This window comes from Neptunomonas sp. (assembly GCF_041601355.1).
Lineage (GTDB): Bacteria > Pseudomonadota > Gammaproteobacteria > Pseudomonadales > Balneatricaceae > Neptunomonas.
Window position 1 is genome coordinate 1 of sequence record NZ_JBFIIH010000009.1, and the last position, 56,527, is coordinate 56,527.

Here is a 56,527-nt window from a genome sequence, read left to right on the forward strand (position 1 = left end):
TCACTGAGATCTGCCGATAATTTCAATTCTTCGAGTGATGCCCGATTATCTGTCGCCTCTCTCCACGCGTAGCGTAAATGTCTGAATGTACGTTCCAGAAAGCCGTTATTTGATGGCGTTGTCATGCATCACCTCGTGCTTGTGAGCAGAGATTGAAAAGGGTTTTGCTCATTAATTAATCATAAGCTAGCAAAATAAAAACACAAAACCAAGTAAAAACCCTTGGTTTTGTGATAATAAAGCATTAGCGTAGAGGGCATCCGAATTTAGAAGGACGAAACAGAGAGGATTTAATGCAGGAATTACATGGTTTTTATCTTGAAGATCTGAGCATCGGACAATCTGCAAGCTATGCAAAAACGATCACTGAAGCGGATGTTGTATTGTTTGCCGGTATTTCGGGTGACGATAATCCCGTACATATCAATGCGGAATATGCCGCCCGGACGATGTTTAAAGATCGCATTGTGCATGGCATGTTCAGTGCTGCATTGATCTCTGCTGTATTGGGAACGCGTATGCCTGGCCCCGGTGCTATCTATGTTGATCAGCAAATTAGCTTTAAAGCGCCTGTTTATATCGGCGATACTGTGACAGTCACAGCAACAGTGATCGACATTAACCTTGAGCGACGTCGTGTTACTTTGGAAACGATATGCAGCGTAAAAGGAAAAGTGGTTGCTCAGGGTGTGGCGACTAATATGGTGGACCGTCGTCCTGTAGAAGGAAAATAATATGATGCTACAAAAAGAGAAGTCGTGCCTGATGGTGATTGATGTTCAGTCACGTTTATTACCGGGCATTTATGAAAGTGAAAAGTTGGTACAGTATTGCGATTCGTTAGTTGAATTGGCGCAGGCGCTGAATATACCCGTGTTTGGCACAGAACAGTATCCTGAAGGTGTTGGCCCAACGGCAGACGGGCTCCGCGAGCGTGTTGGCGCAGATAACTTCACCGCTAAGACTTTCTTCTCGTGTGTTGATGCGCCGCAGTTTCAGGATAAGTTGAAAACGATCACGCAGGATCAGGTTGTCATTTGTGGCATGGAAGCCCATGCCTGTGTGCTGCAAAGCGCAATGAGTTTTCAAGCCATGGGTAAGCAGGTATTTGTGGTGGCCGATGCGATATCAGCCCGTAATCCTAGAGATACTGAGTACGCCATCGCGCGTATGCGTGACGAAGGCATCAAAATTATTACCCGTGAGATGGTTGGATTTGAGTGGTTGCGACGCTCGGATGCAGAGGGTTTTAAATTGTTCAGTAAGAAATTTTTGCGTTAATACAGAGCAGAATAAAGGTCAGCGAATCGTTTTGAATTCAGCTGAGCAGGCCTGCACTGTTTGCTTGTTAAATTGTTATGAGAGGGGTAGTGATCGTAAGTCAGAAGAAAGCACTCATTAAGCCTAAAGGCCCCTGTCAGCCATCATCGGCTACAGGCACCCTGACCGATGATGCAGAACGTAACAGGTTGCTGGCGGAGATGGCTGAGCAGTCTACCGATATGATATCGCGCCATACACCGGATGAGTGGCGCTTCATCTATGCTTCGCCGGCGGTGGAACATTTGCTGGGGTTTAGTGTTGATGAGATTGTTGGTATGTCTGCTTATGAGCTATATCATCCGGACGATGTTGAGGATTTTAAGCGCCGCAGGCCCAGCGTATATTACGAAAAAGGTTTTTATACCCACACGTACCGCTTTCGCTGTAAAGACGGTCACTATACCTGGTTGGAAAGTACCAGCCGTTCTATTCGGGATGTGTCGACAGGTGATTTAAAAGAGATTCTTGTGGTTTCTCGTGATGTTAGCCGTCGAATTGAAACAGAAGCGCGCGTATTGCAATACCAAAAAGAACTCAATCGTGCATCACGTTTGGCGGCGATGGGTGAGATGGCCTCAGGTCTGGCTCATGAACTCAATCAGCCGCTGACGGCGATTGTTAATTATGCTCGCGGAACTGAGAGGCGCCTGAAGGCAACACCTCCTCCGACACTGGAGGAGCTCTCTCCCATTTTGCAGCGCATCACTTCTACGGCACTTCGTGCTGGTGGCATTCTACATCGGATGATGGATTTTGCCCGCAAGCAGGAGCCGCTACGAGAGCCGCTGGACCTGCATCAGCTCATCGATAATCTGATCGATTTTTCTGCTGGTTCGGCTGTTCAGCACAACGTGTTATTGGAGAATTTCACGCCCGGTGATTTACCGCCGGTGCTGGCTGATCAGATACAGCTTGAGCAGGTGTTTCTTAATTTATTGTTGAATGCGATTGAGTCCAGTCATTCAGAGCCGGATCATACGCCACGAAGGGTGTGGATAGACGCTTCTCTGCAAAACCGCGATCAGGTTATAATTTCCGTTTTCGACCAGGGGGACGGATTCTCTGATGATAGTGAGCGATTGTTCGAGCAGTTCTATACTACCAAGCCAGCAGGGTTGGGGATGGGACTGCCGATCAGTCGTTCATTGGTGGAAGCACATGGAGGTCAGCTGACGGCTGAGTGTCGGCCTGAAGGTGGGGCGGTGTTTCGGGTCATGTTACCATTGGGGCTGAACGCGGCTAAGGATTTGAATGCATAACGAACCTGTACAACATGTTTTTGTCGTCGATGATGATGCTGATGTTCGCGATTCGTTGAAATGGCTACTTGAATCCGTTGGTTTTAAAACCGTAATTTATGACTCGGCTCAGGACTTTCTGGAAAACTGTTCTGCTGATACACAAGGGTGCATTCTGATGGATGTAAGAATGCCCGGCATGAGCGGCTTGAGTGCGCAGAAAAAACTCTGTGCGCGTGACATCTCACTTCCGCTGATTATGATCTCCGGGCATGCTGATGTAGATATGGCGGTAACGGCGATGACGCAGGGGGCGTTAACCTTCTTGCAGAAGCCGTTCAGTGATCAGGCGCTGATTGATCATGTGCAGCAGGCGTTATTGTTGAACCTGAATAACTGGAAGCAGGCTGCGCAAATGCAAGATATACGCGTTCATTATCAAAGTCTTACTAAACGTGAGCGTCAGGTATTTGAAGGTGTTGTAGTCGGGCATGCGAATCAGGAAATAGCAGATTGGCTGGCTATTAATCGTAAAACTGTCGAGGGCCATCGTGCGAATATGATGGCTAAAATGCAGGCGAATTCATTGTCTGAATTGATCCGGATGTCTGTTGCGCTGGGTCTGGTAAAAAGTTTCGGACAAAATTAAATCGTTTCAGAGAATCAAAAGATGAGCGTTAAAGGCACACTGTATATTGTTTCGGCTCCCTCTGGAGCAGGTAAAACCAGCTTGGTTAAAGCGCTGCTTGAACAGGATGCGCAGGTGCGGGTGTCGGTGTCACATACGACACGATCGATGCGTCCGGGTGAGCAGGACGGGGAGGACTACAACTTCATCACAATGGAGCAGTTCGATGCTTTAATTGCAGAAAATCTTTTTCTTGAATACGCCGATGTGTTTACCAACAAATATGGCACTTCGCGGGTTTGGGTTGAGGATGAGCTCAGTCGTGGAGTGGATGTTATTCTGGAAATAGATTGGCAGGGTGCACAGCAAGTGCGGGCACTGATGCCAGATGCCGTTTCCGTTTTTATTTTGCCGCCGTCCCAAAAAGAGTTGCGTAAGCGTCTCACCGGCCGTGGCCAGGACGGCGCCGAAGTGATTGATCTGCGCATGTCCCAGGCAGTTAATGAGATGGCGCATTACAATGAGTTTGATTATGTGGTGATAAATGATGATTTCAACACTGCATTAGCGCAATTGCAGGCCATATTAACCGCGCAGCGGCTCCGGTTGGAGGTGCAGCACGCACAGCATGTTGATTTGCTGAATGATCTCTTGTCAGCATGAGTGGTCTGATGTAAAATTTTCGGTCCTTCGTATTTTACAATTTTTTTGGGGTTTTAAGCATGGCTCGTGTCACAGTTGAAGATTGTCTGGACAATGTAGATAACCGTTTTGAGCTGGTTATGGTTGCGGCAAAGCGTGCGCGTCAGTTAGCAACAGGCGGAAAAGAGCCCAAAGTTGATCGTGAAAACGATAAAGATACTGTTGTTGCATTGCGTGAAATTGCGGAAGGTTTGGTCGACCGGTCTATTCTTGATGATCTCGGCAAAAGATAAGTACTACATTTTTTAATCGGGCATTGTTCCATCTGGAAGCTTTAGTGAGTAAATTATTGCTAGCGCCGATGTACTGGAGGAATGATGCCGACGATTGATTCCCTTTCTGACCGATTAAACGAATACCTGGATCTTCAGCAGATCAAGGAAGTTCGTCGTGCTTATTTCTATGCAGAACAAGCGCATGATGGTCAGCGTCGAAAAAGTGGCGAGCCCTATGTGACTCACCCTTTGGCTGTTTCCAGTATTCTTGCGACTATGCATATGGATCATCAAAGCCTGATGGCAGCGATGTTGCATGATGTGATTGAAGATACCGATATCAGTTATGAGGGCATTGAAAACCAATTTGGTACCTCGGTAGCCGATATTGTCGATGGTGTCTCAAAGCTGACGCATCTGGAGTTTGAAACCAAAGCAGAAGCGCAGGCCGAAAACTTTCAGAAAATGGTCCTGGCCATGGCGGAGGATATCCGCGTTATTTTGGTTAAACTGGCCGATCGTCTGCACAATATGCGCACTCTGGGTGCGATGCCTCCTGAAAAACAGCGACGAATTGCCCGCGAGACCATGGATATCTATGCACCGGTAGCCGCTCGTTTGGGCATGCGTGATATGCAGGTCGAGCTTGAAGATCTGGCATTTCAGTCCTATTACCCGATGCGAGCTAAATATATTCGTCGTGCTGTTGTGCAGGCGCGTGGCCAGCGCAGAGATATGATCAGCTCTATTGAAGAGGCTGTTCGGCAGCGGCTTGAGCAGGAAGGGTTGCCCGGTGTTGTCTCTGGACGCGAAAAACACCTGTATAGCATTTACCGCAAGATGAAAGCGCAGCGTAAGTCTTTTGCGGAGATCATGGATGTCTTTGCCTTCAGAATCGTCACGGATACTGTTGATGAGTGTTATCGGATTCTGGGCGCTATCCATAATTTATATAAGCCTGTTCATGGGCGCTTCAAAGACTACATCGCTATCCCGAAAGCGAATGGCTATCAATCGCTGCATACTGAGTTGTTTGTAGCGCGTGATGTCACCATAGAAGTGCAGATTCGTAACCGCGAAATGGATGCGGTTGCCTCATTAGGTATTGCTGAGCACAGCCATTATAAAGTCTATGGTGATTCGGACAGTGCAGTGGGATCGTATAACCGTGCCCGTAAGTGGGTGCTGGGTCTGCTGGAGATGCAAAAACGTGCCGGTGACTCCATGGAGTTTATCGAACACGTTAAAAAAGATCTCTTCCCGGATGAAGTTTATGTGTTCACACCCAAAGGACGTATTCTTGAGCTTCCCCGAGGCGCTACGCCTGTCGATTTTGCCTACGCAGTACACACCGATGTGGGTAATTCCTGTGTTTCTTGTCGAATTAACCGTCGTTTAGCACCGTTATCCGCGCCATTGGAAAGCGGTGAGACGATTGAAATCATTACGACCCGCAGTGCCCAGCCCAACATGGCATGGCTGAATTTTGTCGTGACGGGTAAGGCGCGTTCAAGTATTCGTCATTTCCTGAAGAACCAGCAGCGGCACGAATCCGTTGAGCTGGGACGTCGTTTGCTGAACCAGTTTCTCGGCCATTATGGTATTTCGGTTGATGAAATAGATGCTGAAAAGCTCAATGCTGTACTGGAGTGTGCTGATTTTGAGTCTATTGATGACCTGCTGGAAGATATCGGCATGGGAAATCGTATGGCCTATGTAGTGGCGCGAAAGCTCAAGCCTGATGAAACATCCGGTGAGTCGCTTAAGGGACAAAAACCCATTGCCGTGCAAGGTACAGAAGGGTTGGTAATCCAATACGCTAAGTGCTGCTATCCGATTTTTGGTGATCAGATTGTTGGCCATATTAGCAGTGGTCGGGGGCTGGTTGTTCACCGCACTGAGTGTCGTAATATTCGTTATATGCGCGATGATCCGGAAAAGTGTATCTATCTGGAGTGGTCGGATGTGATGGATGATGAATTCACGGTGATGCTGAAGCTGGAAGTTGCTTCTCATCGTGGCATCATTGCTAGTCTGGCGACAACCGTATCGACAACCGGAGCGAATATCCTGAGAATTGATATGGGTGAAAAAGAAGGGCAACTGGCTACCGTCGATATGGAAATTGCGGTGACGGATAGGATACATTTGGCGCGAACCATTAAGAAGCTAAGGGCATTACGTGCTGTTAGTCGCGTTATACGTGTTTGATACAGCCGTGCGGGAAAGCCGAATCTGGCCATTTTGGATCCTGTTTTTCGTGGAATAGAACTACTATTCGCCTCTGAACAGAATCAAAACTGTCTCAAGTCGATCTTCCCCTCGCTACGACCGGTCAAGTCCGACAGGCTCCAGAATTTTCTTGTAGTATTTAAAATTTAAAATAGTGTCGCATTAAGTGACTAATTGAATGTTTTGCCTATACTCTAACTGTAATGTCGTTGAATGTTATGAATTAGTCAGCTGTGATGGGAGGGAGCACATTGGCCATAGGCGTAAATACATTAGAAACTGATGCAGGCAGCAGCAACTTTGCCCGATTAGTCTTACTGCACGATAACATTGGTAAAGTGCTGGTTTTGCTCCCGGCAGTTAAGTTGCTCAATCTGGTGAGCATCTGGCGGGAAACTGAGCGTCATCTGCAGCCCGTTAAGGGTGATGATGTCAGACGGTTTTTTAGTCAGGAAACTTTACGCACAAAAGAGGGGCAGCGTAAGCTTTTCTCTTTGCCTGTCTTTGTTGACGATGCTTTTGAATGCCAGGATGTGCTGGATGTGCTGGAGCCCTATAGCGGCTTACGTTTTAGTGCTGATCGCTCATGGTACATCGCTAATATGCGCTCCATACGTTTGGGGTTAAGTGCTTCTGATATTGATAGAGCGCAGCCAAAAGGCGATGATGAAGCGGTGATTTCCCATGCGGTTGAGCGTTTTACTGCCCTTAGAATTCGTCAGCGTCTTGAGGATACTCTGGGGTTGCCTAGTTTGGCGCCGACCACTCAGAAAATTATTATGCTACGTTCTGACCCTGCTGCCGGTGTAGATCGTTTGGTTCCTGTGGTTAAAGTCGATCCGAGTTTGTCGGCACAGGTGATGAGTTGGTCTGTTTCACCTTATTATGCGGCACCTGGCAGTATTCAATCCATTGATGATGCGATTATCCGGGTGCTGGGGTTTGATCTTGTGGTGAATCTGGCGTTAGGTATCGCGATGGGTAAAACACTGACCCTTCCTGAAGATACTCCCAGAAATCAAACACCGTATTGGCAGCAAGCAGTGTATACAGCCACCTTGGCTGAGCGGTTAGCTAAAAAAATGGAAAGCAGCATCCGGCCAAAACCCGGACTGGTGTATTTATCAGGTCTGTTGCATAATTTTGGTTATATTGTACTCGCACATCTGTTTCCGCCACACTTCTCACTATTGTCCCGCTATATAGAAGCCAATCCGCATCTGCGTCTGGACTACATAGAAAAGCATATCTTGCATGTAACGCGAGAGCAGGTAGGCGCGTGGCTCATGGAAAGCTGGTCGTTACCCGAAGAAGTTTATAATGGTGTCAGATACCTGAACGAGCCATTGAACCCTAACGCAGGGGTGTATGCGCAGATCGTCCATCTGGCCAATCATGCACTCCGTCTCAAAGGTTGGGCTGACGGTCCGCTTGAGAAGGAGTTTAATACGGATGTGCTGGCGCTCACGGGGCTCTCTCAGCAACAGGTGATGGCTGAAGTTGAAGGGATGGAAGCAGATTCAGGGGTTCTGAAAGAGTTTACGCAATCACTCGCGAGTCATTAATTGATCGCGAGTGCCAGTTCCAGCGTCTCCAGATTTTCCAGTTGCTCCATCCACTGCGTTTCTGTGTCGTCTATCTGCTGTTTTAGCTGAGCTTGCGAGTTCAGCGTTTCTTTCAGTTTCTCTTTGTTGGCTGCTTCATACAAGCTGCTGTCACCCAATTCGGTTTCAATTGAATTAAGCTTGGCATGCAATGTTTCCAGCTGCTTTTCCAGTTTGTTTGTCTGTGCTTTCAGCGGGCTGAGTTTTTTGCGCAACTCGGCCGCTTCACGTTTTTGTGCTTTGCGCTCTGTCGCCGATAAAGAGCGGTTCTCGCGGGTTTCTGTTTCGTTACTATTATTTTGTTGCTCGCTACGACGCTGTTCTGTCAGCCATTTTTGGTAGTCGTCCAGATCTCCGCTGAACTCTTCAACTTTGCCGTTCGCAACCAGCAAGAACTGATCAACGGTATTTCGCAACAAATGACGATCATGTGATACCAAAATGACAGCGCCTTCAAATTCCTGCATGGCAACTGTCAATGCATGACGTACTTCCAGATCAAGATGGTTAGTAGGCTCATCAAGTAGCAGCAGGTTTGGTTTTTGCCACGCAATCAGCGCTAGTGCTACGCGTGCTTTTTCGCCGCCTGAAAAGCGTTTTACCGGTTCCAGTGCATCGTTACCCATGAAGCCAAAAGAGCCAAGGTAGTTACGTACTTCCTGATCAGTCGCTTGAGGAGAGAGGCGCATGATATGCAGCAGAGGGGATGCTTCTAAATCTAGCGCTTCCAGCTGGTGTTGTGCGAAATAACCTACCCTGAGGTGTTCACCTGAATAGCGTTCGCCGCTGAGCTGGGCTAAATCACCCACTAATGTTTTGATCAGCGTCGATTTGCCGGCGCCGTTCGGGCCGAGTAAACCGATACGCGAACCCGGTACTAATGTCAGGGATATGTTTTTCAGTATCGGGCTGGCTGCATAACCACAGTCAGCTTCGCGTATGGATAATAAGGGGTTAGATACCTTGTCGCTGCTGTAAAAATGGAAAGTGAAAGGGCTGTCGATATGGGCTGCCGATATTTGCTCCATACGTTCCAGCTCTTTAACCCGACTTTGTGCTTGTTTCGCTTTTGATGCTTTGGCTTTGAAGCGGCGGACAAACTGCTCAATTTCAGCAATGCGCTGTTGCTGCTTTTCGAATTGAGCTTGTTGTTGTGAGAGACGCTCTGCTTTAGCGCGTTCAAACGCACTGTACTGACCTTTATAAAGAGTCAGCTGCTGTTGATACATATGTGCGATATGGGTGACAACCTGATCCAGAAAGTCGCGGTCATGCGAGATCAGTAGCAGGGTTCCCGGGTAGCTCTTCAGCCATTGTTCAAGCCATAGCGTCGCATCGAGATCCAGATGGTTAGTCGGTTCATCCAACAGAAGAATATCTGAGCGGCACATTAATGCCTGGGCGAGGTTAAGGCGGATTCTCCAGCCGCCAGAGAGTGCTTTGACCTCTTTTTGCATATCTGCAGGAGTGAAGCCTAAACCCGCCAGCAGCTGCTGCCCGCGAGCGGAGGCGCTGTAGCCTTCAATCGCATCGAGTTCTGCGTGAAGTTCGCCCAGTTGGTCATTTGCACCGTTAGCCTCTGCCTGTTCAAGTGCGTGCTGAATGCGGCGTAATGCCTTGTCACCATCCAGTACATAGTCCAGCACAGTGCGATTAATCGCCGTGACTTCCTGCGCCATATGGGCAATAGTAAGATGCGGCGGCAGGTAGCAGTCGCCGGCATCCGGTTGCAGCTCTCCCAGCAGCAGTTTGAACAGGCTGGATTTACCTACGCCATTGGCGCCGATAATTCCTACCTTCCAGCCGGGATAGATGGTTAAGTCGGCTTGCTCTAGTAAAAACTGAGTGCCACGGTGTAAGCTGAGTTTAGATAACTGAATCATAGGCGCGAGATTCTACCATAGCTATGCAATTACAAAATCCTCTTTGGGCATTTGCGTTAAAATTTTATTCATATTCTGAGGTGGAGGAGTGTTGCCTGGCTCTGCAGAATGAATATGGAATGAGTATCAATCGCTTATTATATGCCGCGTGGCTGGCGACGCAGCATAAATTGCTGGATACAGCGGCGCTGCAGCAGAGCTCAGCTCAACACTGGCAGCATGAGATGACACACCCGTTAAGGGCATTGAGATATCGGGTGAGAAACATACGCGCCGATGAGCCTGTTTTGGATGCCTTCTATGTAACGATGCGAAAGGCAGAGCTTGAGGCCGAGAGAATAGAGTTGGCGTATTTGTATGCACTGGCGCAAAGCTGGCCTGAAGAAGTGGGCTCGATTGAGCTCTTAATGAAGGAAAATGTAAAACGCTTGCTTGCAGAAGATAGCACTTCAGCCGATACGGAGCTTGTGCCTGCTGGCCAGCGTAATTTATTAGCCTCTTTTTGTCGGTACATACTTATCAGTACATAACTCACTATAGAGTGGCGAGAGGATAAGATTGGCATCTCTTTGAACTTTACGGTTTAATCGGGCACTAACGCTGTAACAAACTCTTATATGTGTAAATCCAAGGGAAACAGAATGAAAAAAACATTACTGGCCATGGCTGTGGCAAGTTCTTTAGTTGTAATACCGGCGGCTCAGGCAGTTGAATTGGAAACTGACAATCAGAAGGTAAGCTATAGCCTGGGTTTGGTATTGGGCGAAAAGCTGAAACTGGACCTTGAAGAGATGGATCTGGATGCCTTTCATAAAGGCATCAAAGCGATCTATGAAGAGACAACGCCATTAATGGATTCACAGCAAGTCGGCGAAACCATGCAGGCTTTCCAGATGAAGAAGATGGAAGAGCAGCGTCAGGAAGTGGCTAAGTTAGCTCAGGCGAATCTGGATGAAGGCCAGAAATTCCTGGCTGAAAATGCTAAGAAGTCCGGTGTCAAAACGACTGACAGTGGTTTGCAGTATGAAGAAACGCAAGCGGGCACCGGTAAACAACCAACGGTCACAGACACCGTTAAAGTTCATTATCGCGGCACCCTGATTGATGGTACTGAATTTGACAGCTCTTATGCACGTGATGAGCCTGTGTCTTTTCCTCTGAATGGTGTTATTCCGGGTTGGACTGAAGGTTTACAGCTAATGAAAGAGGGGGGCAAGGCCAAATTAGCAATCCCTGCTGAACTCGCTTACGGTCCTGGTGGTATGGGTAATGCGATTGGCCCAAATTCAGCGTTGTTGTTTGAAGTAGAGCTGCTGGAAGTTAATCCTGCTGAGTAATTTTTAAGAAGTGAATTAAATAAATGGCCGCTGATGCGGCCATTTTTATAGTTTTTATTTGAGGGTGCTGATAGACAGTTCTTATGTGTACTTCGATAAATAGCGTTTATTTAAGTATATTCATCACACCGTTAGAGCCGATGGCATAATATTCGCCTGGACCGAAACCAACTGCATAGATACTGGTGCTGGTTGGGCCATAAGGGTCGCGTTTATGGGCACGCCAGCGCTTAAGTTCACTTCCTGAGCTGCTATCCCATAGTTGAATCAGCCCCGCCGCAGTACCTGTTAATAACTGATCGCCATTCTTGGAGAAACGTGCTGCAACATAACTCAACCGTTTAGGGAAAAGGCCGGCAGTACTTGATAATGTATGTTGTATCTCGCCTGATTGCGTGTCCCAGATAATCGCGGTATCCAGATTACTTGCACTAAAGGCTTTGTCTCCGTTAGGGCTCAAAGCGACAACATCGATCACATTATTTAAGGAGATTTGATGTATAGCTTCACCGCTTTGCATATCCCATACGGTTGTCTTGTAGTCATCTGAGCCAGTGAGTGCCGTAAGCGTATCGGCACTTAGGTCGACACTTCTGACGCGCCCTTGATGGCGTAGCGTGCGACGTATACCGCCATTTTTTATATCAAAATAAACGGCTTCGTGGTTTGCTAATCCGAGTAATGCGAAATTCCCGTCTGCTGCAATGGCCAGATCCAGAATTTCGCCGGGTGAACTCCAGAACCATTCTGGCTGTCCGGTTAAGGTATGCCAGAGAACCAGATCCTGTTGATTGGCTGTTACTGCGAAGTTTGCCTCAGGCGAGAAACCCGATTCCGCAATGATAGAGCGTTCATCTTTGCGGTGATTCCAGTCAAACAGCCGTGCATTTTTCTGAATATCCCATAAACTACCCCCTTCATCCTGAGAGCCTATTACGGCGTAATGGCCGTCCAGCGATATATCGGCGCTGTATGCTCCGAGTGTAGTGTATTCATATACAGAGGAAGGTGAGTTAGCGCTATCGCACGCAGCTAAAGCGCTCGCTATAAGGGGGATGAGTATCAGCCTGTGGGGCTTTTTAAGCATAGTTATATATTCCCCCGGTTCGCATTAAGCCTCATCCATGACAGTGTCGCGGTGTGATGTGTGTAAAATCTCTATCAGCTGATCTTCGAGTGCAAAGCGTTCTTCCAGGTTCTCTCCCAGCTTGGAAAGCTGAAAAGAAAACTCCCTGATCTGCTGCACAGTCGGGTTTTTCAGCGAAGCATAAGCATCATTAAAGTCCAGAGCGATGTCCGTCGTGGGTTGAATGCGTGGGAATATTTTCTGGGCTTCTTCCAGACCACCATCATTGAATTCGCTGCCTTCATGTAACAGTTTTTCATACACTTCAAAATGACCTGAGGACAAGTAGTCCATCATGGATGTACAGAAAAATTCTACATGGTTTTCAATATCCCTGACCTCGACATTTGGCAGCGATACGAATTTACTGATCAGCTTTTGTCTGTGTTCCAGCCATTGATCAATAATATCGCTGATACCTCCCCAGCGTTCGCGTGCACTTTCGCATTTTTCCAACATGATCGAATCCTTATTCGTTAATATAATTCAATACTAATCCTAAGCGACTTTCAGGTGCAATAGAGATCAAACCTGGCGTAGTCTGAATTGGCGGTTATACTTATCTGATATGACTTGTCTCAACTCTTATACAACCCATATCTCAACCGGAGCCTTGACGCTATGCTACTACGTTTTTTCGCCATTGTTTTTTTTAGTTTGTGGTTTCCTGCAACATGGGCAGCAGACGAAGAACAACCGGTTTCTTCTGATTATATAGGATATGTTGAGCTCAAGCCCTTTATTGCTAATTTTGGAGGGCCGGGAAAAATCCGCTTTCTCAAGTGTGAAGTAACGGTTCAGGTGGGGTCGGAAGCGGCGAGCTATGCGATTAATCATCATATGGCGAATGTTCGCAATGATTTGGTATTTCTGTTCAGTGCGCAGACAGAAGCTGATTTAGAAACCGTTGAGGCGCAAAAGGTGTTGGCAAAGAAGGGGCTGCAACTGATACAAAAATTGCTGGTTGAAGAAGAAGGCGAGGGGATAGTAACCGACCTCTTCTTCACCAGCTTCGTTATACAGTAGTGCCTGGCAGAATATCGGCCAGCCTGCTAGCTGGCCAGGTAGTCCGCTAAATATTGATCGAAGTCCACTGTATCGCCGGCTTCGATCTCTTTTTGCAATTGTGTTGATATACTGACTTGCTGCGTTAGTGCCTGTTGTACGTCGCTGCTTAAGGTGGAGCACATAAAGGTTTGTCTGTGTTCCGCGCTTTTTTTCAGCAGCCATTGTGTGTGGCTTAAACCGCTTTCTTTGAGTTCCTTTAACACCTGTGCAGAGGGGGTCAGCGAAACATCGTCGAGCTTGGCTTGCTGGGCAGTGATCGCCAGCTGGTAATCACGGCTTTGGTGAAGGTTGTCAAGCAACTCTGCCGTCATCTGAACCTGTTCAAGTATGCTTTTACCCGCCTGTTGCAGTGATACGGGCCCGTCGGGTGTTTCCAGCATCAGGCCTGGTTTACGCCCGCAAGTGACGACTTTCTCCAGATTGTCGCTGATCATATCGCATTCAATCTCACTGATTTCATCATCACCCATTAACAGACAGCTGATCAGAAATGCATCCAGAAATTTGGATTGCTGTACATCAATGCCTGTCGGTAAAAAAGGGTTGATATCGGTGTTACGTACTTCGATATACTCGACGCCACGTTGTTGCAGAGCATGCAGAGGCTTTTCTCCGGCATGAGCAACACGCTTAGGACGAACATCACTGTAATATTCATTTTCAATCTGCAGGATGTTGCTGTTTATCTGTTTATAGTGCCCATCAACTTTAACCCCGATCTTTTCATAAGCAGGATAAGGCGTATGAATCGCCCTGTGCAGTGAGCTGATATAGGTATTCAGGTGATTGAAGCAGATGTTCAGAGAAGACTGGGCTTTGTTCGAATAACCCAGATCACTCATGCGCAGAGAGGTTGCGTAGGGCAGATACAGTGTATGTTCCTGTAATTTTTCAAGGTTATGCTTCTTACCATTTAAAAATGAATCGCAGAGGGCCGGTGAAGCACCGAAGAGGTAGAGTAGTAACCAGGAGTGGCGACGAAAATTTCTGATCAGGCGAAAATAGGAGGCTGATCGGAAGGTTTGCAGTGAATCGGTATTTCCCTGTTGCGTTTGTAGCGCCTGCCAGAAGTTGTCTGGAAGAGAAAAGTTATAATGGATGCCAGCAATTGTTTGCATCATTTTACCGTAGCGGTGTTCAAGACCCACGCGGTAGATATGTTTTAGCTGACCAACATTGGATGCGCCGAAACGGGCTATAGGGATATCTGCCTCATTATTGATGTGGCAGGGCATACTGCCGCCCCATATCAGTTCATCACCTAAATGCTGGTAGCTGAAACGATGCAGGTTATCCAGGAAGTTGAGAGCGGCTTCTGGTGTTTCAAAAACCGGTGTAATGAATTCCAGTAATGATTCTGAATAATCGGTTGTAATCGTGCTGTTGGTCAGTGCAGATCCCAGCCCTGCAGGATGGGCAGTCTGTGATAATTCACCTGAACCATCAACACGTAAACCTTCTTTTTCAATGCCATGTAGCACGCCTTTTAAGTGGACGTAATGGCCGCTGGAAACCAATTGTTCAAGCTGTTTTTTCAGAACGGATGCCAAAGCTTAGCCCTTCCTGGATGATAAAATGGATAGCATTATAACCAGACCTTCCCTCAGAAGGCACAGAAACAGTGCGTTGCATTATTTGATTTTAAATCCGGCTGCTTTTAAGCCCGCCGCCAGCCCGTTATTTGTCTGCATACTTTGTGGCTTTTTTTCTGCTGCAGGCGATGCCGGGAAGGCGGTCCGGGCTTTTGCAGGTACGGGTTTCTCCACTGTGGCATGGCTTTTCATCGACAACGCAATACGTCGTCTGGCTTCGTCCACTTCGGTTACATGGACCTGAACAATATCGCCGGTTTTAACAATAGAATGCGGGTCTTTAACGAACTTATCTGCTAATTGTGAAATATGCACCAGTCCGTCCTGATGAACGCCGATATCAACAAAAGCACCGAAGTTCGTCACGTTGGTGATAACACCCTCTAGTTGCATACCGATTTGCAGGTCTTTGAGTGTTTCTACGCCCTCTGCGAACTGCGCAGTTTTGAATTCAGGCCGTGGGTCTCTGCCGGGCTTCTCCAGTTCGGCGATCACGTCATTGACGGTATATTCACCATATTGATCGGAAATGAACTGTTGTGCAGAAAGTGTCTTTATTAAGGTGCTGTTACCGATAAGTTCAGCCGTTTTGCAGCGTAGCGTTAACGCCATTTTATCTACCAGAGGATACGCTTCAGGGTGTACTGCCGAATTATCCAGAGGCTGTTTACCGTCGCGGATTCTGAGAAATGCGGCGCATTGCTCAAAAGCCTTGGCGCCAAGACGAGGCACTTTGAGCAACTGTTTTCGATCCGTGAAGCGTCCTTGTTTATCCCGGTAGTCAATGATGTTCTGCGCGGTGGTGCGGTTTAATCCGGCCACCTGTGATAATAACTCACAGGAGGCGGTGTTCAGGTCAACACCTACATGGTTCACGCCATCTTCAACAACATTCTCCAATGACCCCGCTAAGGCTTTCTGGTCGACATCATGCTGATATTGTCCCACACCAATAGCCTTTGGTTCGATTTTTACCAGTTCGGCAAGCGGGTCTTGCAGGCGTCGGGCGATAGATACAGCGCCCCGGATAGTGACATCCAGATCCGGAAATTCGCGACTGGCTAATTCGGAAGCAGAATAGATGGAAGCCCCCGCTTCATTGACGATCACAGCAGTTAGGTTGAGTTCAGGGTGGCGTTTACTGAGCTCTTTCACCAGTTGCTCGGTCTCCCGGGACGCGGTGCCGTTACCGATACTGATCAGCGAGACCTTGTGCTTAGCGGCGAGCTTGGCCAGCGTGCTAACGGACTCATCCCACTTTTTATGCGGAGCGTGCGGATAAATATTGCCATGATCGAGTAATTTTCCGGTGGAATCGACGACGGCTACCTTAACGCCGGTTCTGAGGCCAGGATCAAGCCCCAGAGTTACTTTCTGTCCGGCGGGGGCGGCTAGCAGCAAATCTTTCAGGTTGCGCGCAAAAACGGCAATCGCTTCGGTTTCAGCCTCATCACGCAAGCGTTTAAGCAGATCGTTTTCAATCTGTTTGTGCAGTTTCTGGCTCCATGTCAGCTCAACGCAGTTCTGCAACCATAGCGCGTGAACTCCTTTGCCTGCAGGGATGTGATTTTGTGCAGCGATGGCGTTAATAGGTTCTTTAATCATTGCTTCTGGCGGAAGCAGCGTGATTTTCAATTCGCCCTCTTTATTGCCACGAAACATCGCCAGGGCGCGATGTGATGGCATATTCCGGATCGCTTCCTGATGGTCGTAGTAGTCACGGAATTTACTATTGTCCGATGCTTTGCCGCGGGCCACGCTGACATTGATAATGCCGTTATGCCATAACCAGGTGCGTAATCGCTCCAACAGTTCTGCTTGCTCTGAGAACTGTTCAATCAGAATCTGTTGTGCACCGGCTAATGCGGCGTCTGCATCCTCGATCTGTTTTTCCAGATTAATAAAGGGGTAGGCGGCTTGTTGAGGGTCACACGGGGTGTTCAGCAGCTGTAAGGCGAGAGGTTCCAGCCCGGCTTCACGTGCCGCCTGCGCTTTAGTGCGGCGTTTGGGGCGATAGGGAAGATATAGATCTTCGAGGCGTACTTTGGTGTCTGCTGATGCGATAGCGCTGGCGAGAGCCCCGGTTAACTTGCCCTGCTCTTTTATACTGCTCAAGATGCTTTGTTTGCGGCTATCGAGATCCCTGAGATAATCAACTCTCAACGCCAGCTGGCGTAGCTGAATATCATCAAGCGCGCCGGTTACTTCTTTGCGATAACGGGCAATAAAAGGAACGGTGGCGCCTTCATCCAGTAAAGTGATGGTTGCTGAAACCTGTTGTGGGCGCACCCCTAGTTCCTGAGCAATTTGAGCAGCGAGATTCATAAGGCTTTCCGGTTGTTTGGCGGTTCAGTGAAAGTGGAAGATTATCAGTTAAAACACAGTATGCTTATAAGATTCAAATAAAAACGGAGGCGCGGGCCTCCTTAAATCAAATAGCTGTGTCAGACAGTATGTTGAGGTTTGCTAAGGAACCTGTAACACCTGCATCGAGTTAGTACGACCATTTTCGCCGATAGTAGCGCCGCGAGTCAGTATGATCAGGTCTCCACTGTTAAGCAGCTCTTTGGCTTTTAGTCCGGCAAGAATCTCATCATTTAAACGAGACTCCTCGACGCTGGTCGCATCGAAGAACATGGCTTCTACACCACGATACAGTGCCATACGGCGCATGATGCGATCATGGCGGGTGAGTGCGTAAATAGGTAATCCTGAGCGGATACGCGACATCCAGCGAGGTGTTGATCCGGATTCTGTCAGGCAAATAATTGCTTTGATACCGATCAGATGGTTGGCGGTATACATAGCCGAGCGGGCAATGGTTTCATCTATGCGGTCGCTGTGCTGGGTAATACTGGTGACGCTCGGACGTGCGGATTGGTGGCGTTCGGCCCCCTGACAGATTTCAGTCATCGATCTGACGACTTCAATCGGAAAATCCCCGGCCGCTGTTTCTGCCGAGAGCATGACGGCATCGGTGCCATCGAGTATCGCATTGGCGACATCAAATACCTCGGCACGTGTCGGCATTGGGTTTTTGATCATGGTCTCCATCATTTGTGTGGCAGTAATGACGGTACGGCTCAATTCGCGGGCGCGATTGATAATATGTTTTTGCACGCCAATTAACTGCGCATCACCAATTTCAACGCCCAGGTCACCACGGGCAACCATGACGCTATCGCTGGCGAGGATGAGTGCATCCAGCACTTCATCATCGGCTACCGTTTCGGCGCGCTCTATTTTGGCAATGATCTCGGCACGACAGCCTGCTGCTTTCAAGAGTGTCCGGGCTTCGTCTATGTCGGCTGCCGAGCGAGGGAAAGATACAGCAACGTAGTCCATGTCCAGTTCTGCAGCGACCAGAATGTCACGTTTATCTTTATCAGTCAGGGCGGCGGCAGATAAGCCTCCGCCTTGTTTGTTAATACCTTTATTGTTGGACAGAGGGCCATTGAGTAAGACTTCTGTTTCGACGCGTGAGCCGTTGACCTTGAGTACTTTAAGTTGCATCCGGCCATCATCCAGCAGTAAAACGTCGCCGGGGAGGCAGTCCTTTGGCAGCTCTTTATAATCGAGACCAACCTGATGCTGGTCACCGGCTGTGCTGGAGAGTTCGCCATCCAGCGTGAATAGATCGCCGCTTTTTAACTCAATTCGGTCTGTTTTGAATTTAGCAATGCGGATTTTAGGGCCCTGCAGGTCACCCATGACAGCAACCACCTTACCGATGCGCCGTGCTGTTTCCCGCACGGCTTGCGCACGCTGACGATGGTCGTTAGCGGTGCCGTGTGAGAAGTTCAAGCGTACAACATTTACACCAGCGCGAATTAATGCCTCGAGCACGCCTGGCTTATCTGTTGACGGTCCTAAAGTAGCTACAATTTTAGTACGTTTCAGCATAAGGTATCTCGGTCATCTTTACTTAATAAATTAAAGGAGTCGTTAAACGTGGGTCGAAAAAATAGCATTCTGTGTGCTTCGGTATAGAAATTAAAGGTTTCCTATAGAATCATAGCAGCAGATAATTTCCACTTCATACTAAGATCTGTTGGTTTGACTATAAATTATTTAGAAGGAGTGAGATTCTGGCAAGGTATTTTTTAACTTACCGCCCCTTGATCGTCCTGGCTCTGGTGTGTGGCTTTATATTGTTACTGATTCAGGTGACAAGCTTGAGTCGCCATCAGGCAATGGGTTATCTGCAACAGAAAACCCAGGCAGATATGAATCGTTACATGCTGAGTTTACAGCAGACACTGGATCGTTATAAAGACCTGCCTCGCTTACTATCCACCCACTCTGAGTTAATCAACACACTGCTATATGATTGGAGCAATGATGCCCAAATGCGGGCAAATCTCTATCTTGAGCAGGTTAATGACGTTATCGGCGCATCTGATAGCTACTTAATGAATGAAGAAGGGTTAACGGTTTCGGCCAGTAACTGGAGTAAAGATGCTTCGTTTGTCGGCAGGGACTTTGCGTTCAGACCCTACTTTCAGGATGCTATTCAGGGACGTCCCGGGCGTTATTTTGCATTAGGTACGACATCTAAAAAACGCGGTTACTTTTTTTCATATCCTGTTGAGCATCGTGGCAATATTATCGGTGCAGTGGTCGTGAAAATTGATCTTAATGAGATTGAGACGGATTGGAGTGATGTTTCTACTGATCTGGTTGTGAGCGATGAGGACGGTGTTATTTTTATCTCGACGCGCAAAGATTGGAAGTTTCATACACTGACGCCGTTGTTGGAAACTGATATACAGAGAATTTATCAAAGTATGCGTTATGGTGACTATCCGCTGGCGTCACTGAATATCATTAAGCGCGAGCAACGCGACGATGGGAGTCAGTTGATCACATTAGTAGATGCTGATACGGTGCGAAATGGCGCGCTGGATGGTAAGAAAAGTGCAGAGTTTCTTTTGCAGAGCAGCTCTGTTGAGGACGCGGGTTATACGGTTTCAATTCTTGCCAGTATGAAGCCGGTGCATAAGCAGGTGCTGAACGCAGTAATCCTGGCAGCTTTTGTATATATCGCACTGGTGTTATTGGTGATGGTTGTTACTTCCAGGCGACGTATCGTCAAAGAGCGTACACGATTTAATCTACGGGAAATTCAAACGCTGGAGAGAAATGAATCCCGCATTCGGGATATTATCGATAATACTCAGGCGGGGCTGATAACGCTGGATAAAGAGGGTCGGGTTGAATCATTTAATCCTACGGCTGAAAAGTTATTCGGTTACAGCGAGGAGCAGGTAAAGCATCAATACTTCAGCTTATTTTTATCGCAGGCGGATCGTCGGGTTTGTTGGCAACACATTACGCAAGCGGCTTTGAGCGAATTACCAGACCTGTTCATAGAAGCATCGGGTAAGCGCCAGGATGGTAGTTATTTTCCTATTGAGGTCAGCATTGGGAAAATGCACAGAGAGGATACTAAGCATTATATCGTGACGATTCATGATATCACCCAACGTAAAGAGTATGAACTTGCGCTGCAAAACTCCCAGGCAGAGCTGGAAATCCGTGTCCACGAACGGACTATCGATCTGACCTATGCGAATGAAAAAATCAGAGAAGAGATGGACCTGCATAAGAATACGCAGAATGAGCTGATTCAAACCGCTAAATTGGCGGTGCTGGGGCAGATGTCAGCGGGTATCAATCACGAACTGAATCAACCCCTGACGGCTATTCGGGCCTATGCAGACAATGCACGACAGTTTTTGAAAATGAATCGTCCGGAATCGGCAGCCACCAATTTGTCTGAAATAAGTCAGCTAACCGAACGCATGGCAAAGATCATTCATCCGTTAAAAGAGTTCGCCCGAAAAACCAGTGGCCATGCAGAATCAGTGTCTATGCAATCAGTTAAAGAGGGCGCTATGTCCATTATGTATGGACGTCTGGGGCGTGAAAAAGTCTCGATTAACTGGCCGAAGAATTTAGACTCCTGTTATGTTTTGGGTGATATCGTACGGATAGAACAGGTCATGGTTAACTTAATCAGTAATGCTATGCAGGCAATGGAAACACAGGAAAATAAAAAGATTGATATCTTGCTGAGTTCTCAGGATGCGAAGCTGATTTTACAGGTGCGTGATTATGGCCCGGGAATTCCTGAGGAGGAGTTAGAGCGGGTGTTTGAACCTTTCTATACGACTAAGAAGGCTGGTCAGGGCCTGGGCCTTGGACTGTCAATTTCGTATCGTATTATTGATAGCCTGGGTGGTGAGCTGAGTGTCTCTAATCATCCTGAAGGTGGCGCTGTCTTTACGCTTTCACTGCCGGCAGATTCTGCCCGGGATTCTACCCAACAACTAACATCTTTGTAACGGGAAAACGTATGCAGTCTCTGAGCTTGGATCAGGATAATATTAAGCAGAATAATACTGTGCTGCTGGTTGATGATGAGAAGCATATCAGGCTTTCAGCAGGGCAAACGCTTGAACTGGCCGGTTATAGCGTGATTGCTCTGTCCAGGGCTGAGCAGGCTCTTGAACATATCACTGAGCAGTGGTGCGGTGTGTTGGTGACCGATATCAATATGCCCGGTATTGATGGGCTTGAGTTGATGCAAACGGCCCGGGCCATTGATGCAGATCTGCCGGTCATCCTGATTACCGGGCATGGTGATATATCAATGGCAGTCAGTGCCATGCGCAACGGTGCCTATGATTTTATTGAAAAGCCATTTTCCACTGAATTACTAGTAGATATTGTGCGCCGGGCGATGGAGAAACGGGCCCTGACCATCGAAAATCGTCGGTTACGCCAGGAACTGGAGGCGCAAAGCGCACCGGGCCCGCGTATTATCGGCAATTCACCATCCGTGACTCAGCTGCGACGCTTAGTCAATACGGTTGCCGATACACCTGCCGATATACTGATTCTTGCTGAGACAGGCTCAGGTAAGGATCTGTTGGCCCGTTATATCCATGAACACAGTAGCCGGCGTGACAAGAATTTTGTGGCGATTAACTGTGGAGCCGTGCCCGAAAGCTTGATAGAAAGTGAGTTATTCGGGCATGAAAAGGGCGCTTTTACTGATGCAAAAGCGAAGCGCATTGGTAAGTTTGAGCATGCTGATGGTGGCACGGTGTTTCTCGATGAAATTGAGAGTATGCCGCTTAATTTGCAGGTTAAATTACTCAGAGTGCTGGAGGAGCGAACGATTGAACGGCTTGGCTCGAACGAGCTGATCCAGTTGAATATTCGGGTGATAGCGGCGAGTAAAGTCGACTTGAAAACGCAGGCCGGGCAGGGAACGTTTCGTGAAGATTTGTACTATCGGTTAAATGTGGTACGTGTCGATATTCCTCCGTTAAGGGAGCGCCTTGATGATATTCCTATGTTATTTCAGCACTTTTCCATTCTTGCATCCACGCAATATGGCCGGGAAGTGTTGCCGCTGAGCAGAGAGCGTATGCATAGCCTGATGACGCATGACTGGCCGGGCAATGTCAGAGAATTACGTAATTTGGCCGAGCGTTATGTGTTGTTAGGGGAAAGTTGTACCTTTGACTTTGACAACCGCCCCATCACAGACAGTGCTGAGACGGGGCAAATGACCTTACCAAAGCAGGTTGAGCGCTTTGAGAAGATTCTTTTGCAAACCGAGCTGGCCCGTCATGGCGGATCGATCAAGGACACGCTGAGCAGCCTTGGTCTGCCGCGTAAAACCTTGTATGACAAAATGTGTAAATACGGGCTGGATAAGAACGACTTTAAAGCTTAAAGCGGCTGACCAATGTGCCCAATTGTGAGGCCAGAGTTGCCAGCTCGGAAGAAACCGTTGTTAACTGGGAAGCGCGATCAGCTGTGCGGCTGGCGCTCTGGCTGATATCCTGAACACTGACTTCTACGCTCGCTGCCATTTGTGATTGCTCCTTAATGGAACTGGCTACCTTATGGTTCATGTCATTGATGACACGCACTTCTTCCGCAATATTTATCAACGCATTTGATGTTTTCTGTACGCTTTCAACACCGGCTTCAGCGCTGTCCATAGCAACTTGCATCACGGATACTGCTCCTTCAGCATCTTTTTGTAAACGTCCGATAATATTGTTAATTTCTTCGGTAGATTGGTGGGTTCGGCTGGCGAGCGTTCTGACTTCGTCGGCAACAACCGCAAAGCCTCTGCCTTGCTCGCCTGCGCGTGCGGCCTCTATGGCGGCGTTCAGGGCCAGTAAGTTGGTTTGTCCGGCAATTTTCTGGATCACCTCCAACACCGTACCTACATTCTGGCTTTGTGTATTCAACTGTTGAATAGCGTGTGTAGCGCGTACCATATTCTCTTTCAGGCTTTCCATCTCTTGTAATGCCGCCTGGGTGATTTGAGTACCGGTGTTGGTTTCCTTAAGCGCTAAATCTGAGGCGACAACCGTATGTTCTGCATTAGTCGCTACGCTTTGTGTCGCAGACTCCATCTGATGGATTGCTGAAGCAACAGAGCTGGTTTGAAGTTGTTGATTGCTAACGGCTTGAGACGCCATATCGGCTATCTTGTTAATCTGTGTGCTGGAGGTTCCCAATTGTAAAATGGTATTGCTGACTTGCTGCAGGCTGTCGTGAAAATGGTTCAGCATTGAGTTAAAGGCGGTGGACATATGTCCGATTTCATCTTGCGAAGTAACAGCTATTCTCAGATTGAGGTTACCCTCTTTTTCGATGCTCTGGATGGTGTTGCTGAGGCGGTTGATAGGTGTGATAACTAACCGGCGAAGGAGCAAACTGATGACAATAATGCCTGCGATAAATAAAGCCAACTCTACCAAAGCTATAGCCGTGATGTTACTGGTAATGGCAGCATCAAGGCTGTTAAAGGAGTAGGTCACGCGGACGGCACCGAGAATATCACCCTCGCTGACCTGATGGCAGAGCAGGCAGTTAGTGCCTTTGTAGTTGCTTAGCGCTTTCATGGGTGTGACAACAACCAGTCGATGGCCTTTATCATCATTGATCTCTTCAACGATATGTTCGCCTTTCATTGCGCGGCGATCAAAGTCGTCCTCTATGCCTGAATCGCCTGAGCCGGGCCCGTAAACACCTGAAACGGCATCACCACGTATAATTCTGGCTTCTGTGAGGTCGTCATTTGTGATGATTTTCTGTTGTAGTGTGGCACGGTTGGCCATTGCTCCGCTGAGCATCAATATATTGATGCTGTCAAAATAGGAGTCAGCGGTTGCGAGTGTGGTTTTACGGGCGACCTGATGGCTGAGTTCGGTTTCACTCTTGAATATAGCGGTTAGGCTGCTGATGAGCACTATCAGGAAAACAGCAATAAGTGACACGTTGACCTTCGTCTGAATAGACATTCCTTTGTTGGTATTCATCGTGGCAGCGACATATTACTCCTGAATTACAAATTTTAACTTAATATAAACTTAACAGCGGCAAGCTATAGTGATTCTTTAGTTTTTGTCTCTAACCCCTATCAAAAAAATGACGCTCCTGGCATTTGATCAGCCTCTATCCAGACAGGTTGGGTGGTTTTCCGCCAGTTTTCCTGTTTGCCGATGGGTGAAACTACGCCATTTTAGACTGAAAAAATTAGCGCGGTTTTTCTAACATACTGTTTTATAAAATAAAATATTTTATGGCACCGTCTTTGCTTTAATAGTGCAGACGCTGACGTCAGGCTTTATAAAGCCGACGTGAGTAAAAACGCACAACAAGCAGAATAAATCCAATAACAGGAGAGACACTATGCGTTTATTGACCGCCGCTGTAACTACAATCGCTTTGGCACTGGGTGCCCAGGCCGCTGTAGCAGCCCCAATCGAAATTAAATTTTCTCATGTAGTTGCTGAAAGTACCCCTAAAGGACAGATGGCGCTTAAATTCAAAGAGCTGGTCGATGAGCGCCTTGCCGGGAAAGTCAACGTTGAGGTGTTTCCCAGCTCGCAGTTGTTCGGCGATGGCAAGGAGCTTGAAGCAATGTTGTTAGGCGATATTCAGCTAATAGCGCCTTCATTATCTAAATTCCAGAAATATACACCAGAATTGCAGGTCTTTGATCTGCCTTTCTTGTTTAAAGACATGGAAGCAGTGGAGCGTTTTCAGCAAGGTCCGGAGGGGCAGGGGCTATTAAGCTCGCTTGAATCGAAAGGGCTGATGGGTCTGGGTTACCTGCATAATGGTATGAAGCAGTTGTCTGCGAGTAACCCATTGAGAGTGCCGGCAGATGCGTCGGGCAGAAAGTTCCGCATTATGACCTCTGATGTGCTTCAGGCGCAGTTTGAGGCGGTTGAAGCCGTCCCTCTGAAAAAACCGTTTTCTGAAGTATTTACACTACTGCAGACCAGGGCTATCGACGGTCAGGAAAATACCTGGTCGAATATCTACTCGCAAAAATTCTTTGAAGTACAGCCGTACATCACAGAATCTAACCACGGTGTTCTTGATTACTTAGTGGTGACTTCTACTGAGTTCTGGATGTCGCTGGATGATGACTTGCGTGCTGAGCTGAAAAAAGCGCTGAGTGAAGCCATTGCATACGGTAATGGCATTGCTGATGAAAAAGCTAATGAAGATAAGCAGCAAATTATTGACTCTAATCGCTCTGAAATCATCAACCTGACAGATGCTGAGCGCCAGCAGTGGGTTGATGCAATGAAGCCTGTCTGGAAGCAGTTTGAAAAAGACATTGGTGTTGATCTGATTAACGCAGCACAAGCCGCTAATCAATAAGCTTATATTGCTTTACAGGCGGGCCGTCCCGGTCCGTCTGTGTTTTACAGAAATTCTTACCCGGAAAGTAATACCCAGAGAATATTGTTTAGAAGAGAGCTTCCCCCTGTGCTGCTGCAGTTGTGCCTGATCGTCGTCATGATGAGTTGCACTGATGTGTTGTATGGGGCGGGCTGTCCTGTAAGTGTTGTCTCAATATAAAAATAATCGATGTAAGTCGTGTCGATGGGGGCTGTGATGATTAAAAAACTGATTTCGAACTTTGAGGAGGGCTTCTTATCCTTACTCATAGTATCAATGACCCTATTAGTATTCGCTGAGGTGGTGGCCAGGTTTGGCTTCAACGCGGGTATCCACTGGGCACAGGAGGTGACTTTGCTGATGTCCGCCTGGTTTGTACTGTTTGGTGCCTCCTATGGCGTTAAGGTGGGGGCACATATTGGCGTTGATGTATTCGTTAAAATGTTGCCAAACAGAATTCATAGGTTTTTGACCCTGCTGGCCATCGTGCTGTGTCTGATCTATTGCTTTCTGTTTTTATATGGATCGTGGGTCTATATCGGAAAGCTCATTAAGATTGGCATTGAGCTAGAGGATGTTCCGCTGCCACGCTGGATGCCGACCAGTATTCTGGTGATCGGTTTTGTTTTATTGATCGTTCGTTTTCTGCAACTCGGCTGGAAAGTCATCATTGGCCAAGCGGATGGTTTCCATTTTGCGGATGAAGCCGAAGAGTCGATGGAGATTGCCAAAGGGCTGAAAGAGTCATCATTGGGTGATACCGATTCAAATAAAGATAAGGGAGATAAATCATGACTATCGCCGTTCTTTTCATCACCCTGTTCTTCTGTATGTTTATCGGTATGCCGATTGCCGTTGCACTGGGGCTGTCGTCTGTGGCGACTATTCTGATGTTCTCTAATGATTCGCTAGCGTCTATTTCGCTAAAATTATTTGAAGCAACCTCTGAGCATTACACGCTGTTAGCCATTCCTTTCTTTATATTGTCATCGGCATTTTTGTCGACCGGTGGTGTTGCCAAACGCCTGATCAATTTTGCTGTTGATACCGTAGGCCACATTCGAGGTGGTCTGGCGATGGCTTCGGTTATGGCCTGTATGCTGTTTGCTGCGGTGTCGGGTTCATCTCCTGCTACGGTCGCGGCGATCGGAACTATCTGTATTGCCGGCATGGTGCGTTCAGGTTATCCGCAATCTTTTGCGGCGGGTGTTGTTGCTAACGCAGGTACGCTAGGGATTTTGATTCCTCCTTCAATCGTTATGCTGGTCTATGCAGCGGCTACTGAAGTGTCTGCTTCACGTATGTTTATGGCCGGTTTCATACCCGGCCTGATGATGGGCCTTATTTTGATGATCGCTATTTATATTGTGGCGCGTATCAAGGGGTTGCCTGCACAGCCGTTCCCAGGCTTTAAAGCCCTGGCGCGTTCAGGTGTGATTGCATTGGGTGGGATGATGCTGATCATCATCGTACTGGGCTCTATCTACGGGGGAATAGCATCACCGACAGAAGCAGCTGCCGTTGCTGCCGTGTACGGATATTTTATTGCCGTGATTGGTTACCGTGATATCGGTCCGATGAAGGGCATCCCGTGGCAGAAAGAGGGTGAAAACTATGCTTCGGCTGCTGCGCGTAATACCGCTCAGATGTTGATGGCGATTCCTAAGTCCTTTGCGGATCGAGAAGTTCGCAAAGTGATACTTGATGCATCAAAAGTATCCCTGATGCTGTTATTTATTATTGCTAATGCGATGTTATTCGCTCACGTGCTGACGACCGAACGTATCCCGCATACGATTGCTGAGTCGATCATGGCGTGGGGCTTGCCGGCGTGGGGCTTCCTGATCGTAGTGAATATCTTACTGCTGATGGCCGGTAACTTTATGGAGCCATCAGCGATCATATTGATTATGGCGCCTATCTTATTCCCGATTGCTGTGCAGCTGGGTATTGATCCGATCCATCTGGGTATCATCATGGTGGTCAACATGGAGATCGGTATGCTGACACCACCGGTGGGGCTGAACCTCTTCGTAACGGCGGGTATTACCGGACAGAATATGATCTGGGTAATTAAGGCGTGTCTGCCGTGGTTATGTCTGTTGTTAGGCTTCCTGATGCTGATCACTTATGTGCCCCAGATTTCGCTGTTTTTGCCGGAGTACATTGATGAATTGAAGGGCTATTAAGCTTTAATTGAAAGTATCTATGTAAGTTTTGAGTGAGTAACGTGCACTTCGCCGCCCTTAACGGGCGGTTTTTTTTGTTTAGTATCGGTCAAAGTTGAGTACAATACGCAGCTTAAATGGCGAAATCTGGAAGAGATACGAGAGTGCTAGGGTATATTGCTGTTCTGTGGGGTATCACGGGTATCGGTTTGCTGCTGGGTAGTGCCATCTATCGATTAAGTGCGATCGGTTGGCAAACCTTTGATTACAACCTTGAGTGGTATCATTGGCTGGCGCTGGTGGCGTGTATTATTTTCATGGGCTTTTCTGAAGGATACCGGGGTTTTCAGCAGGCGTGGTCTCCCCGGGTGGCTGCTCGTATCCTTTATCTGTCTCAAAATGTTACGCTGATGAGATTGTTGTTAGCGCCGCTGTTTTGCATGGGATTCTTTTCAATTATTCGTAAGCGCATGATTGTGACCTACAGCCTGACACTGGGGATTATCGCGATGGTTCTGCTGGTGCATCAGTTGGCGCAGCCGTGGCGTGGCATTATTGACCTGGGGGTTGTTACCGGTTTGATCTGGGGGTTATCCTCACTCTGTTTGTTTACACTGCAGGCGTTTTTTGGCAAAAGTTTTGAGCACTCTGCGGAGGTGCCTTGACGCAGGATTGTTTTCCGCTTGCAGAAAGGGAGCAGGCGGAGGGCGGCTTTTGTTTGAATTTTTCTGTGCTTACGGAATCTGTCGGCACGGTCGCTGAGTTTTTAGCTTCCCGTCTGGTTGAGCGTGATGTTGCACGGTTACCGCACTCTTTCCGGGAAGGCTGGGTCAGGGTTGATGGTCTTGTTGTTGCATCCTCCTGCACGCTTGTTATCGGGCAACAGATAACCGTCTATTTACCGGATCATATTGAAGCTCATGTCGACGTTAACTGGCGACTTCTTTGGCAAAACGATGAGCTGATCAAGGTGTATAAGCCCGCCTTACTACCGGTTAGCCGCACCACGCGTAATCTTTATCAGACATTGATCTCACTGATTAGACGTGAAACAGCCTATGCTGATGCGCGTCTGCTGCATCGAATGGATACAGAAACCAGCGGTGTATTACTGATAGCAAAAGACAAAAAAGCAGACCAGAAATGGAAAAAACATTTTCAGCAATTGGTACGCAGGAAGGTTTATCATGCATGGGTTGACGGAAACCCGGCATGGGATCAGTTGTCCTTTGAGTGCGAGTTATCCGAGAAGACGGCTAGTGTCATCCGAAGCCGGATGTATGTCGTCGACCCTGGCCGTTTAACAGACTACCCTAAGCCAAAATTCAGCAAAACAGACTTCCGGGTTATCGAACGTCAGGCCCATAAGTCGCTGATCGAATGTGAGCTATTAACTGGCCGCAAGCATCAGATCCGCGCCCATCTGGCTCATTTGGGTTACCCCATTATCGGTGACAAGATCTATTCACATGATGGCCACTTTTATTTGAAACGCCTTCAACAACCGCTGACGGTGGATGACCTGGTGGAATTAGGGGCAGAGCATCATCTGCTTGAATCTGTGCTGCTTGAACTGGATGATCAGCTTCTGAGGTGCGCTATTTAGACCGGAGTGCTAAAAAGTGTAGTAATACATGACATGTCAGGTATAAAAAAACCGCTGGTTGAATCCAGCGGTTTTTCAGAGAGACGATCGATCATATAGTCATATAAAGAGCTTAGCCAAGAAACAGCTTATAAGCCGGATTGTTGGTTTCTTCCCAGAAATTATAGCCGATCTCGTGCAGGAACTCTTTTACCTGGTCTCTCTCCGCTTCCGGCACTTGCATGCCCACCAGTACGCGTCCATAAGCGGCGCCGTGATTGCGGTAATGAAACATAGAAATGTTCCAGCGGCCGCCTAATGTGCTAAGAAACTTCATCAGAGCGCCGGGGCGCTCAGGAAATTCAAAACGGTACACGACTTCGTTAGAAACGCTCTCGGGTGCATGCCCGCCTACCATATAGCGCACATGCAGTTTTGCAGTTTCATCATCTGTCAGATCAACCACCTCTTCCAGATGTTCGCGCAACTCTTCGAGCAGTTCTTCTTTGCCGTCATTGTTCGGCTTAATTTGAATACCGGCAAAAACGACTGCTAATGTGTCATCACTGTAACGGTAGTTGAATTCAGTGATATTGCGCTTACCCAGAGCCATGCAGAACTTTTTAAAGCTGCCGGGTTTTTCAGGGATCTTCGCGGCAATGATGGCTTCACGTTTTTCACCCAGTTCTGAACGTTCTGCGATATGGCGTAAACGATCAAAGTTAACGTTCGCGCCTGAATCAATCGCGATCAGTGTTTTTGCTTCACACTTTTCACGCTCAACATATTTTTTTAGTCCGGCAACCCCTAGCGCACCCGCGGGTTCGCAGATAGAACGGGTGTCGTCATAGATATCCTTGATGGCCGCGCAGATCTCGTCAGTGGTGATAGTGATGACTTCATCAACATAATCACGACAAATTTCGAAAGTATTTTTGCCAATTTGCGCAACAGCAACGCCGTCTGCAAAAATGCCTACCTGCGATAAAGTAACGCGCTTGTTCGCTTTAATTGCCGCCGCTAAGCAGGCGGAATCTTCAGATTCTACGCCGATAACCTTAGTTTCTGGTCGAAGGTACTTTACGTAGGCGGCGATACCCGCAATTAATCCACCGCCACCCACCGGAACAAAGATGGCATCAATCGGGCCGGATTCCTGGCGCAGGATTTCCATTGCTACGGTGCCCTGGCCTGCAATGACATCGGGATCGTCAAAGGGGTGCACATAGGTCATCCCCTTTTCGGCAACCAGTTTGAGCGCGTGAGCTGAGGCTTCGTCAAAAGTATCACCATGCAACACAACTTTGCCACCCAGCCGGCGTACATTATTTACCTTCAGTTCGGGTGTGGTTTTGGGCATGATAATGGTCGCTTTCACGCCGAGGTGCCTGGCTGCCATCGCCAGCCCCTGGGCGTGATTTCCCGCAGATGCTGCAATCACACCGTTGGCACGCTCTGTTGCTGTGAGCTGACGCATTTTGTTATAAGCACCGCGGATCTTGAACGAAAATACCGGTTGCAGATCTTCACGTTTCAGTAAAACCCGGTTTTTCAGGCGTTCCGTTAGTCCTCTGGCTTCATCCAGGGGGGTTTCGACCGCGACGTCATAGACACGCGCTTCGAGAATTCTTTTGATGTATCGGTGAGCCATAATGAAAGTACAATCAATAGAGTAGAGGCGAATGGCTTGTTTATCAGTCAATCCTGAATGATTTCACAAGAAGAGCGGGAAATCCTACAAGTTGTAGCGCTTTTCGTCTACAAGCGAAGGCCAATGCTGCGTATAATTTACACAAATTCTTCATAAATGAGATGTGAAACAGCATGACACAAGATGAAATGAAGTTAGCCGTAGCCCAGGCGGCTGTTGATTATATTCGTCCACGCTTAAGACGTGAAACAATTGTCGGCGTAGGCACGGGGTCTACAGCAAACTTTTTCATCGATGAATTGGCAAAAGTGAAGCATATGTTTGATGGTGCCGTTGCCAGTTCGCAAGCCACAGAGGATCGCTTAAAAGGGCACGGTATAACGGTGTTTGATCTGAATTCAATTAATGAACTGGAAGTCTATGTAGATGGCGCCGACGAGTTTGATGCAAGCTTAAGTGTTGTCAAAGGTGGTGGTGGTGCATTAACCCGTGAAAAGATCGTTGCCGCCGTCGCTAAAGAGTTCGTCTGTATTGTTGACTCGACTAAACAGGTAGATGTGCTCGGCGACTTCCCGTTACCGGTAGAAGTGATTCCAATGGCGCGTTCCTATGTGGCGCGTGAATTGGTGAAGCTGGATGCTATGCCGGTGTATCGTCAGGGTTTTGTGACGGACAATGGTAACGAAATTCTGGATGTTCATGATCTGTCGATTGTTGACCCTAAAGGGCTGGAAGGTATCCTGAATAATATCGTTGGTGTGGTAACCAATGGATTATTTGCGCAGCGCGGTGCTGATGTGATTTTGATGGGGTCGCCGCAGGGCGTGCAAACGATCAAGAAAGGATAAGATGCTATTAGGTAACGGATTAGATAGCCGAAGCAATCGTTAAAAAAATGCCGCTAAATGAAAGCGGCATTTTTATCAATAATTAGCTGTTTACCACTGCACGACTTTAGTCAGGGCAATGCTGACAGGCATTGTGACCCATGCTAACGCAATCAGATTAATTACAATCCAGCTATAACCGGAACCGTCACGAAACTTCTCATCATGATGAGCCATTATATTTATCCTGATAAATTAAAAATTGGCATAACACTGTATGTTCTAGTGGCCAAATATTAGCAGGAAACGTTATTTTTTTATAGCTTTTTGGAATAACCATTTGTTTTGTAATGACATTATGAAAACCCTGTCAGCCTTGATGTTTAAATTCTATATTTATCATTCGGCTTTTAAAGGTCCATTCGTTTTTCGCCAGCTTTCTGCTGCTGTTTACTTTACTCGTTACTGCTTATGAATTCTTCTTTGAATAAAAGGGTTGATAGTTAATGACGAATTCAGCTCAATATCAGGGAAAACAGTGTAAGCTTTTTTGTATATTATCCAGCTCACCTGGCGTCTATCCTTGTTGATAGTATGGGTGAGTGATCCAGATGCTTTTTTGATGTAATGAGGGAAGTTATGCGAGTTATTATGTCGATGTTGGTGGTAATCGTTTTAGGGCTATATTCCCTGCCATACCTGATGCGGGATCAGGCAGTGATCTGGCTTAAAGGGCAGGGGGCTGAACATGTTTCTTTTGAAAAAGTCGACATACACTGGCTTAGCGGAAGTGTGGAGCTGATAGAGCTCAAAGCAGACTCTGAGGGTGTGCCGCCGATGCGGGTGGGGCACCTGAAAGTGACGCTCGATTACCCTTCGTTATTCGAGAAGCGAATTCTGATCAATGAGGTTATTCTCTCTGATGTGGCCAGTGGCCTCTACCAACAAGGGGATGATCTTTGGCTTGGGCCGGTCAACCTGTCTCAATTCAATTCGACAGAGCCGTCTGTTAAAGAGCCTGAAAGCCCCGCTTCAGAGTGGCGGGTAGGTATAGCCAATGTTCGTTTAAATCACATTAACTGGGCATTGAATCTTCCGCAGCATCAGCAGCAGATCGTCATTGATAATGCGGATTTGAATTCGCTTTACCAATGGGATGAAACAGCCTCAACTCAAGTCACGCTGAATGGATTACTCAACGGCTCAAGAATAGAGCTGAATTCAGCTGCGGTTCCTTTACCTGAACAGAAAACATCGACGATTAAGTTAGTGCTGGATCGGTTTCCAATAGAGAGTGTCGCTAAAGCCTGGGTGCCGCAGTTGAAAGGGTTTCTGACAACCAATCTTGAACTGAAGCTCGATCTTACCGGTGGCAGTGGCCAGTTGTTACATTCGGGCAGCTTCAGTCTTGATGAGTTTTCATGGAAGGATGAGCAAATCAATGTCTCGGATAAGCGCCTTGAGTGGTCCGGCAAAGGCGCGGTTAAGCTGGCCGCAAGTGCGTTACAGAATGTTTCTTTGCAGGGCGCGATTCAGAGTAGTGGTATAAAGCTGGAGCAAGGTAAACAGCTCGCTTTGCTGATGTCGCAATTGAGCTGGCAAGGAGGCGTTGATCTTGGCTTTGATGGGTCCGCGTTGAGTAGCATTAAAGGGCCGCAACAGCTCAGCATTAAAAATCTGGATTTTAGTCAAGCTGATCAACGCATCAGCGCTGCGGGCTTGTCGCAGCAAGGCCCGTTAAACTTATCGTTTACAGAAAACGTGCCAAAACAGCTGAACAGTCAGTTGACGCTTAATATCGATACGCTGGGGCTGAAAAACCCGCAGATCGATTTGGCAGCCGCGCAACTCTCTTTAGTATCACCATTGAAAATTTCCTGGCAGGGATCAGAGCTGGCTGGTATTACGGCAGCCCCGGCGATTACTTTACAAAAGTTACAGCTATCACAAGACGGACGCCTTGCAGTGGCGTTGGACTCTGTTGATATGGCGGCTGAGCTGGCTAATATGTCAGTGAGCCAGCCTGTCATAGAAAAAGTCCGCCTGAAGACCGCTGCGCTGAGTGTGTCGACCTTAAAAGAGCCGCTGCAGTTACTTGAGCTAGGCTCTATCGGTCTGGTAAACGGGTTTTACTCGACGAAAAAGATCAGCGCAGAGCAGTTAACCTTCTCCGGGCTCAAAGCGAATTATAAACAAGGCCAGCAGCCGATGAGTACTATCGGTGAATTGCAGCTTAAAGGGCTGCTATTAACGGATCTAAATCGTTTGGTGATCAATGATGCTCGTATAAAAGATACACAAACCTATGTATCGGTGACTAACAAGCAGGGAATTAAAGAGATTGAGCGGCTGACGTTTGCGCTGGCAACACTGGGTGAAGGCACGTCGGCGCGGGGAAAAGAAAATAACGCAAAAACTACAGCTATCACTACAACTACAGCAAAAGCCGAAAACCAGGAAACAGCCTTTAGCGTACGTGTGGAGCAGTTGTTGATGACGAGTAAAAACCTCATCAATATCGAAGATCATAGTGTTCAGCCGGCCTTTAAATCGGTTCTGGATATTCAGGAACTGAACGTTGAAAAAGTGGATAGCGGCAAAGCAGAATTAAGTCCGTTCAAGCTGCAGGCGACGATTAACACTCATGCAAAATTAACGGCTTCCGGAAAAATGAATTTGCTGGGCGGTACCCGGAATGGTAACTGGAAGCTGGATATTAAAAATGCAGAACTGCCGGTGGTGAGTCCTTATGCCGGAAAATATGTTGGCTATTTTTTACAAAGTGGACAGATGGATTTCAGTAGCAGCGGGACGCTTAAGGAGGGTGTGCTGGCCGGAAAAAACCGTATTAAACTGAATCGTCTGGAAGTGCAGCCTGCACAGACACAGGCCACGGACGAGTTTAACAGTAAGCTCAGTATGCCATTAGGCACGGCTATCTCGGTACTACAGGATAGTGACGATAATATTAAGTTGGATCTGCCGGTTGAAGGCTCGCTGGATGATCCTCAGTTTGGTTACCAGGATATTGTGAATCGTTTGGCCACGAAAGGGCTGAAGAAAGCCGCCTTTAGTTTCCTGACGAAAGCGTTGCAACCCTATGGTGCATTGATTTCGATCGCCAGCACCGCTATTGATGCGAATAAATCGGGTGCTTTTATTACATTAGCTCCGGTAAATTTCACGGCAGGCACAAGCACTGTTGCAGCGGATATGGGCGGCTATCTGGGCAAAATCGCTGAGATGATGAGCTCACGCAAAGGCTTGCGTCTGAATATCTGCGGCAATGCAGTAAAGGATGATCGTATTGCCTTATCAGCCCTGCTTGAAAAAGAGAATAAGGCAAAAGCCAAGCCCCTGTCGCCAGCAGAGCTGGAAGTAGTTATGTTGGAGCGCTTACAAGGGCTGGCCGTTGCCCGTGGCGCACAGGTGACCAGTTTGCTGTTAGAAAAGGGAGTGGCTAAAGACCGTCTATTCTCCTGTTTCCCGGTTCCGAACCTTAAAAGTGACGAGTTGAAACCGGGTGTGGTGTTGGCACTGTAACCCGCGTGTCCCCCTGTGTATGCTGTCTAGGCTTTACTCAGGGGAGGGGGAACTATTCTCCGCCTTTGAGTAATCGGTAGCTGCTGGGCAGAGACAGTGCCCGGCGTGTCAGCAGCCCTGTTAGTGTAAATAGCAGGGTTGCCAGCAGCGGTAGTGTCAGCCAGAGGAGCAGATGCAATTGAGGCTCAAGCTTTAGCAGGCTTTGATAGATCAGATAAAGCAGCGTTTCACTCATCATGCTGGCCAGCAAGCCACAGCTTAACCCCATCAACAGATATTCAAGAAGGTCGAGTTGGCGTGTTTGTTTCCCGGAAGCACCCAATGTACGTAACAGCGCGACTTCAAAGCGCCGTTGCAGCAGGTCTTGCTGCAAGGTTGTAATCACCAGAATTAAGCCGCTTAACAGCGTTAATAATAAAATCAGCGAAGCACTGTCGCTGAGCTTATTAATCAGATCCTGTGCTTGCAGTATCAGCTGTTCTACATCAATGAGTGTCAATGAGGGGAACTCTTGCAGCAGCGCTGAAGTCGCCCCTTTATTTTCAGCATCAATTTTAAAACTGGTGATATAGGTTGCCGGTAGGTGGTCAATAGCGCCGGGTGAAAAAATCACATAGAAGTTGGGTCGTAAGGAGCCCCACTCGACGCCTCTGATACTGGTGATTTTTCCGCTGAACAGGTCGCTGCCGACGCGAAAGCCCAGCTCATCGCCCAGCTTAAGTGATAACTCGTCTGCCATCGATTGTTCGATGGAGATGGCGTTATCGGCGCTGCTCCATGCTCCCTGATTTAAGGTATTGTGTGGGGGGATTTGGTTGCCCCATGTCAGATTCAGCTCGCGATTAAGTGTATTGTGACGGCGTTGCTCCGGCGTAAAAGCTTGTGCCGGTTTTTCTCCGTTCAGGGATTCAATACGCCCTCTGATGATCGGATACAGCGTAGAAGGGATTTTCTGCGCATCCAGCCATTGAGTAACCGAGGCCTTCTGCCACGGTTGGATGTTGATAATAAATTGGTTTGGCGTGTCGTCTGGTAGTTGTCCCTGCCATTCGCTGAGCATGTCCTGGCGAGCAAAGAACAGTACCGTCATCAATGTCAGCAGCAGCGACAATACACCCCCTTGCAGGCGGTGCCAGTGGCGTTGTTGCCTAATGCGCAGTGTCAGTAAAGGAAATAAGCGAATTCTGCCTTTCAGGCCGAGGTTGAGTCGATAGATCAGGAACTGTACGCCCCAGCCTGCGATCATTCCTGCCACTAACAGACCGATAGTCAGTAGTGCTGCAAATACAACAGACTCAACAAACAAGGCAATTAATAAAAACAGCACGATAGGGGTTAGCCAGTAAAGTAACTTATGCGTGCTGGCCTGTTCATTACCTTGGCGTATCAGGGCCAAAACGGATGTTTGTCCCAGCGGTAATAAGGTGGCCAGCCCTGCGACCATCAAAATCGCACCGGCCAATAATGGACTGCTGACTAAAGACAGCATACTCAGAGCCGGCATTGGCTGAGGTAGCAGCGAGCCGAGCTTCCATAGGATAATCTGGTGTAACCCTAAGCCAGCCAGGGTGCCGGGAATAGCGGCCAGTAGCCAACCAACGAAAAGCTGAATACTGAACAGTTGGAACAACTGCTTGCGGGATAACCCCAGGCTCATTAACAGAGCTGTGCGGCTCTGCTGATCTGCACTGAAGCGTCTCAGGCTCAGATAGATAGCAAAAGAACCCAGTAGCAGAGCGAACAGCGCGCTGAGTTTAAGATACTGTCCGGCGTTGCCGACTGCATTCCGTCTCACCGGCTGGTCGCCTTTTGCGGTATAGAGGCGCTGGCCCTTCTCCAGTGCGGATGTAAAGGTTTGTTCTGCTGTCTTTATCTGTTCGGGTGTACCCGCAAACAGTTGGCGAAACTCAGCCTGGCTGCCAGGAGCTAATACGCGGGTTGCTGCCAGATCAGCGTCACGCATCAGAATGTGAGGATTAAAACTGCGAAACCCTGAGCCTCTGTCCGGGCTGCTAATCAGTACGCTTTCTACGCGGAATTTACTGTAACCAATATTAACAAAATCGCCGATCTTAATATTCAGGCGAGTCAGAACTGATGCTTCGACCCAGACTGTATTTCGGCTAGGTAGTGGGGCATTTTGCGGCGGTTCGGTGATCACTTTACCGCGTAACGGGTAGGGGGCACGGACGGCACGAATGGAGCTGAGCAGCATCTCGTTTTCTGTTTCGACCATGCTGGTAAATTGCGTTACTGAGGTGGAAGTAAGGCCGAGTGCATTTGCCTGGCTTAATCTTTCGATAGGCAGTGCGCGCTGGCTACTGATGACCAGGTCTGCTCCCAGGATCTCGGCGCTGCGGTTAACCAGGCTTTTTTGTAAGCGATCGCCGGTCAGGCTCAATAAGGTGATTAGGCTGGTCATCAAAAAAACAGAGATCAGCAGCGCTCTGCCGTCGGGTCGGCGCCCTTGGGTTTTTAATTGGCGTAATGCCAGCATCGAGATCATTAGCGAACTCCCTCGTGCAGGAGTCCCTGCTCCAACCGGAACTGCCGATCACAGCGTGAAGCCAGCGCCGCATCGTGTGTAATCAGAACCAGTGTGGTGTCTTGTTGCGCATTGAGTTCAAATAGCTGCGTAATAATGTTTTTACCGGTCTCAGTGTCCAGGTTGCCGGTGGGTTCATCGGCAAATAAAATCGTTGGATGTGTCACAAAGGCGCGGGCAATCGCAACGCGTTGTTGTTCTCCGCCAGACAACTGTGCGGGGTAATGTCCTTGGCGATCAGATAGGCCAACCTTGTCCAGTAAGCGTGCCGCTTTTTCGGCTGCCTGTTTATCACCCCGGATATCCAGTGGCAATTGAGTGTTTTCCAGTGCAGTTAACTCCGGCAAGAGGTGAAATGCCTGGAAAATAAAACTCAGATTTTTTGTTCGCCATGCGGAGCTGTCAGTGTCAGATAATGTGCTCAGGTCAGTTCCCAGCAGTTTTACCGATCCGGTGGAAGGGGCGTCGAGTCCAGCCAGCAAACTTAGCAGGGTTGATTTACCCGCACCCGATTGGCCTATAATTGCAACACTCTCTCCCTGTTGTATGGCGAGCGATAAATCGTTAAATAAACGTATCACACCGGCTTGAGTTACGAAGGTTTTTGCGAGATGGTGTGCTTCTATGGCAAAAGAGGTGTTCAAGGAGATGTTATCAGGCATGGCGATCATCCGTTTATTAGTACTACTGTCCGTTATTGTCAGTAGCAGTGTCTCTGCCAGAACCCTGTTGGTTCTGGGAGATAGTTTGTCTGCTGCTTATGGTATTAGCCCTGAGGAGGGCTGGGTTGCACTACTCGAAACACGGCTGAAACAAGAGTATGCCAATATCCGCGTGGTTAATGCCAGTATCAGTGGCGAAACAACCCAGGGAGGCATAACCCGATTGCCGGCTCTCATAAAGAGACATCAGCCTGACTGGATAGTTCTGGCATTAGCCGCTAATGATGGTTTGCGCGGTATGCCATTGGGGATAATTGAACGTAATATCACCACCTTGATTGAGCTTACAGAAGAAGCTAAAGCTAAGCCTTTACTCGTAGGGATTCGCTTACCGCCCAACTATGGTGTGTCATATACAGAGCGCTTTTATACGCTTTTTGAAACGCTGGCACAGCAGTATGAGATCAGCCGGGTACCTTTTTTACTGGACGGGGTAGCATTACAGGAAAGTCTGATGCAGTCGGATGGTTTACACCCCAATGCTAAGGCGCAGCCGTTGTTGTTAGAGAATGTATGGCCCTTTTTACAGCCACTGCTGAGTGACTAGCGGGTGGGCAGTTGTTAGGATAAATGTTGTTGTGAAATGATAAAGGTGAGCTATGGATTGGTATCTTAATGTTATCCGAAAATACACTGTCTTCTCAGGACGGGCATCGCGGGAAGAGTATTGGTATTTCATGCTGATAAATATTCTGTTCACCATTGCTGTGGGGTTTGTCGATCGCTCGATGGGCTGGGGACATGCGTCCGGCGCAGGCATGTTGAGTGGGCTCTACTCTTTGTTTATTTTCTTACCGAGCCTGGCGGTGAGTGTGCGACGTTTGCATGACACCAGCCGCTCTGGCTGGTGGGCGCTGATTGTACTGGTGCCCTTGTTGGGTTGGATAGTGTTGTTGGTGATGATGGCATTGCCGGGTCATGCCGATAATGAATATGGCCCTCGTATTACGCATGTGTAACTCATCAAGGTTAAAGTGCGTTACGCTGTTAGCCACTGTTGCTGTGCTTCAGGGATGCAGCACGATGAATCAATCTGAGTGTCTTCATGCGGATTGGCAATTGATCGGCCAGGCCGATGCATCCAAAGGCGTGCACTCCTCTGTTTTGGATGAGTATCGCAATGATTGTGCAGAATATGCAGTGGTGCCGTCGCGACAAGATTATCACTTGGGTTATCAGCAAGGGTTGAAGCAGTTTTGTACTCGCACCAGCGGTTTTTTTTATGGAAAAAAAGGCAGTAAGTATCGGGGAATTTGTCCGGCTTCGCTCGAAGCTGAATTTCTCGAAGGATATGTCCCGGGTTATGAGTTATTTATGATCAGCGATGTGATGACGCGGTTAAGAATCAGCGTGAGTGATGCTGAACGGGATATTCGCAAAATCAGAAAGCTTATTAGTACCAAAGAGCAGTTGTTGATCAGTGATAAAAGTACCCCGGCTGATCGTCAACGCATATTGGGTGAAATAAAAAGACATCATCGGGAGATCTTCTGGTTACGCCAGGATGCTGATGATTCGCGTTTCAGGCTGATGCGACAAAAATCAGAATACGATCATAAATTACGTACGCTTCCCTATTAGCTGTAATCTTAGCTGCAATCGTAATGGATGAGTGATCCAGTCAGGTAAACAGGAAAACTAACAGGAAACCCGGGATGAAATTAGCATCATTTATAGTAAAAAAACGTTCTTGTTTCGGCTTGGTTGAAGAGGATCGTGTTTATGATTTATCCACTCTGTATCCTGATGCGCCTGACCTGAAAACGTTGTTGGAAAATTTGCCGGATATCACCGCTATAAAAACCAAACTGGCAGATACGGTTTCATATCAGCTTGATGAAGTGCAGCTTTTGCCGGTGATACCGAATCCTGAAAAGATCATCTGTGTTGGGCTTAACTACGAAAGCCATCGCATAGAAACCGGCATGCCAGAAATGAAGCATCCCGTATTGTTTACCCGCTTCACATCAACACAGGTAGCGCATGGTGAACCGATTGTGCGTCCCTATGTTTCTGAAAAGCTCGATTTTGAAGGCGAGCTGGCGCTAATCATCGGGCGGGGTGGTCGTCATATCAGCCGTGAGAATTCATTCCGGCATGTCGCTGGCTATGCATGCTATAACGACGCCAGTATTCGTGATTGGCAGATGCATACCGGGCAGTTCACTCCGGGTAAAAATTTCGATAATACAGGCGCTTTCGGACCCTGGATGGTCACGTCCGATGAGATTGCCGACTTAGCATCACAAACGGTCACAACGCGTTTAAACGGCGAGCAGGTACAGCACGCAGCTTTCTCTGATTTGATTTTTGATATACCTGCATTGATCGAATATATATCTACTTTTTGCACGCTGGTGGCGGGTGATGTCATCGTCACAGGCACCCCCGGTGGTGTCGGCGTGAAACGTAAACCACGCCTTTATATGAAGCCGGGTGATGTGATTGAAGTCGAGATCAGTGGGGTTGGGGTGTTGAGAAACCCGATAGTTAAAGAATCGTAGGATGATATTTATATGAAACGGGCTTGGATAGATAGCGTTTTTATGGGGTGTATGATCAATGTCTGGTGAAACGAATCTGGAAAAACTATTAGCGTCGATGGCTCCAGGATTATCTGATACCGAATATGTTTTCGCTTTAGTGACTGATGCTGATTACCAACAGATAGCTCTATTACAGCCCATAGGTACATTTCACGAAAAAGAAGGTGTGACTGTTATTCTGAAAAAAGAAAAGGCAGATGAATGCAATATTGATTATTCGGGTGTATTTAAGTGCATCACTTTAGATGTTCATTCAAGTCTTGAAGCTGTTGGATTAACCGCGGCAGTTGCTACTCAATTAACCGCGTTTAAAATTAGCGCAAATGTCATCGCTGCTTATTACCATGATCATATTTTTATTAAGTCACAAGATGCTGATAAGGCATTGTCAGCCCTTAATGAGTTGGTAAAGACTGGTCTTTAGCGGTGTGCAATTGTGATTCGATATTTACATCGCTGATCAGGGCGTGGCAGACCAGTAAAAAAGGCCATTGAATGTGAACTCAATGGCCTTTTTTGCATCTGTTAAATCGATGCATTTATCTGGCTAAAACTTACGCACCAAAGTTCTGGTTTGCGAAGTCCCAGTTTACCAGCGCCCAGTAAGCTTTCAGGTAGTCAGGACGGGCGTTGCGGTAATCGATATAGTAAGCGTGTTCCCACAGGTCGCATGTCAGGATAGCGCGCTGACGGTTAGTCATTGGCGTACCAGCGTTGCTGGTGTTAACGATTTCCAGAGAGAAATCGTCGTTTTTAACCAACCACGTCCAGCTTGAACCAAAGTTGTTAACGGCTTTATCGTTAAACTCTGCCTGGAATTCTGCGAAAGAACCCCATTTAGACTTGATCGCATCAGCGATTGGGCCAGTAGGTTCGCCGCCGCCGTTTGGAGAAAGGCTGTTCCAGTAGAACGTGTGGTTCCATATTTGAGCAGCATTATTGAAAACACCGCCTGCGGGTGCAGAGAGGATAATCTCTTCCAGAGATTTGCCTTCAAACTCAGTACCAGGAACCAAACCGTTCAGTTTAGTAACATAGGTGTTATGGTGCTTACCGTGGTGGAAATCCAGCGTTTCAGCAGAGATGTGTGGTTCCAGGGCATCTTTAGCAAAAGGCAGTGCAGGTAGTTCAAAGCTCATTCTATTCACCTTCTTGTCGACACGTTCAGCATATCACTGTAGTTATGGACATCTATTGTTATGGACATAGGCCGGGTGGCCCACGACGTATTTGTAGCTAGATGATATCACCGTTAGATTGTCTTTTCATGACACAATTTGTGTGTGATTAGCCCCTATTGCGACTAAAGTTGGCTGCAATTTGCCGGGCCGCACCATAGAATAGCCAGCCTTCAGGTAAACTGAAGTCCCACTCACCAAAATAAGAACAGAATTTATCATGTCTAAAGTGCTACTTTGGATCTCAGCAGTATTGTTGGCGGTCTACGTGATTAAAACAGAGTATATGACTTCAAAAACCTATGAGCCATTTGTGGCAGGGTGTGTGGCTGCAGGTACTGCTTCAGAGGAGCAGTGTGAGTGTTTAGCCCGTTACATCCATAAGCGTTATAGCGACTTGGATGTACAGGCCATTATGGATAACCGCTTGGGGAATGAGTTGCCGCGCAGCAAGGTTGAGCAGGATATCCGTCAAGGATCACAGCTGTGCGCGAATCCTTAACGCTTTCCTATTAAAAAGATTCCCCGCTATTGGCCTTCAACAGCAAGGAAATGGCGGGTCATATAGAGAGCCGCAATCGCCCGCCCTTCGGTAAATTCATCTTGCAGAACCAGCTCGTCAAGCTGGGCTAGCGGCCAGCGAATAACCTCCATGGGTTCCGGCTCGTCTCCCTCAAGCTTACAGGGATATAGGTCGCGGGCAATGATCACGGTAATACGGTGGCCCATGTAATTGGGTGCTGCCGTCATCTTTTTTAACGTATGTAATCGATTAGCACCAAACCCCGCTTCCTCTTTTAATTCGCGGTCTGCCGCGATATGAGGTGTTTCACCCGGATCGATCAATCCTTTGGGCAGGGTTAGGGTGTAATCATCGATGCCTCCTGCATATTCTCTGATTAGAATCACATGGTCCTGTGCATCAATGGCAACGATCATGACAGCGCCGTTACCGCGCGATGCTAACCGCTCATATGTTCTTTCAACACCGTTACTGAAGCGCAGTTTCAGCTCTTCTACCTGAAAAAGACGGCTGCGTGCGGTGGCAGTGACCTTCAAAACCTCGGGTTTCACGGGCATACTGGTGTCCATTCTGATGGGTTGATATAAAAGGCATTAACGTGATTGTACCTGCTACGCTGGATTGGTCCAATATTGATACTGTGTTGTTAGATATGGATGGCACATTACTGGATCTGCATTTTGATTCTTACTTTTGGCTGGAGCATCTGCCCACCCGTTACGCGGATATTCATCAAATGGACGCGCAGGCCGCACGAGACTGGTTGCACACGCGTATTATGCAGGAGCAGGGCACACTGAATTGGTACTGTTTGGATTACTGGTCGCGTGAATTGAACGTTGACATTGTCGCTTTAAAAAAAGAAGTGGCAGACCGTATCGCTTTCAGACCGCATGTGCAGGATTTTCTACAAAAAGTCAGAGAAGCATCATTGCGCGCTGTGATCGTGACAAACGCACATCGGGGCAGTCTTTCGCTGAAACTGGATAAAACTGATTTGGCAGATAGAGTCGATGCCATCGTTTGCTCCCACGATTTTGGTTTGCCTAAAGAAGATCCGGCATTCTGGGTAAAACTGCAGAAAGTTGAACCTTTTAACCCTCAGAGGACTCTTTTGATAGATGATAGTTTGTCGGTACTGGCATCGGCACAAGCCTACGGTATCCGTTACCTGCTGGCGATCTCTCAGCCTGACAGCCAGAACCCGGCACGTGAGATTGATGAATTCGGTGCAGTTGAACACTTTAATGAACTTGAGCCCGGAGGTTTAAAGGATGACTGATCAAGCGAAAATTCGTCTGGATAAGTGGTTGTGGGCGGCTCGTTTTTATAAAACCAGGGCGATTGCTAAACAGATGGTGGAAGGCGGCAAGGTGCATTATGAAGGGCAGCGGGCAAAGTGCAGCAAAATAGTGGAGTTAGGTGCCTCGTTGCAGATCCGCCAGGGGTTTGATCAGCGGGTTGTGATCGTTAAAGCCTTGTCCGAACAGCGCCGCGGTGCGGTTGAAGCACAGCTGTTATATGAAGAAACAGCGGAGAGTATCGAGCGACGGGAAAAAGAGACGTTACAACGTAAAGCGATGAAGGGCGCTGAATTAAGCCCCGGGCATAAGCCTGATAAGCGCAGCCGTCGCCAGCTATTGGAAGTGAAAGAGTTGCAAAGAGGCTGACTGTCAGGAATCTTAAAAGGTTTGTGATAAAATAGCGGCTAATAATTTCTGTTTATAAGTGAGAAGCTGGCCATATGAGTAACCCTGATCAAATTCAGCGTATTTTATTTGATGATCTCGATATCCGAGGTGTGTTAGTTGGGTTGGATAAAACCTATCAGGATATTTTGGCGCTGCATGAGTACCCACCTGCCATTCGCAATGCGTTGGGTGAAATGCTGGCGGCTGTTGCTCTGCTGAGCACGACGCTGAAGTTTGAAGGGCGTCTGTTGTTACAAGCACAGGGGAGCGGAAATGTCAGTGCCTTGATGGTGGAAGTGAATAACAAACGTCAATGCAGAGGAATCGCTCGATATGAAGGCAAGATCGATGATAATGCCAGTATTATTGATCTGATTGGCGATGGCCATCTGGTGATTACTATCGAGCCGGAAACCGGGCAGCGTTATCAAGGGATAGTGCCTTTGGAAAAAACAACTCTGGGCGATTGTTTAACCGATTATTTCATCCGATCTGAGCAGCTGCCGACTCAAATTCACCTGGTGGCGGATGAAAACCGGGCGGCGGGATTTTTGCTGCAGGTTATGCCTGCAGCCGGTACGGCAGAAAATGATTGGGGCCACATTGAGCAGATCGGTGCAACGCTGAAAGCGGAGGAACTGCTGGCATTAGATAATGAGACATTACTCTTTCGTCTATTCCATCAAGAGAAGTGTCGTCTTTATGAACCCGATTCTGTTGAGTTTAAATGTGATTGCTCGCGAGAGCGCAGTGCCAACACCTTACTGTTTATGACTCAGGATGAACTACTTGAAATTATTGAAAAACAAGGTCTTATTGATGTAGGTTGTCAGTTTTGTCATGCGCATTATACGTTTGACGAGACAGATATACGCGCCATGTTTTCAGATTCGGCACATGTGCCGAAATCAGATCAGATTCATTGAAAAGGCAGGGATGGTTGTCGAACGGCGTAACTGATGTTTTGCGCATGGCATAAATCACCGCTTTTTGTAATAATACGCATCCCCAAATAATTACTCACTGTCGATAATACGCAGAATAAAGGGGTTTTTTGCTTTTTAGGTAACGTTTTTTGGCGCTGAGCCAAGGGAATCCAGTAATGACCAAAGAAACTCAGAATACCGTACACTTTAATCTGACCCGTGCTGAGCTCGTGGAACAGGCAATCCGCCGTGGCGAAGGTACCTTGGCAGATACCGGCGCTCTGGTTGTCACTACCGGTAAGCGCACAGGGCGTTCTCCAATGGATCGCTTTATCGTAGAAGAGCCAAGTACCGCAGACGCGATTGACTGGGGCAATATCAATCGTCCATTCGATGCTGAAAAATTTGACGCTTTATGGAATCGCGTTGAAGAATATATGGCTGATAAAGAACATTTCGTTTCACATGTTCATGTAGGGTCTGATCCAAGTCAGTATCTGGCTGTAAAAATGTCGACAGAAACAGCGTGGCAGAACTTGTTTGGCCAGAACCTGTTTATTCGTCCACACGAATACAATCCTAAATCCAAAGAAGAGTGGCAGATCATCAATGCTGCTAACTTTGAGTGTGTACCTGAGCGAGATGGCACCAACAGCGAAGGCTGTGTCATTCTTAACTTTGCTAAGCGTAAAGTTTTGCTGGCGGGTATGCGCTATGCGGGTGAAATGAAGAAAGCAATGTTCTCTGTACAGAACTTTCTGCTTCCTGAAAAAGATGTTCTGCCGATGCATTGTTCAGCGAACATTGGCGAAGATGGCAATACAACGTTGTTTTTCGGTTTATCCGGTACGGGTAAAACTACCTTGTCTGCAGATCCGACATGTTACCTGATTGGTGATGATGAGCACGGCTGGGGCAAGGGTGTTGTATTCAACCTGGAAGGTGGTTGCTATGCGAAAACAATTAACCTAAGTCAGAAAAACGAACCGATCATCTGGGATGCTATCCGTTTTGGTGCGATCGTTGAAAACGTAACCCTGGATGCGAACCGCAAAGCTGATTACGATGATACATCGCTGACTGAAAATGGTCGTTGTGCTTACCCGCTGGAACATGTTGAAAAACGCTCTGCTACTAATATGGGTGGCGAGCCTAAAGCAGTTGTCTTCCTGACATGTGACCTGACGGGTGTATTACCTCCCGTGTCTATTTTGACAAAAGAAGCCGCGGCTTATCACTTCTTGTCTGGTTATACCGCATTGGTAGGATCTACTGAAATGGGTTCTGGTGGTGGTATTAAATCGACTTTCTCTACCTGTTTTGGTGCGCCTTTCTTCCCGCGTCCTGCGCGAGAGTATGCTGAATTGTTGATGAAGCGTGTTGAAGAGTTCGGCTCGCAGGTGTATCTGGTAAATACCGGTTGGACAGGCGGTTCTTACGGTACCGGTCAGCGTTTCAGCATTCCTACGACACGTAGTGTTATTGCTGCAATCCAGAACGGATCTTTGAAAGGTGTCGAGACTCAGCAATTGCCGGGTATCAACTTGACCGTTCCTACGTCAGTTCCGGGTGTTGATTCAGCATTGTTGAATCCCCGTGATACCTGGGCAGACAAATCAGCTTATGATGCAGCAGCACATGATTTGATTGGTCAGTTTGTTAGCAACTTCACTAAGTTTGAAGGTGTTTCTGCTGATATTATTGCGGCAGGCCCTACAGCGTAACGGATAACCGATATAAAAAAAGCCTCTGCTTACTGTGTAAGCAGAGGCTTTTTGGTTTTTGCTTGATGTTACAACGAAAGGCGGGGCTGTTTTAACAAATGCTAAGCTTGATATCGGCGTTCTTCAGATAGTCGATTTCCTGCTCAAGATCTGCTTGTGTTAATGGATGGTTAGCTAAAGCACCGTCAGCAAAAGAGAGAGAAAGTTTTTTACCTTCTGCTTTTAATGTGACGACCGGAATGGTCACGCCGCTGCGGCTACGGTGCAGAATAACTGATAGTCTGAGTAGTATGCATAAGCGTTTATAAGCTTGTTTGCGATTATCTGGTAGCTGTTTAAAGTCATCTTTGGGAAACTTGCGTCGGCTTCCGCGTACTAAAAATGAAAGCAGCTGCTGTTCGGGGTTAGTGAAGCCTGCAAGGTCGGAGTGGCGCAACAGATAGGCACTATGCTTATGAAACTGGTTGTGCGCGATGGTTAAACCGATTTCATGTGTGCGAGCGGCCCAGCTAAGCATCTCTTGATAAGCGTGAACATCAAGCTCCCAGCTATTTTTTACCTGTGACAGTGCATTGATGGCGGTGTGTTCAATGCGCTGCGCGTGGGGTTCATCAACGTGATAGCGCTTCATTAGTGCCGATATGGAGCGTTCTCTGATATCTTCATGGCGTAAACGCCCCGCCATGTCATAGAGCAACCCTTCACGAAGAGCGCCATCAGAAAAAGTCATCTCTTCAATTTCAAGTGAATGGAAAAGCGCGATAAGAATGGCTAAACCTGCTGGTAAAATGGCGGTTCTTTCTGCTTTTACGCCGTCAATCTCAAGTTCAGAAAGATTCTCGAATGTCAGAATTTTCTGTTTCAGTTGTTCCAGCGCCGGGCGGGTGACACTCTCCTCACTAAAACCATTGGCGATACAGGCATTTTTGATTGCCTTTATAGTGCCTGAAGAGCCTACACTGCTGGTCCATCCGAGCTTTTTATAGCGCTCGCGGATAGGTAATAGCTCACGCATAGCCGCGTGCTCTGCATGTTTGAAGTTCTTTTCAGTGATGCCGCCATTGCTGAAAAAACGGTGTGTATAACTGACGCAGCCCATTTGCAGGCTTTCCATCTCAAGTGGTTCAAAATGCTCGCCGATAATACACTCTGTACTGCCACCGCCAATATCGATTACCAGACGCGAGCCGGTCGTATTCGCCAGGGTGTGGGATACGCCTAAATAAATAAGTCGCGCTTCTTCACGGCCCGCAATTATTTCAATGGGTACGCCGAGTATCTTTTCGGCTTGCTGGGTAAAGATGTAGCTATTTGAGGATTCACGCAAAGCGCTGGTGGCTACAATTTTTACAGCATCGCGTGGCAGGTCACTGAGAAGCTGGGAGAAACGACTTAAGCAGGCCAGGCCGCGCTCCATTGCTTCGAAAGAAAGTCGCTTATGAGAGTCTATATCTGCCGCCAGCTGGACTTTTTCTGACATGATATCGACAGTCGATAGCTCTCCCTGAGAGAGGCGGGCGACAACAACGTGAAAACTATTTGAGCCCAGGTCAATGGCAGCGAGTAGTGAATCGTCAGATACCTGGTCTGCAGGGTGCTCTGTGTTGGACATTTAGGCGATCTTCTCTATTATCAATAGCAGCATGAAAGATCACAAGAGTAGCAGAAGAGGAAGGTATATACAGTGAGTTGCGGCAATGAATGGACGAAGAGAGTTCACATTTAATTCTTTCTGGTGGTATCATCATGCTTTGTTTTGCAAGCACTCAGCGTTTCTGGTGCGTTTGGAGAGGTTAAATGAGCGAAAATATCGTTAATGTTAGTGATGCATCATTTGAAGAAGATGTCCTGAAAGCAGACAGTCCGGTTTTGGTCGACTATTGGGCAGAATGGTGTGGTCCATGTAAAATGATCGCGCCTGTGTTGGAAGAGATCGCTAAGGAGTACGACGGTCGTCTCAAAATTTGTAAATTGAATATTGATGAGAACAGCGAAACTCCACCTAAATTTGGTATCCGTGGTATTCCAACCCTGATGCTTTTTAAAGGCGGTAACGTTGAAGCGACTAAAGTAGGGGCGCTGTCTAAATCGCAGTTATCTGCTTTTATCGACGCAAACCTGTAAGTTTGAGAAAAACGGGGAAGAAATAGCTGTTTTAATCATTATCTTCTCCGTTTTACTAGACACCCGCGATACAACCTTCTATATTTGTCCTGTCTGGCGCTCCTTATCAATCTTTGAGCGTTCCGGTTTTTGCATTTACTCTTTCGTATCTATCCCCTTTTTTCAATTTTCTTCCTACTCAGTTACTCACCTCAAAATATATGAATCTTACCGAATTAAAAACTAAAAGCGTTCCTGACCTTCTTGATATCGCACAGGAAATGGGCCTCGACAATCTGGCCCGCTCTCGTAAACAAGATGTAATCTTTGCCATCCTGAAAAAACACTCTAAAAGCGGTGAAGATATTCACGGTGATGGCGTGCTGGAAATTCTTCAGGACGGCTTCGGTTTCTTGCGCTCTGCTGACTGCTCATATCTGGCCGGACCCGATGATATTTATGTTTCGCCCAGTCAGATCAGACGCTTTAATCTACGTACCGGTGATACGATTTCCGGTAAAATTCGCCCTCCTAAAGACAGTGAGAGATATTTTGCGCTGCTCAAAGTTAATGAAATTAACTTTGATCGTCCGGAAAATGCGAAAAACAAAATTTTATTTGAAAACCTGACGCCTTTATTTGCGCAAAAGCGTTTGCGTATGGAGCTGGGCAACGGCAGTACAGAAGATATTACTGCACGTATACTCGACTTGGTCAGCCCGATGGGTAAAGGTCAGCGTGCTCTGGTTGTTTCTCCGCCAAAAGCGGGTAAAACTTTGATGCTGCAGAATATTGCTAACAGCATCACACGTAACAACCCTGAATGTCATTTGATCGTACTCTTGATCGATGAGCGTCCTGAGGAAGTAACTGAAATGCAGCGTACTGTGCGCGGCGAAGTTGTTGCTTCTACCTTTGATGAGCCGCCAGCACGCCACGTGCAGGTAGCTGAGATGGTGATCGAGAAAGCGAAGCGTTTGACTGAGCACAAGAAGGATGTGGTTATTCTGCTTGATTCGATTACGCGTTTAGCGCGTGCTTACAACACCGTGATTCCTTCTTCCGGTAAAGTCTTGACCGGTGGTGTGGATGCACATGCACTGGAGCGTCCTAAACGTTTCTTTGGTGCTGCACGTAACATCGAAGAGGGCGGTAGCTTAACAATTATAGCAACGGCGCTGGTCGATACCGGTTCGAAGATGGATGAAGTTATCTTTGAAGAGTTTAAAGGTACCGGTAACTCTGAAGTGCACCTTGACCGCAAAACAGCAGAGAAGCGTATCTATCCTGCTATTAATATCCGTCGTTCAGGGACGCGCCGCGAAGACTTGCTAACGACTGAAGATGAATTACAACGTATGTGGATTCTGCGTAAGTTGCTGGATTCTATGGATGACTCAGCGGCAACTGAGTTTGTTATCGATAAGCTGAAAGACTTCAAGACAAATGATGAGTTCTTCCAGTCGATGCGTCGAAAGTAGATTGATTTATAAGAAAAGGGTGAGCTTGTGCTTGCCCTTTTTTATGCGCAGCGTTGTAGATTATGCTGTAAATAACCTTGTCCCTGCTTGTATAAAAAGAGCGCTAACTGATGTCGAATCTTAAATATAAAGACCTGCGAGATTTTATTTCTGTTCTGGAATCCAGAGGCGAACTTAAGCGGATCAGGCAAGAGATAGATCCGAATCTTGAAATGACTGAAATATGCGACCGGACATTACGAGCAGGTGGACCGGCGCTGTTGTTTGAGAATCCTAAAGGTTACCACTACCCGGTATTAGCTAATTTGTTTGGTACGCCCGAGCGAGTGGCGTTGGGTATGGGCGAGGAGAGCGTTACCGCACTGCGTGAAGTGGGTAAGGTGCTTGCTATGCTCAAAGAACCCGAGCCACCTAAAGGGATGAAGGATGCCTGGGATAAGCTGCCGATTTTCAAACAAGTTCTGAATATGGGGCCTAAAGTTGTTAAAAAAGCAGCTTGTCAGGCCCATGTTATCGAAGGTGATGCCGTTGACTTAAGCACCTTACCTATTCAGACATGCTGGCCTGGGGATGCAGGGCCATTGATTACCTGGCCATTAGTTATTACCCGTGGGCCGAATAAAGAGCGGCAGAATCTGGGCATTTATCGCCAACAGGTGATAGGAAAAAATAAGCTTATCATGCGTTGGTTGGCGCATCGTGGCGGCGCACTTGATTTTCGTGAATGGAAGGAAAAGCATCCGGGTGAAAATTTCCCTGTGGCTGTTGCGTTAGGTGCTGATCCTGCGACAATTTTAGGTGCGGTTACGCCGGTACCTGATACGCTATCTGAATATGCTTTTGCGGGCCTGTTGCGTGGTGGTAAAACAGAGGTGACATCCTGTATTGGGAGTGATCTTCAAGTGCCTGCCAGTGCCGAATTTATTCTTGAAGGTTATATCGCGCCGGATGAGATGGCAGAAGAAGGGCCTTTTGGCGATCATACCGGCTATTACAATGAAGTTGATAGTTTTCCTGTCTTCACGGTGGAGCGTATCACCCATCGGGATACGCCTATTTACCACAGTACTTACACCGGCCGTCCACCAGATGAGCCTGCCATCTTAGGCGTCGCACTTAACGAAGTGTTTGTGCCTATTTTGCAGAAGCAGTTTCCTGAAATAGTAGATTTTTACCTGCCACCGGAAGGATGTTCTTACCGCATGGCGGTTGTGACGATGAAAAAACAGTATCCCGGGCATGCAAAACGGGTAATGTTGGGCGTCTGGTCGTTTTTGCGTCAGTTTATGTATACAAAGTTTGTTATTGTTTGCGATGATGATGTTAACGCAAGAGACTGGAATGATGTGATATGGGCGATCACCACCCGTATGGATCCATCGCGCGATACTCTGTTGATCGACAATACGCCGATAGATTATCTGGACTTTGCCTCTCCGGTCTCAGGGTTGGGTTCTAAAATGGGGATGGATGCGACGAATAAATGGCCCGGTGAAACTACCCGGGAGTGGGGTGAGCCTATCCAGATGTCTGATGATGTCAAACAACGGGTTGATCAGCTCTGGGATGAGTTGGGAATTTTCAGTGATGACAGCACATCAGGTTAATATCAGCAAGCGTTACCAGATATGCTTGAATGATCGCCTACAGCTATTAGAATGTAACCCCGACGAAACGCTACTTCAGGTTATCGAGCGTTATGGTTATCGTATGCCTAGAAGTTGTCAGAACGGTGTTTGCCAAATATGTGAATACCAACTGCTATCGGGTGAAGTGTGGCAGCGTTATCCGGAAAAACATTTGTTGGCCGGGCATGACTCATCAGAAAATAATACACAAACCCCAGTGCTTGGCCTGGCTTGTACGTCAGTAGCCATGAAGGATTGCAGGGTTAATATTAAAGGGCTAAAGGGTCCTGGAGAACAAGATTTGAAACGTCTGAAGTGTGATATTGCGAAGGTAGAGAAGATCAGCAAGGATGTCTATCGTGTATCGTTGGTGCTGCCAGCGACAGCTTCTCAGTCGGTGACCTATTTTGCGGGTCAGTATCTTGACATTGTTATGCCGGATGGCCAGCAAGCCTCGTTTTCGATTGGCAGTGCACCTGAAGCGGCGCGCAACCTTGAGTTGCATGTCAGGCATGCGCCCGGAAGTAAACTATCCAGCGCTATTTTAGCCTTATTGCAAACCAGTAAAAGTGTTGAGGTTGAGCTGCCAAAAGGAGATTGTTACCTGCAAGCCGGGAAGCTGCAAGCTGATCAGCCAATTATATTGGCCGCCGCGAGCACGGGTTTCTCTCAGGTCAAAAGCATCATGGAACATCTGCTCGCCAGTGGTGTGAAAAACCCGATACATCTTTATTGGGGTGCGCGCGTCGCTGCTGATCTGTATCTGCCGGAGCTGCCTAAGCAGTGGGCGGCAGAAAACGATAATGTTACTTATCATCCAGTCGTCAGTGAGCCGGGCGACAGCTGTGGTTGGACAGGTCGGGTAGATTTATTGCCGGATGCCATTGGACAGGATTTTGATTCGTTGGAAAATGTGAGTGTTTATACCAGTGGATCGCCTGCGATGGTGTATGCGCTTTTGGATGCGCTTGAAGCTAAGGGGCTGAACGAGGCACAGATGCATTCCGATGTATTTTCTTATGCGCCACGTCCGGTAAAGTAGTTACTGATTTATGTTTTGTGTTTCTGAAAAGCCGGTTTACTGACCGGCTTTTATGTATTTATAGAATGTCAGGAGCGGTTGAAGAAGGTCTTCGCTATGATGAACTTTTGCATCTAAGTGGCAGTCAAAAGTAAAACTTCTGATTTATTAGTCTTTTTGATTATCAGAAGAGTTTTTATCAAAAAAAGCAGCCGCCAGATGATTTTTGTTGCCTCGGGAAAATAAAAAAGGATTTAATATGCGAATTTTCTTAATAGCTATGCTCTCAATTTTTGCGCTTTCTTCACCGGCATTTGCTGATAATGGCCTTGTCAGTGTGAAAAGCGCCCATGATGTAAAAGAAACAGCCGACCGCCTCGAAGCGGTGTTAGAAAACAAAGGCATGAATGTTTTTGCACGAATAGACCATGCGGCGGGTGCTGTAAAAGCTGAGATGCAGCTACGCCCAACCGAGTTGGTTATTTTTGGTAATCCTAAGGTGGGTACGCCACTGATGTTATGTGATCAACATGCCGCGATTGACCTTCCACAAAAAGCGTTGATTCATGAAGATGCACAAGGACAAGTCTGGTTGAGCTATAACAGCCCTGCATACCTGGCTGAGCGCCATCAATTAGAGGAATGCGCAGCTGTGCTTATGAAAGTGGAGAATGCACTGAGCAGCTTTGCGGCCGCTGCTACACAGCCATAGGCAGCAGGCAGTCGGACTTAACGACCGCCCCAGGCCAGTCTTCAAGAAAAGAAGGGAAGTCTATTTTACAGGCATAAAAAAACCGAAACAGTGTTTCGGTTTTTTTGTGCCTTGAAGAGAGCCGTTAGCTTAAGTGTGGCTTGGGCTGCTTTCTTTGCTCTGCTCCTCCTCAGGATCTGGTTTTTGCAGAGGCGTTAAGTCATTTCCCATCAATGCTAATCCATCCTGCATGACGCTGAGTGAGCGCTTGTTATCACCTAAATGTTGCAGCAGGCGCGTTAGCTCGTTGTATGTTTCCGGACGTTTCTCAAGGGCCAGACTTTCTTCCATATAGTCGACGGCTTTTCCCCATTGCTCATTGCGCATGGCCAATCGGCCCAGTGTGAGCTTGAGTGCCGCACTATCGGGGTTCTTTTTCAGCCAGCCTTTCGCTACTTCCAGCTGTTTATGTGCATCTTCACCCTTAACGCGACCATACAGATTAACCAGATCTTCATCCCATTCGCGCTTAATCTGATCGCGTAGGAAGCTTTCTGCTTTATCTTCAGATCCGGCAGTAATCAGCTGTGCAATATAGCGCTGAATCATCGCTTTATCATGGGACAGCGATGAAGGCAGGCTTTTCCATTCTTTAGTGAGTGCTTGCAGACGGGTATCGTTATCCGCTTCTGCCGGTAGCTTGGCGAGTGTGCTGCCGAGCAGTTCGGAATAACAGGTTTGTTCCAGTGCCGCAATCTCCTCTTCTTTCAGAACTTTATGTTTGCGAAGTTCCGGGATCAGATTGGTGAGACCGTGCCAGTCTTGCAATCTCACGTAGACGTCTTTAAGTAAGCGCATTACATAAGTGTGTTTTGGTGCGAGCCGGCGTAGGCGTAACAGTGCCGCCAGGCAGGGCTCCAGTTGTCCGCGTTCAAGCTGGATCTGTACCTGTGTAATACTGATAGCGATTTCTGCCTGAGGGACGCTGTTGCGCGCCTTTTGCAGCAGTTCGTCGGCGGCCCCGTCTTCACGTTGTTCATGTGCCGCACGAGCAGCCGCAATATAGTTGATCAGCGGTTGATCTGAGCTATCCGCTGCCTGGGTGAGCAGGCGTTGAGCTTGCCACCATTTGCCTTCGGAGAATGCCAGCAGGCCTTTCAGGGTTTTTCCATGCGCTTGGCGGGCTCCACGGCGCTCACGCCATTCGCGGAACTTCTCGGTTGGCAGGCGAGCTTTAAAGAAAATATTAACGGCTATATGTAATGCAATAAAGCCGATAGAGAGAATCACCAGTAGAACCCATAGGCTGGTTTCCATGGTGCTTTCATCATAGGAGATTAATACATAGCCGGGATCTTTGACCATTTTTTCGCCGATCCAGGCTCCCGCAGCAAGAATAACCAGAAGCAGCAGAAATAATCTTTTCATTAGGCTGCTCCTTCTTCCTTAAGTTTGGTTACTTGTTTCAAGTAGGTTTTCAGCGCATTCAGTGAGCCGCTGATATTTGGCATCTCAGGTGATATTTTCAGCTCTTTCAGTTCAGTGATACCGCGCAGTAAAGCTTGGGTTGTGGCGTCTTTTTCTTCAAAGTAAGTACTTGTCCACTCTTCAGCTTTAGCAAGGCTGCGGTCAAATGCGATCTGATTTTTCTGTAGTAATGCCAATTGAGCCTGCTCCAGCATCAGATGCAAATTCTGCTGTAAATAGTAGTTCTGCTCTGGTGATAGTAGTGGTTCAATGGGTTCGTCACGGTGCTGGACAACCACCAGTTTTTCTACTTTATCCACCGCTTTAGCCCAGGACTCTTTTAAGCCGCTGCTCCAGGTTTCGCTCATGGCTTCTGGCGTTATTTCTTCGATCAGAGAGGGTAGTTTGTTTTTGTCTGTCAGTGGGACTAAGCGTAAGTTGCTGATCTGTTCAGTCAATGCCGCCAGTTTGAGATAGGAGCCTTCAAGATCATAAGTCGGTACAGATTCAAGGGCGGCAATATCTGATGCGAGAGTTTTACGCACCGCATAAATAGAAACATCGTCGGTTTCTTTAAGAATTTTGTCAGCAGACTTCAGCAATGACAAAGCACCGGAAGACGTGTTCTCCATCAGAATGCGTTGGTTGGCCAGTCTGAGTAGGTATTCGACCTCTGCTAATAGCCAGTCTTTGCGCGTGTTAGTCTGTTTAGCGGTCACTTGTTGAATGCTTTCTGTCAGACGTGTTTGTAACTCCTCAATCCCCTGCTGTTCTTTTGAAGATTGGGACTGTAGTAGCGTGAGGTTCTGATTAACCGAAGCAACCTGA

The 56,527-nt window shown here is 47.6% G+C and carries 51 protein-coding genes; 35 read left to right on the forward strand and 16 right to left on the reverse strand.

Features of this window, described 5'->3' with window-relative positions:
- The first annotated feature begins 293 nt into the window (after window positions 1–293).
- From ABY436_RS02670 to ABY436_RS02705, 8 genes are all read left to right on the forward strand, one after another.
- Window positions 294–734: a MaoC family dehydratase gene (locus ABY436_RS02670; RefSeq protein WP_372737482.1), complete on the forward strand. Its 441-nt coding sequence runs from the start codon at window positions 294–296 to the stop codon at window positions 732–734.
- Window position 735: 1 nt separating this feature from the next.
- Window positions 736–1,281: an isochorismatase family protein gene (locus ABY436_RS02675; protein ID WP_372737483.1), complete on the forward strand. Its 546-nt coding sequence runs from the start codon at window positions 736–738 to the stop codon at window positions 1,279–1,281.
- Window positions 1,282–1,370: 89 nt separating this feature from the next.
- Complete coding sequence (locus ABY436_RS02680) at window positions 1,371–2,582, forward strand: sensor histidine kinase (RefSeq protein WP_372737484.1); 1,212 nt, start codon at window positions 1,371–1,373, stop codon at window positions 2,580–2,582.
- Window positions 2,575–3,210 (forward strand): response regulator transcription factor, encoded by a 636-nt coding sequence (locus tag ABY436_RS02685; protein WP_372737485.1) that lies wholly within the window; start codon window positions 2,575–2,577, stop codon window positions 3,208–3,210. Before ABY436_RS02680 ends, ABY436_RS02685 begins: the two co-directional genes overlap by 8 nt.
- Window positions 3,211–3,231: 21 nt before the next feature.
- Window positions 3,232–3,852, forward strand: coding sequence for a guanylate kinase (gmk, locus tag ABY436_RS02690; RefSeq protein WP_372737486.1), 621 nt, complete (start codon window positions 3,232–3,234; stop codon window positions 3,850–3,852).
- 59 nt (window positions 3,853–3,911) lie between these two features.
- On the forward strand, window positions 3,912–4,124 hold the full coding sequence (rpoZ, locus tag ABY436_RS02695; protein ID WP_090730111.1) for a DNA-directed RNA polymerase subunit omega: 213 nt from the start codon (window positions 3,912–3,914) through the stop codon (window positions 4,122–4,124).
- 84 nt (window positions 4,125–4,208) lie between these two features.
- Complete coding sequence (locus ABY436_RS02700) at window positions 4,209–6,317, forward strand: bifunctional (p)ppGpp synthetase/guanosine-3',5'-bis(diphosphate) 3'-pyrophosphohydrolase (protein ID WP_372737487.1); 2,109 nt, start codon at window positions 4,209–4,211, stop codon at window positions 6,315–6,317.
- Window positions 6,318–6,589: 272 nt separating this feature from the next.
- Window positions 6,590–7,903, forward strand: a complete 1,314-nt coding sequence (locus tag ABY436_RS02705; RefSeq protein WP_372737488.1) for an HDOD domain-containing protein — start codon at window positions 6,590–6,592, stop codon at window positions 7,901–7,903.
- On the opposite strand, the gene ABY436_RS02710 is transcribed toward ABY436_RS02705, so the two are convergent.
- Complete coding sequence (locus tag ABY436_RS02710; protein WP_372737489.1) at window positions 7,900–9,825, reverse strand: ATP-binding cassette domain-containing protein; 1,926 nt, start codon at window positions 9,823–9,825, stop codon at window positions 7,900–7,902. The two genes, ABY436_RS02705 and ABY436_RS02710, sit on opposite strands and share 4 nt — an antisense overlap.
- Window positions 9,826–9,848: 23 nt before the next feature.
- Between ABY436_RS02710 and ABY436_RS02715 the strand changes: the two genes are divergently transcribed.
- Window positions 9,849–10,355, forward strand: coding sequence for a TIGR02444 family protein (locus tag ABY436_RS02715; RefSeq protein WP_372737490.1), 507 nt, complete (start codon window positions 9,849–9,851; stop codon window positions 10,353–10,355).
- A 111-nt stretch (window positions 10,356–10,466) separates the two neighbouring features.
- Entirely contained in the window at window positions 10,467–11,162 is a 696-nt protein-coding gene (locus tag ABY436_RS02720) for an FKBP-type peptidyl-prolyl cis-trans isomerase (protein WP_372737491.1), read from the forward strand.
- Between the two features lie 106 nt (window positions 11,163–11,268).
- Here the strand turns inward: ABY436_RS02720 and ABY436_RS02725 are convergent, their stop codons facing one another.
- On the reverse strand, window positions 11,269–12,249 hold the full coding sequence (locus ABY436_RS02725) for a WD40 repeat domain-containing protein (RefSeq protein ID WP_372737492.1): 981 nt from the start codon (window positions 12,247–12,249) through the stop codon (window positions 11,269–11,271).
- A 24-nt stretch (window positions 12,250–12,273) separates the two neighbouring features.
- Window positions 12,274–12,747 (reverse strand): sigma D regulator, encoded by a 474-nt coding sequence (rsd, locus tag ABY436_RS02730; RefSeq protein WP_372737493.1) that lies wholly within the window; start codon window positions 12,745–12,747, stop codon window positions 12,274–12,276.
- A gap of 162 nt (window positions 12,748–12,909) precedes the next feature.
- On the opposite strand from rsd, the gene fliL reads away from it, so the two are divergent.
- Complete coding sequence (fliL, locus tag ABY436_RS02735; RefSeq protein WP_372737494.1) at window positions 12,910–13,314, forward strand: flagellar basal body-associated protein FliL; 405 nt, start codon at window positions 12,910–12,912, stop codon at window positions 13,312–13,314.
- A 26-nt stretch (window positions 13,315–13,340) separates the two neighbouring features.
- Here fliL and gshA read toward each other — a convergent pair whose 3' ends face one another.
- The 3 genes from gshA to pyk all read right to left on the reverse strand — a co-directional run bounded on the left by gshA (window position 13,341) and on the right by pyk (window position 18,851).
- Window positions 13,341–14,906, reverse strand: a complete 1,566-nt coding sequence (gene gshA / locus ABY436_RS02740; protein WP_372737495.1) for a glutamate--cysteine ligase — start codon at window positions 14,904–14,906, stop codon at window positions 13,341–13,343.
- A gap of 81 nt (window positions 14,907–14,987) precedes the next feature.
- Complete coding sequence (locus tag ABY436_RS02745; RefSeq protein ID WP_372737496.1) at window positions 14,988–17,273, reverse strand: Tex family protein; 2,286 nt, start codon at window positions 17,271–17,273, stop codon at window positions 14,988–14,990.
- A 141-nt stretch (window positions 17,274–17,414) separates the two neighbouring features.
- The gene (pyk, locus tag ABY436_RS02750) at window positions 17,415–18,851 is read right to left on the reverse strand and encodes a pyruvate kinase (protein ID WP_372737497.1); all 1,437 of its coding nucleotides are present in this window, start codon (window positions 18,849–18,851) and stop codon (window positions 17,415–17,417) included.
- Between the two features lie 263 nt (window positions 18,852–19,114).
- Between pyk and ABY436_RS02755 the strand changes: the two genes are divergently transcribed.
- On the forward strand, window positions 19,115–21,295 hold the full coding sequence (locus tag ABY436_RS02755; RefSeq protein WP_372737528.1) for an ATP-binding protein: 2,181 nt from the start codon (window positions 19,115–19,117) through the stop codon (window positions 21,293–21,295).
- Window positions 21,296–21,306: 11 nt separating this feature from the next.
- On the forward strand, window positions 21,307–22,698 hold the full coding sequence (locus ABY436_RS02760; protein ID WP_372737498.1) for a sigma-54-dependent transcriptional regulator: 1,392 nt from the start codon (window positions 21,307–21,309) through the stop codon (window positions 22,696–22,698).
- On the opposite strand, the gene ABY436_RS02765 is transcribed toward ABY436_RS02760, so the two are convergent.
- Window positions 22,688–24,301: a methyl-accepting chemotaxis protein gene (locus ABY436_RS02765; protein WP_372737499.1), complete on the reverse strand. Its 1,614-nt coding sequence runs from the start codon at window positions 24,299–24,301 to the stop codon at window positions 22,688–22,690. The two genes, ABY436_RS02760 and ABY436_RS02765, sit on opposite strands and share 11 nt — an antisense overlap.
- A gap of 373 nt (window positions 24,302–24,674) precedes the next feature.
- Between ABY436_RS02765 and ABY436_RS02770 the strand changes: the two genes are divergently transcribed.
- The 5 genes from ABY436_RS02770 to ABY436_RS02790 all read left to right on the forward strand — a co-directional run bounded on the left by ABY436_RS02770 (window position 24,675) and on the right by ABY436_RS02790 (window position 29,453).
- Entirely contained in the window at window positions 24,675–25,658 is a 984-nt protein-coding gene (locus ABY436_RS02770; RefSeq protein ID WP_372737500.1) for a TRAP transporter substrate-binding protein, read from the forward strand.
- Window positions 25,659–25,895: 237 nt separating this feature from the next.
- The gene (locus ABY436_RS02775; protein WP_372737501.1) at window positions 25,896–26,474 is read left to right on the forward strand and encodes a TRAP transporter small permease; all 579 of its coding nucleotides are present in this window, start codon (window positions 25,896–25,898) and stop codon (window positions 26,472–26,474) included.
- Window positions 26,471–27,868 (forward strand): TRAP transporter large permease, encoded by a 1,398-nt coding sequence (locus tag ABY436_RS02780; RefSeq protein WP_372737502.1) that lies wholly within the window; start codon window positions 26,471–26,473, stop codon window positions 27,866–27,868. The genes ABY436_RS02775 and ABY436_RS02780 overlap by 4 nt, the downstream gene beginning before the upstream one ends.
- Before the next feature lie 143 nt (window positions 27,869–28,011).
- Window positions 28,012–28,512 (forward strand): hypothetical protein, encoded by a 501-nt coding sequence (locus ABY436_RS02785; RefSeq protein WP_372737503.1) that lies wholly within the window; start codon window positions 28,012–28,014, stop codon window positions 28,510–28,512.
- Window positions 28,509–29,453 carry an RluA family pseudouridine synthase gene (locus ABY436_RS02790; protein WP_372737504.1) on the forward strand — a complete coding sequence of 315 codons (945 nt, stop codon included), beginning with the start codon at window positions 28,509–28,511 and terminating at the stop codon, window positions 29,451–29,453. Before ABY436_RS02785 ends, ABY436_RS02790 begins: the two co-directional genes overlap by 4 nt.
- A gap of 112 nt (window positions 29,454–29,565) precedes the next feature.
- Here the strand turns inward: ABY436_RS02790 and ilvA are convergent, their stop codons facing one another.
- Window positions 29,566–31,083 carry a threonine ammonia-lyase, biosynthetic gene (ilvA, locus tag ABY436_RS02795; protein WP_372737529.1) on the reverse strand — a complete coding sequence of 506 codons (1,518 nt, stop codon included), beginning with the start codon at window positions 31,081–31,083 and terminating at the stop codon, window positions 29,566–29,568.
- A 173-nt stretch (window positions 31,084–31,256) separates the two neighbouring features.
- Between ilvA and rpiA the strand changes: the two genes are divergently transcribed.
- Entirely contained in the window at window positions 31,257–31,931 is a 675-nt protein-coding gene (gene rpiA, locus ABY436_RS02800) for a ribose-5-phosphate isomerase RpiA (protein WP_372737505.1), read from the forward strand.
- Between the two features lie 90 nt (window positions 31,932–32,021).
- On the opposite strand, the gene ABY436_RS02805 is transcribed toward rpiA, so the two are convergent.
- Window positions 32,022–32,147, reverse strand: coding sequence for a hypothetical protein (locus ABY436_RS02805; RefSeq protein ID WP_372737506.1), 126 nt, complete (start codon window positions 32,145–32,147; stop codon window positions 32,022–32,024).
- Window positions 32,148–32,549: 402 nt separating this feature from the next.
- Here ABY436_RS02805 and ABY436_RS02810 point away from each other — a divergent pair, with 402 nt between their 5' ends.
- Window positions 32,550–35,453, forward strand: coding sequence for a DUF748 domain-containing protein (locus tag ABY436_RS02810; protein ID WP_372737507.1), 2,904 nt, complete (start codon window positions 32,550–32,552; stop codon window positions 35,451–35,453).
- A 52-nt stretch (window positions 35,454–35,505) separates the two neighbouring features.
- Here the strand turns inward: ABY436_RS02810 and ABY436_RS02815 are convergent, their stop codons facing one another.
- Both ABY436_RS02815 and ABY436_RS02820 read right to left on the reverse strand, forming a co-directional pair.
- Entirely contained in the window at window positions 35,506–37,959 is a 2,454-nt protein-coding gene (locus tag ABY436_RS02815) for an ABC transporter permease (RefSeq protein WP_372737508.1), read from the reverse strand.
- On the reverse strand, window positions 37,959–38,660 hold the full coding sequence (locus tag ABY436_RS02820) for an ABC transporter ATP-binding protein (RefSeq protein ID WP_372737509.1): 702 nt from the start codon (window positions 38,658–38,660) through the stop codon (window positions 37,959–37,961). The genes ABY436_RS02815 and ABY436_RS02820 overlap by 1 nt, the downstream gene beginning before the upstream one ends.
- Between ABY436_RS02820 and ABY436_RS02825 the strand changes: the two genes are divergently transcribed.
- From ABY436_RS02825 to ABY436_RS02845, 5 genes are all read left to right on the forward strand, one after another.
- The gene (locus ABY436_RS02825) at window positions 38,659–39,267 is read left to right on the forward strand and encodes an arylesterase (RefSeq protein WP_372737510.1); all 609 of its coding nucleotides are present in this window, start codon (window positions 38,659–38,661) and stop codon (window positions 39,265–39,267) included. The genes ABY436_RS02820 and ABY436_RS02825 overlap by 2 nt on opposite strands.
- Window positions 39,268–39,319: 52 nt before the next feature.
- Complete coding sequence (locus ABY436_RS02830; RefSeq protein ID WP_372737511.1) at window positions 39,320–39,679, forward strand: DUF805 domain-containing protein; 360 nt, start codon at window positions 39,320–39,322, stop codon at window positions 39,677–39,679.
- Window positions 39,680–39,743: 64 nt separating this feature from the next.
- Window positions 39,744–40,301, forward strand: coding sequence for a DUF2799 domain-containing protein (locus ABY436_RS02835; protein ID WP_372737512.1), 558 nt, complete (start codon window positions 39,744–39,746; stop codon window positions 40,299–40,301).
- A 74-nt stretch (window positions 40,302–40,375) separates the two neighbouring features.
- Window positions 40,376–41,224 (forward strand): fumarylacetoacetate hydrolase family protein, encoded by an 849-nt coding sequence (locus ABY436_RS02840; RefSeq protein WP_372737513.1) that lies wholly within the window; start codon window positions 40,376–40,378, stop codon window positions 41,222–41,224.
- Window positions 41,225–41,282: 58 nt separating this feature from the next.
- Window positions 41,283–41,690, forward strand: a complete 408-nt coding sequence (locus ABY436_RS02845; protein ID WP_372737514.1) for an ACT domain-containing protein — start codon at window positions 41,283–41,285, stop codon at window positions 41,688–41,690.
- 130 nt (window positions 41,691–41,820) lie between these two features.
- Here the strand turns inward: ABY436_RS02845 and ABY436_RS02850 are convergent, their stop codons facing one another.
- The gene (locus ABY436_RS02850; RefSeq protein WP_372737515.1) at window positions 41,821–42,405 is read right to left on the reverse strand and encodes a superoxide dismutase; all 585 of its coding nucleotides are present in this window, start codon (window positions 42,403–42,405) and stop codon (window positions 41,821–41,823) included.
- Window positions 42,406–42,664: 259 nt separating this feature from the next.
- Here ABY436_RS02850 and ABY436_RS02855 point away from each other — a divergent pair, with 259 nt between their 5' ends.
- Window positions 42,665–42,946: a hypothetical protein gene (locus ABY436_RS02855; RefSeq protein ID WP_372737516.1), complete on the forward strand. Its 282-nt coding sequence runs from the start codon at window positions 42,665–42,667 to the stop codon at window positions 42,944–42,946.
- A gap of 26 nt (window positions 42,947–42,972) precedes the next feature.
- Here ABY436_RS02855 and nudE read toward each other — a convergent pair whose 3' ends face one another.
- A complete protein-coding gene (gene nudE / locus ABY436_RS02860) occupies window positions 42,973–43,524 on the reverse strand; it encodes an ADP compounds hydrolase NudE (RefSeq protein ID WP_372737517.1) in 552 nt (183 codons plus the stop codon).
- 41 nt (window positions 43,525–43,565) lie between these two features.
- On the opposite strand from nudE, the gene yrfG reads away from it, so the two are divergent.
- The 4 genes from yrfG to ABY436_RS02880 all read left to right on the forward strand — a co-directional run bounded on the left by yrfG (window position 43,566) and on the right by ABY436_RS02880 (window position 47,308).
- Window positions 43,566–44,249, forward strand: a complete 684-nt coding sequence (yrfG, locus tag ABY436_RS02865) for a GMP/IMP nucleotidase (protein ID WP_372737518.1) — start codon at window positions 43,566–43,568, stop codon at window positions 44,247–44,249.
- On the forward strand, window positions 44,242–44,637 hold the full coding sequence (hslR, locus tag ABY436_RS02870) for a ribosome-associated heat shock protein Hsp15 (protein ID WP_090730390.1): 396 nt from the start codon (window positions 44,242–44,244) through the stop codon (window positions 44,635–44,637). Before yrfG ends, hslR begins: the two co-directional genes overlap by 8 nt.
- A gap of 74 nt (window positions 44,638–44,711) precedes the next feature.
- The gene (hslO, locus tag ABY436_RS02875; RefSeq protein ID WP_372737519.1) at window positions 44,712–45,584 is read left to right on the forward strand and encodes an Hsp33 family molecular chaperone HslO; all 873 of its coding nucleotides are present in this window, start codon (window positions 44,712–44,714) and stop codon (window positions 45,582–45,584) included.
- 176 nt (window positions 45,585–45,760) lie between these two features.
- Window positions 45,761–47,308: a phosphoenolpyruvate carboxykinase gene (locus ABY436_RS02880; RefSeq protein ID WP_372737520.1), complete on the forward strand. Its 1,548-nt coding sequence runs from the start codon at window positions 45,761–45,763 to the stop codon at window positions 47,306–47,308.
- Window positions 47,309–47,399: 91 nt separating this feature from the next.
- Here ABY436_RS02880 and ppx read toward each other — a convergent pair whose 3' ends face one another.
- Window positions 47,400–48,920: an exopolyphosphatase gene (ppx, locus tag ABY436_RS02885; RefSeq protein WP_372737521.1), complete on the reverse strand. Its 1,521-nt coding sequence runs from the start codon at window positions 48,918–48,920 to the stop codon at window positions 47,400–47,402.
- Between the two features lie 185 nt (window positions 48,921–49,105).
- Between ppx and trxA the strand changes: the two genes are divergently transcribed.
- From trxA to ABY436_RS02910, 5 genes are all read left to right on the forward strand, one after another.
- Entirely contained in the window at window positions 49,106–49,432 is a 327-nt protein-coding gene (gene trxA / locus ABY436_RS02890; protein WP_090730399.1) for a thioredoxin TrxA, read from the forward strand.
- 200 nt (window positions 49,433–49,632) lie between these two features.
- Entirely contained in the window at window positions 49,633–50,892 is a 1,260-nt protein-coding gene (gene rho / locus ABY436_RS02895) for a transcription termination factor Rho (protein WP_372737522.1), read from the forward strand.
- 110 nt (window positions 50,893–51,002) lie between these two features.
- Window positions 51,003–52,499 (forward strand): 4-hydroxy-3-polyprenylbenzoate decarboxylase, encoded by a 1,497-nt coding sequence (gene ubiD, locus ABY436_RS02900; RefSeq protein WP_372737523.1) that lies wholly within the window; start codon window positions 51,003–51,005, stop codon window positions 52,497–52,499.
- A complete protein-coding gene (locus ABY436_RS02905) occupies window positions 52,480–53,562 on the forward strand; it encodes a 2Fe-2S iron-sulfur cluster-binding protein (protein WP_372737524.1) in 1,083 nt (360 codons plus the stop codon). Before ubiD ends, ABY436_RS02905 begins: the two co-directional genes overlap by 20 nt.
- A gap of 238 nt (window positions 53,563–53,800) precedes the next feature.
- Window positions 53,801–54,253, forward strand: a complete 453-nt coding sequence (locus ABY436_RS02910; RefSeq protein ID WP_372737525.1) for a DUF302 domain-containing protein — start codon at window positions 53,801–53,803, stop codon at window positions 54,251–54,253.
- Window positions 54,254–54,382: 129 nt separating this feature from the next.
- On the opposite strand, the gene ABY436_RS02915 is transcribed toward ABY436_RS02910, so the two are convergent.
- Both ABY436_RS02915 and ABY436_RS02920 read right to left on the reverse strand, forming a co-directional pair.
- The gene (locus ABY436_RS02915) at window positions 54,383–55,660 is read right to left on the reverse strand and encodes a heme biosynthesis HemY N-terminal domain-containing protein (RefSeq protein WP_372737526.1); all 1,278 of its coding nucleotides are present in this window, start codon (window positions 55,658–55,660) and stop codon (window positions 54,383–54,385) included.
- The coding region (locus ABY436_RS02920; RefSeq protein WP_372737527.1) for a uroporphyrinogen-III C-methyltransferase at window positions 55,660–56,527 on the reverse strand (868 nt) is incomplete at its 5' end. The genes ABY436_RS02920 and ABY436_RS02915, both read right to left, overlap by 1 nt.

Excerpts from the sequence above, each read along its gene's own strand:
- ABY436_RS02670 (WP_372737482.1), top strand. The coding sequence starts at position 294 with ATGCAGGAATTACATGGTTTTTATCTTGAAGATCTGAGCATCGGACAA.
- ABY436_RS02675 (WP_372737483.1), top strand. The coding sequence starts at position 736 with ATGATGCTACAAAAAGAGAAGTCGTGCCTGATGGTGATTGATGTTCAG.
- ABY436_RS02685 (WP_372737485.1), top strand. The coding sequence starts at position 2,575 with ATGCATAACGAACCTGTACAACATGTTTTTGTCGTCGATGATGATGCT.
- gmk (WP_372737486.1), top strand. The coding sequence starts at position 3,232 with ATGAGCGTTAAAGGCACACTGTATATTGTTTCGGCTCCCTCTGGAGCA.
- rpoZ (WP_090730111.1), top strand. The coding sequence starts at position 3,912 with ATGGCTCGTGTCACAGTTGAAGATTGTCTGGACAATGTAGATAACCGT.
- ABY436_RS02700 (WP_372737487.1), top strand. The coding sequence starts at position 4,209 with ATGCCGACGATTGATTCCCTTTCTGACCGATTAAACGAATACCTGGAT.
- ABY436_RS02710 (WP_372737489.1), bottom strand. The coding sequence starts at position 9,825 with ATGATTCAGTTATCTAAACTCAGCTTACACCGTGGCACTCAGTTTTTA.
- ABY436_RS02715 (WP_372737490.1), top strand. The coding sequence starts at position 9,849 with ATGCAATTACAAAATCCTCTTTGGGCATTTGCGTTAAAATTTTATTCA.
- ABY436_RS02720 (WP_372737491.1), top strand. The coding sequence starts at position 10,467 with ATGAAAAAAACATTACTGGCCATGGCTGTGGCAAGTTCTTTAGTTGTA.
- ABY436_RS02725 (WP_372737492.1), bottom strand. The coding sequence starts at position 12,249 with ATGCTTAAAAAGCCCCACAGGCTGATACTCATCCCCCTTATAGCGAGC.
- rsd (WP_372737493.1), bottom strand. The coding sequence starts at position 12,747 with ATGTTGGAAAAATGCGAAAGTGCACGCGAACGCTGGGGAGGTATCAGC.
- fliL (WP_372737494.1), top strand. The coding sequence starts at position 12,910 with ATGCTACTACGTTTTTTCGCCATTGTTTTTTTTAGTTTGTGGTTTCCT.
- ABY436_RS02745 (WP_372737496.1), bottom strand. The coding sequence starts at position 17,273 with ATGAATCTCGCTGCTCAAATTGCTCAGGAACTAGGGGTGCGCCCACAA.
- pyk (WP_372737497.1), bottom strand. The coding sequence starts at position 18,851 with ATGCTGAAACGTACTAAAATTGTAGCTACTTTAGGACCGTCAACAGAT.
- ABY436_RS02760 (WP_372737498.1), top strand. The coding sequence starts at position 21,307 with ATGCAGTCTCTGAGCTTGGATCAGGATAATATTAAGCAGAATAATACT.
- ABY436_RS02765 (WP_372737499.1), bottom strand. The coding sequence starts at position 24,301 with ATGAATACCAACAAAGGAATGTCTATTCAGACGAAGGTCAACGTGTCA.
- ABY436_RS02770 (WP_372737500.1), top strand. The coding sequence starts at position 24,675 with ATGCGTTTATTGACCGCCGCTGTAACTACAATCGCTTTGGCACTGGGT.
- ABY436_RS02775 (WP_372737501.1), top strand. The coding sequence starts at position 25,896 with ATGATTAAAAAACTGATTTCGAACTTTGAGGAGGGCTTCTTATCCTTA.
- ABY436_RS02780 (WP_372737502.1), top strand. The coding sequence starts at position 26,471 with ATGACTATCGCCGTTCTTTTCATCACCCTGTTCTTCTGTATGTTTATC.
- ilvA (WP_372737529.1), bottom strand. The coding sequence starts at position 31,083 with ATGGCTCACCGATACATCAAAAGAATTCTCGAAGCGCGTGTCTATGAC.
- rpiA (WP_372737505.1), top strand. The coding sequence starts at position 31,257 with ATGACACAAGATGAAATGAAGTTAGCCGTAGCCCAGGCGGCTGTTGAT.
- ABY436_RS02805 (WP_372737506.1), bottom strand. The coding sequence starts at position 32,147 with ATGGCTCATCATGATGAGAAGTTTCGTGACGGTTCCGGTTATAGCTGG.
- ABY436_RS02810 (WP_372737507.1), top strand. The coding sequence starts at position 32,550 with ATGCGAGTTATTATGTCGATGTTGGTGGTAATCGTTTTAGGGCTATAT.
- ABY436_RS02815 (WP_372737508.1), bottom strand. The coding sequence starts at position 37,959 with ATGATCTCGATGCTGGCATTACGCCAATTAAAAACCCAAGGGCGCCGA.
- ABY436_RS02825 (WP_372737510.1), top strand. The coding sequence starts at position 38,659 with ATGGCGATCATCCGTTTATTAGTACTACTGTCCGTTATTGTCAGTAGC.
- ABY436_RS02820 (WP_372737509.1), bottom strand. The coding sequence starts at position 38,660 with ATGCCTGATAACATCTCCTTGAACACCTCTTTTGCCATAGAAGCACAC.
- ABY436_RS02830 (WP_372737511.1), top strand. The coding sequence starts at position 39,320 with ATGGATTGGTATCTTAATGTTATCCGAAAATACACTGTCTTCTCAGGA.
- ABY436_RS02835 (WP_372737512.1), top strand. The coding sequence starts at position 39,744 with ATGAATCAATCTGAGTGTCTTCATGCGGATTGGCAATTGATCGGCCAG.
- ABY436_RS02840 (WP_372737513.1), top strand. The coding sequence starts at position 40,376 with ATGAAATTAGCATCATTTATAGTAAAAAAACGTTCTTGTTTCGGCTTG.
- ABY436_RS02845 (WP_372737514.1), top strand. The coding sequence starts at position 41,283 with ATGTCTGGTGAAACGAATCTGGAAAAACTATTAGCGTCGATGGCTCCA.
- ABY436_RS02850 (WP_372737515.1), bottom strand. The coding sequence starts at position 42,405 with ATGAGCTTTGAACTACCTGCACTGCCTTTTGCTAAAGATGCCCTGGAA.
- ABY436_RS02855 (WP_372737516.1), top strand. The coding sequence starts at position 42,665 with ATGTCTAAAGTGCTACTTTGGATCTCAGCAGTATTGTTGGCGGTCTAC.
- nudE (WP_372737517.1), bottom strand. The coding sequence starts at position 43,524 with ATGCCCGTGAAACCCGAGGTTTTGAAGGTCACTGCCACCGCACGCAGC.
- hslR (WP_090730390.1), top strand. The coding sequence starts at position 44,242 with ATGACTGATCAAGCGAAAATTCGTCTGGATAAGTGGTTGTGGGCGGCT.
- hslO (WP_372737519.1), top strand. The coding sequence starts at position 44,712 with ATGAGTAACCCTGATCAAATTCAGCGTATTTTATTTGATGATCTCGAT.
- ABY436_RS02880 (WP_372737520.1), top strand. The coding sequence starts at position 45,761 with ATGACCAAAGAAACTCAGAATACCGTACACTTTAATCTGACCCGTGCT.
- ppx (WP_372737521.1), bottom strand. The coding sequence starts at position 48,920 with ATGTCCAACACAGAGCACCCTGCAGACCAGGTATCTGACGATTCACTA.
- trxA (WP_090730399.1), top strand. The coding sequence starts at position 49,106 with ATGAGCGAAAATATCGTTAATGTTAGTGATGCATCATTTGAAGAAGAT.
- rho (WP_372737522.1), top strand. The coding sequence starts at position 49,633 with ATGAATCTTACCGAATTAAAAACTAAAAGCGTTCCTGACCTTCTTGAT.
- ubiD (WP_372737523.1), top strand. The coding sequence starts at position 51,003 with ATGTCGAATCTTAAATATAAAGACCTGCGAGATTTTATTTCTGTTCTG.
- ABY436_RS02905 (WP_372737524.1), top strand. The coding sequence starts at position 52,480 with ATGACAGCACATCAGGTTAATATCAGCAAGCGTTACCAGATATGCTTG.
- ABY436_RS02910 (WP_372737525.1), top strand. The coding sequence starts at position 53,801 with ATGCGAATTTTCTTAATAGCTATGCTCTCAATTTTTGCGCTTTCTTCA.
- ABY436_RS02915 (WP_372737526.1), bottom strand. The coding sequence starts at position 55,660 with ATGAAAAGATTATTTCTGCTGCTTCTGGTTATTCTTGCTGCGGGAGCC.